57 protein-coding genes, 1 tRNA gene, 1 pseudogene and 1 riboswitch (2 of these 60 cut by a window edge) are annotated in these 55,348 nt (G+C 66.4%); of the genes and pseudogenes, 45 read left to right on the top strand and 14 right to left on the bottom strand.

Translation table 11 applies throughout. The features are described from left to right. From ACORJG_RS09890 to ACORJG_RS09825, 14 genes are all read left to right on the top strand, one after another. Window positions 1-931: the 3' portion of an acyltransferase family protein gene (locus tag ACORJG_RS09890; protein ID WP_427788867.1), read on the top strand. The gene continues 206 nt to the left of window position 1, outside the view; 931 of the gene's 1,137 nt are visible here — the last part of the coding sequence; the start codon falls outside the window, past its left edge; it ends in the stop codon at window positions 929-931. Between the two features lie 136 nt (window positions 932-1,067). Next, a complete protein-coding gene (locus ACORJG_RS09885) occupies window positions 1,068-2,162 on the top strand; it encodes a Glu/Leu/Phe/Val family dehydrogenase (RefSeq protein ID WP_427788866.1) in 1,095 nt (364 codons plus the stop codon). Between the two features lie 241 nt (window positions 2,163-2,403). Continuing rightward, on the top strand, window positions 2,404-4,041 hold the full coding sequence (fliF, locus tag ACORJG_RS09880) for a flagellar basal-body MS-ring/collar protein FliF (RefSeq protein WP_427788865.1): 1,638 nt from the start codon (window positions 2,404-2,406) through the stop codon (window positions 4,039-4,041). Further along, complete coding sequence (fliG, locus tag ACORJG_RS09875; protein ID WP_427788864.1) at window positions 4,041-5,078, top strand: flagellar motor switch protein FliG; 1,038 nt, start codon at window positions 4,041-4,043, stop codon at window positions 5,076-5,078. The genes fliF and fliG overlap by 1 nt, the downstream gene beginning before the upstream one ends. A gap of 1 nt (window position 5,079) precedes the next feature. Then, entirely contained in the window at window positions 5,080-5,754 is a 675-nt protein-coding gene (locus ACORJG_RS09870) for a flagellar assembly protein FlbE (RefSeq protein WP_427788863.1), read from the top strand. Further along, window positions 5,754-6,086 carry a flagellar motor switch protein FliN gene (fliN, locus tag ACORJG_RS09865; RefSeq protein ID WP_346530835.1) on the top strand — a complete coding sequence of 111 codons (333 nt, stop codon included), beginning with the start codon at window positions 5,754-5,756 and terminating at the stop codon, window positions 6,084-6,086. Before ACORJG_RS09870 ends, fliN begins: the two co-directional genes overlap by 1 nt. Window positions 6,087-6,127: 41 nt before the next feature. Beyond that, window positions 6,128-7,537 (top strand): sigma-54 interaction domain-containing protein, encoded by a 1,410-nt coding sequence (locus tag ACORJG_RS09860; RefSeq protein ID WP_427788862.1) that lies wholly within the window; start codon window positions 6,128-6,130, stop codon window positions 7,535-7,537. 4 nt (window positions 7,538-7,541) lie between these two features. After that, window positions 7,542-8,426, top strand: coding sequence for a class A beta-lactamase (bla, locus tag ACORJG_RS09855; protein ID WP_427788861.1), 885 nt, complete (start codon window positions 7,542-7,544; stop codon window positions 8,424-8,426). 56 nt (window positions 8,427-8,482) lie between these two features. Continuing rightward, entirely contained in the window at window positions 8,483-10,582 is a 2,100-nt protein-coding gene (gene flhA, locus ACORJG_RS09850; protein WP_427788860.1) for a flagellar biosynthesis protein FlhA, read from the top strand. 54 nt (window positions 10,583-10,636) lie between these two features. Next, window positions 10,637-12,172 carry a sensor histidine kinase gene (locus tag ACORJG_RS09845; RefSeq protein ID WP_427788859.1) on the top strand — a complete coding sequence of 512 codons (1,536 nt, stop codon included), beginning with the start codon at window positions 10,637-10,639 and terminating at the stop codon, window positions 12,170-12,172. Beyond that, window positions 12,169-12,591 (top strand): response regulator, encoded by a 423-nt coding sequence (locus ACORJG_RS09840; protein ID WP_427788858.1) that lies wholly within the window; start codon window positions 12,169-12,171, stop codon window positions 12,589-12,591. The genes ACORJG_RS09845 and ACORJG_RS09840 overlap by 4 nt, the downstream gene beginning before the upstream one ends. A 1-nt stretch (window position 12,592) precedes the next feature. After that, window positions 12,593-13,639 (top strand): histidine kinase dimerization/phosphoacceptor domain -containing protein, encoded by a 1,047-nt coding sequence (locus tag ACORJG_RS09835; RefSeq protein ID WP_427788857.1) that lies wholly within the window; start codon window positions 12,593-12,595, stop codon window positions 13,637-13,639. A 49-nt stretch (window positions 13,640-13,688) separates the two neighbouring features. Beyond that, window positions 13,689-14,162, top strand: coding sequence for an NUDIX domain-containing protein (locus ACORJG_RS09830; RefSeq protein ID WP_427788856.1), 474 nt, complete (start codon window positions 13,689-13,691; stop codon window positions 14,160-14,162). Between the two features lie 63 nt (window positions 14,163-14,225). Next, window positions 14,226-14,402 carry a CsbD family protein gene (locus tag ACORJG_RS09825; RefSeq protein WP_427788855.1) on the top strand — a complete coding sequence of 59 codons (177 nt, stop codon included), beginning with the start codon at window positions 14,226-14,228 and terminating at the stop codon, window positions 14,400-14,402. Window positions 14,403-14,461: 59 nt separating this feature from the next. On the opposite strand, the gene ACORJG_RS09820 is transcribed toward ACORJG_RS09825, so the two are convergent. Together ACORJG_RS09820 and ACORJG_RS09815 are read right to left on the bottom strand one after the other, a co-directional pair. Then, entirely contained in the window at window positions 14,462-15,640 is a 1,179-nt protein-coding gene (locus tag ACORJG_RS09820) for a vWA domain-containing protein (protein WP_427788854.1), read from the bottom strand. A 20-nt stretch (window positions 15,641-15,660) separates the two neighbouring features. Continuing rightward, window positions 15,661-16,245 (bottom strand): N-acetyltransferase family protein, encoded by a 585-nt coding sequence (locus ACORJG_RS09815; protein WP_427788853.1) that lies wholly within the window; start codon window positions 16,243-16,245, stop codon window positions 15,661-15,663. Window positions 16,246-16,414: 169 nt separating this feature from the next. Here ACORJG_RS09815 and ACORJG_RS09810 point away from each other — a divergent pair, with 169 nt between their 5' ends. The 5 genes from ACORJG_RS09810 to dxs all read left to right on the top strand — a co-directional run bounded on the left by ACORJG_RS09810 (window position 16,415) and on the right by dxs (window position 20,648). Then, window positions 16,415-17,053, top strand: coding sequence for a histidine phosphatase family protein (locus tag ACORJG_RS09810; RefSeq protein WP_427788852.1), 639 nt, complete (start codon window positions 16,415-16,417; stop codon window positions 17,051-17,053). Between the two features lie 92 nt (window positions 17,054-17,145). Beyond that, entirely contained in the window at window positions 17,146-17,403 is a 258-nt protein-coding gene (locus tag ACORJG_RS09805; protein WP_427788851.1) for an exodeoxyribonuclease VII small subunit, read from the top strand. Next, a complete protein-coding gene (locus ACORJG_RS09800; RefSeq protein ID WP_427788850.1) occupies window positions 17,403-17,762 on the top strand; it encodes a tRNA-binding protein in 360 nt (119 codons plus the stop codon). The genes ACORJG_RS09805 and ACORJG_RS09800 overlap by 1 nt, the downstream gene beginning before the upstream one ends. Window positions 17,763-17,797: 35 nt before the next feature. Further along, window positions 17,798-18,670 (top strand): polyprenyl synthetase family protein, encoded by an 873-nt coding sequence (locus ACORJG_RS09795; RefSeq protein ID WP_427793010.1) that lies wholly within the window; start codon window positions 17,798-17,800, stop codon window positions 18,668-18,670. Between the two features lie 67 nt (window positions 18,671-18,737). After that, the gene (gene dxs / locus ACORJG_RS09790) at window positions 18,738-20,648 is read left to right on the top strand and encodes a 1-deoxy-D-xylulose-5-phosphate synthase (protein WP_427788849.1); all 1,911 of its coding nucleotides are present in this window, start codon (window positions 18,738-18,740) and stop codon (window positions 20,646-20,648) included. Between the two features lie 52 nt (window positions 20,649-20,700). On the opposite strand, the gene ACORJG_RS09785 is transcribed toward dxs, so the two are convergent. After that, window positions 20,701-21,987 carry a lytic murein transglycosylase gene (locus ACORJG_RS09785; RefSeq protein ID WP_427793009.1) on the bottom strand — a complete coding sequence of 429 codons (1,287 nt, stop codon included), beginning with the start codon at window positions 21,985-21,987 and terminating at the stop codon, window positions 20,701-20,703. Between the two features lie 370 nt (window positions 21,988-22,357). On the opposite strand from ACORJG_RS09785, the gene ykgO reads away from it, so the two are divergent. The 4 genes from ykgO to ACORJG_RS09765 all read left to right on the top strand — a co-directional run bounded on the left by ykgO (window position 22,358) and on the right by ACORJG_RS09765 (window position 24,151). Beyond that, a complete protein-coding gene (ykgO, locus tag ACORJG_RS09780) occupies window positions 22,358-22,483 on the top strand; it encodes a type B 50S ribosomal protein L36 (protein ID WP_003165750.1) in 126 nt (41 codons plus the stop codon). A 307-nt stretch (window positions 22,484-22,790) separates the two neighbouring features. Beyond that, on the top strand, window positions 22,791-23,063 hold the full coding sequence (locus ACORJG_RS09775) for a DUF2312 domain-containing protein (RefSeq protein WP_003165749.1): 273 nt from the start codon (window positions 22,791-22,793) through the stop codon (window positions 23,061-23,063). Window positions 23,064-23,218: 155 nt separating this feature from the next. Next, the gene (locus ACORJG_RS09770) at window positions 23,219-23,530 is read left to right on the top strand and encodes a hypothetical protein (RefSeq protein WP_427788848.1); all 312 of its coding nucleotides are present in this window, start codon (window positions 23,219-23,221) and stop codon (window positions 23,528-23,530) included. 66 nt (window positions 23,531-23,596) lie between these two features. Beyond that, window positions 23,597-24,151 (top strand): hypothetical protein, encoded by a 555-nt coding sequence (locus ACORJG_RS09765; protein ID WP_427788847.1) that lies wholly within the window; start codon window positions 23,597-23,599, stop codon window positions 24,149-24,151. Between the two features lie 66 nt (window positions 24,152-24,217). Here the strand turns inward: ACORJG_RS09765 and ACORJG_RS09760 are convergent, their stop codons facing one another. Next, window positions 24,218-24,889 (bottom strand): hypothetical protein, encoded by a 672-nt coding sequence (locus ACORJG_RS09760; protein WP_427788846.1) that lies wholly within the window; start codon window positions 24,887-24,889, stop codon window positions 24,218-24,220. Window positions 24,890-24,953: 64 nt separating this feature from the next. Between ACORJG_RS09760 and ACORJG_RS09755 the strand changes: the two genes are divergently transcribed. Beyond that, the gene (locus tag ACORJG_RS09755) at window positions 24,954-25,541 is read left to right on the top strand and encodes a DUF805 domain-containing protein (RefSeq protein WP_427788845.1); all 588 of its coding nucleotides are present in this window, start codon (window positions 24,954-24,956) and stop codon (window positions 25,539-25,541) included. Here the strand turns inward: ACORJG_RS09755 and ACORJG_RS09750 are convergent, their stop codons facing one another. Further along, window positions 25,542-27,011: a sigma-54-dependent transcriptional regulator gene (locus ACORJG_RS09750; RefSeq protein WP_427788844.1), complete on the bottom strand. Its 1,470-nt coding sequence runs from the start codon at window positions 27,009-27,011 to the stop codon at window positions 25,542-25,544. Window positions 27,012-27,126: 115 nt separating this feature from the next. Beyond that, window positions 27,127-28,923 (bottom strand): DUF4153 domain-containing protein, encoded by a 1,797-nt coding sequence (locus tag ACORJG_RS09745; RefSeq protein WP_427788843.1) that lies wholly within the window; start codon window positions 28,921-28,923, stop codon window positions 27,127-27,129. A 292-nt stretch (window positions 28,924-29,215) separates the two neighbouring features. Here ACORJG_RS09745 and ACORJG_RS09740 point away from each other — a divergent pair, with 292 nt between their 5' ends. The 10 genes from ACORJG_RS09740 to ACORJG_RS09695 all read left to right on the top strand — a co-directional run bounded on the left by ACORJG_RS09740 (window position 29,216) and on the right by ACORJG_RS09695 (window position 37,111). Beyond that, complete coding sequence (locus ACORJG_RS09740) at window positions 29,216-30,565, top strand: serine hydrolase domain-containing protein (RefSeq protein WP_427788842.1); 1,350 nt, start codon at window positions 29,216-29,218, stop codon at window positions 30,563-30,565. Between the two features lie 87 nt (window positions 30,566-30,652). Further along, a complete protein-coding gene (locus ACORJG_RS09735) occupies window positions 30,653-30,898 on the top strand; it encodes an aa3-type cytochrome c oxidase subunit IV (RefSeq protein ID WP_427788841.1) in 246 nt (81 codons plus the stop codon). Window positions 30,899-31,079: 181 nt separating this feature from the next. Further along, entirely contained in the window at window positions 31,080-32,213 is a 1,134-nt protein-coding gene (locus ACORJG_RS09730) for a Re/Si-specific NAD(P)(+) transhydrogenase subunit alpha (RefSeq protein WP_427788840.1), read from the top strand. Continuing rightward, a complete protein-coding gene (locus ACORJG_RS09725; protein WP_121482436.1) occupies window positions 32,213-32,539 on the top strand; it encodes an NAD(P) transhydrogenase subunit alpha in 327 nt (108 codons plus the stop codon). The genes ACORJG_RS09730 and ACORJG_RS09725 overlap by 1 nt, the downstream gene beginning before the upstream one ends. Then, entirely contained in the window at window positions 32,536-32,817 is a 282-nt protein-coding gene (locus ACORJG_RS09720) for a hypothetical protein (protein ID WP_427788839.1), read from the top strand. Before ACORJG_RS09725 ends, ACORJG_RS09720 begins: the two co-directional genes overlap by 4 nt. Window positions 32,818-32,836: 19 nt before the next feature. After that, window positions 32,837-33,208: a hypothetical protein gene (locus ACORJG_RS09715; RefSeq protein WP_427793008.1), complete on the top strand. Its 372-nt coding sequence runs from the start codon at window positions 32,837-32,839 to the stop codon at window positions 33,206-33,208. 26 nt (window positions 33,209-33,234) lie between these two features. Further along, window positions 33,235-34,653 (top strand): NAD(P)(+) transhydrogenase (Re/Si-specific) subunit beta, encoded by a 1,419-nt coding sequence (locus ACORJG_RS09710; RefSeq protein ID WP_427788838.1) that lies wholly within the window; start codon window positions 33,235-33,237, stop codon window positions 34,651-34,653. 36 nt (window positions 34,654-34,689) lie between these two features. Continuing rightward, window positions 34,690-35,193: a hypothetical protein gene (locus tag ACORJG_RS09705; protein WP_427788837.1), complete on the top strand. Its 504-nt coding sequence runs from the start codon at window positions 34,690-34,692 to the stop codon at window positions 35,191-35,193. A 7-nt stretch (window positions 35,194-35,200) separates the two neighbouring features. Next, window positions 35,201-35,575, top strand: coding sequence for a cupin domain-containing protein (locus tag ACORJG_RS09700; protein ID WP_427788836.1), 375 nt, complete (start codon window positions 35,201-35,203; stop codon window positions 35,573-35,575). 84 nt (window positions 35,576-35,659) lie between these two features. Next, a complete protein-coding gene (locus ACORJG_RS09695; RefSeq protein ID WP_427788835.1) occupies window positions 35,660-37,111 on the top strand; it encodes an amidohydrolase family protein in 1,452 nt (483 codons plus the stop codon). A 50-nt stretch (window positions 37,112-37,161) separates the two neighbouring features. Here the strand turns inward: ACORJG_RS09695 and ACORJG_RS09690 are convergent, their stop codons facing one another. Together ACORJG_RS09690 and ACORJG_RS09685 are read right to left on the bottom strand one after the other, a co-directional pair. Next, window positions 37,162-37,740, bottom strand: a complete 579-nt coding sequence (locus ACORJG_RS09690) for an HdeD family acid-resistance protein (RefSeq protein ID WP_427788834.1) — start codon at window positions 37,738-37,740, stop codon at window positions 37,162-37,164. An 81-nt stretch (window positions 37,741-37,821) separates the two neighbouring features. Continuing rightward, window positions 37,822-38,061: a hypothetical protein gene (locus tag ACORJG_RS09685; RefSeq protein WP_427788833.1), complete on the bottom strand. Its 240-nt coding sequence runs from the start codon at window positions 38,059-38,061 to the stop codon at window positions 37,822-37,824. Window positions 38,062-38,161: 100 nt separating this feature from the next. On the opposite strand from ACORJG_RS09685, the gene ACORJG_RS09680 reads away from it, so the two are divergent. From ACORJG_RS09680 to ACORJG_RS09660, 5 genes and pseudogenes are all read left to right on the top strand, one after another. Continuing rightward, window positions 38,162-39,145 carry a helix-turn-helix transcriptional regulator gene (locus ACORJG_RS09680; protein WP_427788832.1) on the top strand — a complete coding sequence of 328 codons (984 nt, stop codon included), beginning with the start codon at window positions 38,162-38,164 and terminating at the stop codon, window positions 39,143-39,145. 73 nt (window positions 39,146-39,218) lie between these two features. After that, window positions 39,219-40,655 carry a hypothetical protein gene (locus ACORJG_RS09675; protein WP_427788831.1) on the top strand — a complete coding sequence of 479 codons (1,437 nt, stop codon included), beginning with the start codon at window positions 39,219-39,221 and terminating at the stop codon, window positions 40,653-40,655. A 6-nt stretch (window positions 40,656-40,661) separates the two neighbouring features. Further along, a pseudogene (locus ACORJG_RS09670) lies at window positions 40,662-40,973 on the top strand (DUF6538 domain-containing protein); the annotation flags it as partial. An 18-nt stretch (window positions 40,974-40,991) separates the two neighbouring features. Continuing rightward, a complete protein-coding gene (locus tag ACORJG_RS09665; RefSeq protein ID WP_427793090.1) occupies window positions 40,992-42,182 on the top strand; it encodes a site-specific integrase in 1,191 nt (396 codons plus the stop codon). Window positions 42,183-42,328: 146 nt separating this feature from the next. After that, window positions 42,329-42,487 (top strand): hypothetical protein, encoded by a 159-nt coding sequence (locus ACORJG_RS09660; RefSeq protein WP_427788830.1) that lies wholly within the window; start codon window positions 42,329-42,331, stop codon window positions 42,485-42,487. A 20-nt stretch (window positions 42,488-42,507) separates the two neighbouring features. Here the strand turns inward: ACORJG_RS09660 and ACORJG_RS09655 are convergent, their stop codons facing one another. The 5 genes from ACORJG_RS09655 to ACORJG_RS09635 all read right to left on the bottom strand — a co-directional run bounded on the left by ACORJG_RS09655 (window position 42,508) and on the right by ACORJG_RS09635 (window position 46,169). Continuing rightward, window positions 42,508-43,104: a GIY-YIG nuclease family protein gene (locus ACORJG_RS09655; RefSeq protein WP_427788829.1), complete on the bottom strand. Its 597-nt coding sequence runs from the start codon at window positions 43,102-43,104 to the stop codon at window positions 42,508-42,510. 38 nt (window positions 43,105-43,142) lie between these two features. Then, the gene (locus tag ACORJG_RS09650) at window positions 43,143-43,277 is read right to left on the bottom strand and encodes a DUF6538 domain-containing protein (RefSeq protein WP_427788828.1); all 135 of its coding nucleotides are present in this window, start codon (window positions 43,275-43,277) and stop codon (window positions 43,143-43,145) included. Window positions 43,278-43,456: 179 nt separating this feature from the next. Further along, window positions 43,457-43,533: transfer RNA gene (locus tag ACORJG_RS09645), tRNA-Arg, on the bottom strand. A gap of 118 nt (window positions 43,534-43,651) precedes the next feature. Further along, on the bottom strand, window positions 43,652-44,029 hold the full coding sequence (locus ACORJG_RS09640) for a MerC domain-containing protein (RefSeq protein WP_427788827.1): 378 nt from the start codon (window positions 44,027-44,029) through the stop codon (window positions 43,652-43,654). A 79-nt stretch (window positions 44,030-44,108) separates the two neighbouring features. Then, window positions 44,109-46,169, bottom strand: a complete 2,061-nt coding sequence (locus tag ACORJG_RS09635) for a TonB-dependent receptor domain-containing protein (protein ID WP_427788826.1) — start codon at window positions 46,167-46,169, stop codon at window positions 44,109-44,111. A 205-nt stretch (window positions 46,170-46,374) separates the two neighbouring features. On the opposite strand from ACORJG_RS09635, the gene ACORJG_RS09630 reads away from it, so the two are divergent. From ACORJG_RS09630 to ACORJG_RS09615, 4 genes are all read left to right on the top strand, one after another. Further along, entirely contained in the window at window positions 46,375-47,127 is a 753-nt protein-coding gene (locus ACORJG_RS09630; RefSeq protein ID WP_427788825.1) for a hypothetical protein, read from the top strand. 220 nt (window positions 47,128-47,347) lie between these two features. Beyond that, the gene (locus ACORJG_RS09625) at window positions 47,348-49,648 is read left to right on the top strand and encodes a TonB-dependent receptor (protein WP_427788824.1); all 2,301 of its coding nucleotides are present in this window, start codon (window positions 47,348-47,350) and stop codon (window positions 49,646-49,648) included. Between the two features lie 164 nt (window positions 49,649-49,812). Then, window positions 49,813-50,502 (top strand): response regulator, encoded by a 690-nt coding sequence (locus ACORJG_RS09620; RefSeq protein WP_427788823.1) that lies wholly within the window; start codon window positions 49,813-49,815, stop codon window positions 50,500-50,502. Beyond that, window positions 50,499-51,545, top strand: coding sequence for an ATP-binding protein (locus tag ACORJG_RS09615; protein WP_427788822.1), 1,047 nt, complete (start codon window positions 50,499-50,501; stop codon window positions 51,543-51,545). Before ACORJG_RS09620 ends, ACORJG_RS09615 begins: the two co-directional genes overlap by 4 nt. Here the strand turns inward: ACORJG_RS09615 and ACORJG_RS09610 are convergent. Continuing rightward, complete coding sequence (locus ACORJG_RS09610) at window positions 51,529-52,443, bottom strand: IucA/IucC family C-terminal-domain containing protein (RefSeq protein WP_427788821.1); 915 nt, start codon at window positions 52,441-52,443, stop codon at window positions 51,529-51,531. The two genes, ACORJG_RS09615 and ACORJG_RS09610, sit on opposite strands and share 17 nt — an antisense overlap. A gap of 170 nt (window positions 52,444-52,613) precedes the next feature. After that, window positions 52,614-52,834: riboswitch (cobalamin riboswitch) on the top strand. A gap of 162 nt (window positions 52,835-52,996) precedes the next feature. Here ACORJG_RS09610 and ACORJG_RS09605 point away from each other — a divergent pair. Together ACORJG_RS09605 and ACORJG_RS09600 are read left to right on the top strand one after the other, a co-directional pair. Continuing rightward, the gene (locus ACORJG_RS09605) at window positions 52,997-55,168 is read left to right on the top strand and encodes a TonB-dependent receptor (RefSeq protein WP_427788820.1); all 2,172 of its coding nucleotides are present in this window, start codon (window positions 52,997-52,999) and stop codon (window positions 55,166-55,168) included. A 69-nt stretch (window positions 55,169-55,237) separates the two neighbouring features. Continuing rightward, window positions 55,238-55,348 carry the beginning of an LLM class flavin-dependent oxidoreductase gene (locus tag ACORJG_RS09600; protein WP_427788819.1) on the top strand. The gene runs 852 nt beyond the window's last position, so the window shows 111 of its 963 coding nt (coding positions 1-111); its start codon is at window positions 55,238-55,240; its stop codon lies off the right edge, out of view.

Here is a 55,348-nt window from a genome sequence, read left to right as displayed (position 1 = left end):
GCCGATGGATGTGCGGGGCTTCATGCTCAGGCGCGTGGCGCGGCTTTATCCGCTCTATGTGCTGGCGACCCTGATGGGGTTCGTCCTGAGCGTGCTGTGGCTGGCGGTGAACGGAAATCTGGGGGCGGAGCTGGGAACGTCGGCCTATGCCCTGATCAGCGGCCTGCTGATGATACCGGCGGTGCTTAATACGACCGGGCTGCATGATGCGGGCGTGCTGTTCCCCTACGTCGATCTGGGCTGGTCGATCTTCTGGGAGATGGTGATGTCGCTGGTCTTCGTCGTCTGGGCGAAGGCGGGCCTGAAGTTCCTGCCTGTTGTCGGCGCGGCGGCCTTCATCGCCCTGGCGGCGGCGGCCTGGTCGATGGGGTCGGTGGATGGCGGCTGGCAGCTGGCCAACTTCCATATGGGGGGGCTGCGGGCGCTGACGGGTTTCTGCCTGGGCATGATGGTGGCGCGCGGTTTCCTGGCGAGAGGACAGGGACAGGACCAAGGGCAGGGACAGGAGGCGGCGCATCCGATGATGGCGCTCGGTGCGCTGGCGCTTGTGGCCGTCGTGGCGGTCTATGTGGCGCTGGAACGCCGCTATACGGTGCTGGGCGTTGAGCTGCTTCTGCTCGCCGTCGTCTTCCCGACGGTGGTGTGGATGACGGCGGTGTCCGCGCCGCGCATCCTGAGCGCTGGGCCGGGCGTGGTGCTGGGCGGGGCGTCCTATTCCATCTATCTGCTGCACGGCTCCCTGCAGGAGGCGACCGGCGTGGTGCTGAAGCGAATCCCCTTCCTGGAGCCGTCGCCCCTGATCGGCGTGATCTGGCTGGCGGGCGTGCTGGTCGCCAGCTGGCTGTGCTGGAAGCTGTTCGAAACCCCGGCGCGCCGCTGGGTCATGGCCCGTTTCGATCGGCCCCGCCCGGCCGTCGCGGCGCAGGGTTGAGCGCAGAAATCACGGAAATCAGAGACGAAATCCGCACGCGGCGCTGAAGCTGGGGCCCGGTGAATGGACGTGCTTGCCGTTTAGGCGAGGGGCGCGTATGTCCATGCGCACAAAAAATACCCAGGAAAGGCCTGTCATGGGCACGACGCTGTTTGAATCTCCCTCTTTCGCGAACCATGAAGGCGTTCACGCCTTCTTTGACGAGAAAACCGGCCTGAAGGCTATTGTTGCAGTGCACTCGACTGCACGCGGCCCGGCCGTCGGCGGCACCCGCATGTGGAACTACTCTTCCTCGGCCGAGGCCCTGGAAGACGTGCTGCGCCTGTCCAAGGGCATGAGCTACAAGAACGCCATCGCCGATCTGGAGATGGGCGGCGGCAAGTCGGTCATCATCGGCGACAGCCGCACCCAGAAGTCGCCTGAGCTGTTCCACGCCTTCGGCCGCTATCTGAACGGCCTGGGCGGTCATTATTACGCTGCTGAAGACGTCGGCACCTCGGTCGAGGACATCGCCGAAGCGCGCAGGGTCACTGAATATGTTCTGGGCCTGAAGGACGGCCCGGAAGCCTCGGGCGATCCCAGCCCGGTCACCGCCGAGGGCGTGTTCCGCTCGAACCTGGTCGTCGCGCGTCGCCTGTTCAAACAGGACGACATGACGGGCCTGACCGTCGCCCTGCAGGGCGTGGGCCACGTCGGCGCCTATCTGGCCGAGAAGCTGCACAAGGCCGGCGCCAAGCTGATCATCACCGACGTGAACCAGGCCAACCTCGAAGCCGTCGCCGCCAAGACCGGCGCCGAGATCGTCGCTCCGGACGCCATCTATGACGTCGCCGCCGACATCTACGCCCCGTGCGCCCTGGGCGCGACGCTGAACCCCCAGACGCTGGATCGCCTGAAGGTCAAGGCCGTGTGCGGCGCCGCCAACAACCAGCTGGCCACCGCCGACATCGGCGACGAGCTGTTCAAGCGCGGCATCCTGTATTCGCCGGACTACGTCATCAACGGCGGCGGCATCATCAACGTCGCCTCGGAAATGAACGCCCGTCAGACCGGCGGCGCCTATGACGCCTCGTGGGTCGAAGGCAAGCTGTCGCGCCTGATGGAGACTTTTGAGGAAATCCTCGAGCGTTCCGCCTCCGAGAACAAGCCGACCCATTTGATCGCCGACGCCATCGCCGAGGCCCGCATCAAGGTCGCGGCCGACAAGAAGGCCGAAGCCCAGAAGGTCTAATCCTTCGACAAGACAGCCTGCCGTCTTCGGGCGGCGGGCGGGCGCCGGGGGGCGCCGAAGGGGGTGCGGGGCGTGATGGCTCCGCAGCCCCTTTTTCTTTTTGCGGGTGGATCGTCCCTCTCACGGCGGGAGAGGGAAGCCGGATACCCATATCTTTAACGCCTCTTAACGCCGCATTTACCATGCAGGCGGCAGTTTCTGCCTAGCGGGGCGCTTCGTTCCGTGTGTGCAGGGGCATGGCGTGGGCGGCTTCGCGGAAGCTTTGAAGAAGTTCGGCATCGGACGTCTGGCCGCCATTCTGGGCGTGGCCGCAGGCGTGGCGGCCGTTCTGGTCGCCGTCATGCTGCGCGTGGGCCATGCGCCGGACGCTCTGCTTTACTCCAATCTCGACCTGCGCGAGGCGTCCGAGATCAGCGCCGCCCTGAATCAGGCGGGCATCAAATATTCCTCCAAGGGCGACGGCTCGACCATCTTCGTCAGCCGTGATGAAGTCGGCACAGCGCGCCTGATGCTGGCGGGCAAGGGACTCGTGACCTCGGGCAGCGTCGGCTACGAGATATTCGACAACCAGTCGGTGCTGGGTCAGACCGAGTTCCAGCAGAACCTGAACGAACAGCGCGCCCTGCAGGGCGAGCTGGCGCGCACCATCATGTCGATGCGCGGCATTTCTTCGGCCCGCGTCCACATCACCATGCCGCGTCGCGAGATGTTCCAGGCCGCTGCAATCGATCCGACCGCCGCCGTGGTGGTGGGGTTGTCGGGCCGCGATCTGACCGCGGATCAGGTGCGGGCCATCCGCAACGTCGTCGCCTCATCCGTGCCGAACCTGAAGCCGGACAAGGTCACAGTGACGGATCAGGCCAACCGCACCCTGGCGGCGGGATCCGAAGACACCGGCTTCACCTCGGCGACGGCCGAGGCGGCCAAGGCCTCGACCGAGGCGCAGATGCAGGCGCGCATCAAGGACATCGTCGAGGGCGTCGTCGGCGCCGGCGCCGCGCGGGTGCAGGTGACGGCCGACATCGATCACAGCCGCTCGACCACTCAGGAACAGAAGTTCGACCCGGACGGTCAGGTCGTCCGCTCGACGTCGACCAACGGCAGCCAGTCGCAGGACACGACCGGACAACAGGACGGCGGCGTCACCGCCACCAACAACATTCCCGGGGGCGAGGCGCCCAATGCGACGCCGCTCGGCTCGACCCGCGCCGAGAACACCGAGACGACCAACTACGAAATCTCCAACACCACGACGACGACGGTGAAGGAGCCGGGCGAGGTCCGTAAGCTGTCCGTCTCGGTCGCGGTCGACGGCAAATACACCCCGGCCGCCGACGGCAAGGGCGAGCCGACCTACGCCGCCCGCACGGCAGAGGAAGTGCAGCAGATCAAGGCGCTGGTCGCCGCCGCCGTCGGCATCGACGAGACGCGCGGCGACAAGCTGGAAGTCGTCAACGTCCGCTTCAACCGCGAGCCGTCCGCCGCGCCGGGCGCCGAGGAAGGCTCCTCGATGTTCGCCTTCGACAAGAACGACATCATGCGCGGGGTTGAACTGTTGATCCTGGTGGTCACGGGATTCGTGCTGGTTTTCTTCGTCGTGCGCCCGCTACTGAAGGCGGCGACGGGGCAGGGCGGCGTTCCGGCGCTGGCGGGCGCGAACGGCATTTCGGTCACGGCGCTGGACACCCAGATCGTCGGCGGAACCCTGCCCGGCGGCGCGCCGATGCTTCCCGGTCCCAGCGACATGGAGCAGCGCATCGACATCGCCCGCATCGAGGGGCAGGTGAAGGCGTCCTCAATCAAGAAGGTCGCTGATTTCGTTGACAGCCACCCAGAGGAATCCACGGCGATCCTGCGCGCCTGGATGCATGAAACCTGATGGGGGCGCGGCTGGTTTCAAAAAGCGCGGCGGTCGACGACGCGCGCAAGCTGACGGGGCCTGAAAAGGCCGCCGTCGTTCTGCTGTCTCTGGGCGAAGAACATACCGCCCTGTGGCAGCAGTTGGACGACGAAGAGATCAAGGAGGTCTCTCAGGCCATGGCGGGGCTGGGCACCGTCACCGCCGCCGTGGTCGAAGAGGTGCTGGTCGAATTCGTCTCGGGCATCGGCGGGTCCGGCTCGCTGATGGGGTCGTATGAGCAGACGCAGCGTCTGCTGGCCTCCTTCATGCCGGGCGATCGCGTCGACGCCCTGATGGAGGAAATCCGCGGCCCGGCCGGGCGCACCATGTGGGACAAGCTCGGCAATGTGAACGAGGCTGTGCTCGCCAACTATCTGAAGAACGAATACCCGCAGACGGTCGCGGTGGTCCTGTCCAAGATCAAGCCGGACCATGCCTCGCGCGTGCTGACGGCCCTGCCCGAGGACTTCGCGCTCGAATGCGTCCAGCGGATGCTGCGCATGGAGCCGGTCCAGCGCGACATCCTCGACAAGATTGAACAGACCCTGCGCAGCGAGTTCATGTCCAATCTGGCGCGCACGTCCAAGCGCGACAGCCATGAACTGATGGCCGACATCTTCAACAGCTTCGACCGCCAGACCGAGGCGCGCTTCATCGGCGCGCTGGAGGAACGCAACCGCGACGCGGCCGAACGTATCCGCGCCCTGATGTTCGTGTTCGAGGATCTGTCGCGTCTCGATCCGGGCGGCGTGCAGACCCTGCTGCGCGCGGTCGAGAAGGATCAGCTGGCGCTGGCGCTGAAGGGCGCGTCCGATCCGCTGCGCGAGATGTTCTTCTCCAACATGTCCGAACGCGCGTCCAAGATCATGCGCGAGGACATGGAGTCCATGGGGCCTGTCCGCCTCAAGGACGTCGACAGCGCCCAGATGGCGATGGTCCAGGTGGCCAAGGATCTGGCGGCGCGCGGCGACATCATGCTGGCCGGACAGGGCGGCGACGACGAGTTGATCTACTGACATGACCGCCCAGCCCGCCAACGCCGTTCCCTTCGCCTTCGACACCGAGTTCGGGGCCGACGGCGCCGTGCTGCGCGCCTCCAGCTGGCAGCCGACCAAGCGCTCCTTCGCCCCGGCCGAGGTCGAGGCGTTGGTGGCTCAGGCGCGGCTTGAGGCCCGGCAGCAGGCGCTGAACGAGGTCGAGGCCCTGCGCGCCGACGCCCTGTCGATCGTGGCGCAGACCGTGTCGCAGGCGGCGACCGCGTTGCGCGATGTGGCCGAGGCGCATCGTCGCGAATCCGCCGAATTGGCGCTGGCCGCCGGGCGGGTGATCGGCTCGGTCGCTCTTGAGCGTTTTCCGCGCCGCCCGCTGGAAGCCGCCATCGAGGCGCTGGCGCAGGAGATGGACGCCACCCCGCGCCTGCTGGTCCGCGCCTCGGGCCTCGATGACGATGGGCGCGCCCAGATCGAGGCCCTGTGCGCCCAGTCCGGCTTTTCCGGCATGGTGGTGTTCCGGGATGAACCGCATCTGCCCGCCGCCGCCTTTGCGCTGGAATGGGCCGACGGACGGGCTGAATTCGATCCGGCCGAGGCGGAGGGCCGCGTGGCCGCCGCCCTCAACGCCGCACTGGCTGCAGAAGCGGGCCACGCCGAGCCGCCCCTCAAAGGCGGCGCTCATGACAGGAGGGGCTTCTGATGGCCACCGACGATCTCTCGCTTGAGGAATTCGGCGAGTCCACGGCTCTGAATCTGGCCGATGACGGCGGCGAGAAATCGGCTGTCGACCTGGCGCCGGTCTTCGACGTGCCGGTCAACATCTCGGCGGTGCTGGGCAAGGCGCATATGTCGGTCGCCCAGCTGCTGAAGCTGAACAAGGGCTCGGTGCTGGAGCTGGACCGCAAGGTCGGCGAGGCGATCGACATCTTCGTCAACAACCGCCTGGTGGCGCGCGGCGAGGTCGTCGTCGTCGAGGACCGGCTGGGCGTGACCATGACGGAAATCATCAAGACCGAGGACACGGGCGCCTGATCGGCCGCCCCGTCACGGACAGGATCTGAAGGAGTAGGGCGATGCGTCTTCTGGTGGTGGGCCGATTAAGCGGCCAACTGGCGACGGCGGTGAAGATGGCCATGGCGCACGGCGCCAAGGTCCAGCACGTCGAGCGCGCCGATCAGGCGACCGAGCAATTGCGTCGGGGGCAGGGCGCCGACCTGCTGATGGTCGATTACCGCATCGACATCGCCGCCCTGATCGCCGCCAACGACGCCGAGCGCATCCATGTGCCGGTGGTGGCCTGCGGCGTCGACGCCGATGCGCGCGAGGCGGCCGACGCCATCCGCGCCGGGGCCAAGGAGTTCATCCCTCTGCCGCCCGAGGCGGACCTGATCGCCGCCGTCCTGTCGGCCGTGGCCGACGACGAGCGGCCGATGATCTCGGCCGACCCGGCGATGAAGTCGGTGATCCAGCTTGCCGATCAGGTGGCGCGCTCGGAAGCCTCCATCCTGATCACCGGTGAAAGCGGCGTGGGTAAGGAGGTGATGGCCCGCTATCTGCACACGAACTCGCGCCGTGCGGACAAGGCCTTCATCAGCGTCAACTGCGCCGCCATTCCCGACAACCTGCTGGAATCCGAACTGTTCGGCCATGAGAAGGGCGCCTTCACCGGCGCCGTGGCCCGCCGTATCGGCAAGTTCGAGGAGGCCGACGGCGGCACGCTTCTGCTGGACGAAATCAGCGAGATGGACGCCCGCCTTCAGGCCAAGCTGCTGCGCGCCATTCAGGAGCGGGTGATCGACCGCGTCGGCGGCGCCAAGCCGGTGCCGGTCAACATCCGCATCATCGCCACCTCCAACCGTGACCTGGCCAAGGCTGTGGCCGAGGGGACGTTCCGCGAAGACCTGCTTTATCGCCTGAATGTGGTGAACCTGCGCCTGCCGTCCTTGCGCGAACGCCCCGGCGACATCGCCGTGCTGGCTGATCACTTCGTCAAGAAATACGCCGCCGCCAACGGCGTGCCGCCGCGCGCCATCGGCGTCGACGCCAGGCGCGCCCTGATCGCCCATCGCTGGCCGGGCAACGTGCGCGAGCTGGAAAACGCCATGCACCGCGCCGTCCTGCTGGCGGCGGGGACCGAGATCGACGTCGACGCCATCCGCCTGCCGGACGGCCGTCCTCTGCTGGGCGGGGATGGCGCTGCGACCGCTGCCGCCCCGGCCTATGACGCGGGCGTGGCTGGTCAGGCGGCGCAGGCGGCCGATGCCGTGACCCGCGGTTTCGTCGGCCAGACCGTGGCCGAGATGGAGAAGACCCTGATCCTGGACACCCTCAGCCACTGTCTGGGCAACCGCACCCATGCGGCGACCATTCTGGGCATCTCCATCCGCACCCTGCGCAACAAGCTGAACGAATACGCCGACGCGGGCACGCCGATCCCGGCGCCCCAGTCGGGCGTCGCCGCCGCCTACGGCGCGGCGGGCTGATCCGATGCGCGCCGACCGTCGCACCCTGCTGATCGGCGCAGGCGCGCTGGCGCTGGGCGCGTGCGCGCGTGGGACTGAGCCTGCGGCGGCGGAACCCGTCGTTCTGGACCTCGACCTGTCGGCGCTGGAGGCCCGCCACGGCGGCCGTCTGGGCGTCTCGGTCCTGACCGAAGGCAAGCGCGCCGACTGGCGTGGCGATGAGCGGTTTGTCTATTGCTCGACCTTCAAGATGTATCTGGCCGCCGCCACCCTGTTGCGTGTTCAGGCGGGGCAGGAGCGGCTGGACCGGGCGATTCCGGTGACGCAGGCTGACATGATCGCCCATGCGCCGGTGACGCAGCCTGCTGTGGGTTCGACCCTGACCATCGCGCAGTTGATGAAGGGCGCGGTCGAGGTCAGCGACAATCCCGCCGCCAACATCCTGATCCGCGAAATGGGCGGACTGGACGCCTTGCGCGCCTTCTATCGCGGCATCGGCGATGAGACGACCCGCGTGGATCGGCTGGAGCCGGAACTGAACCGGGCGGACGGCGACAAGGACACCATCCGGCCTGGACAGTCGGCCCGCAATATCCAGCGGCTGATCCTGTCGGAGGCCTCGCCGCTCGAGTCGGCTTTCAAGCGGTTGCTTCTGGAATGGATGGTGGCGTCGCCGACGGGGCAGGCGCGCCTGAAGGCTGGCGTTCCCCTGGGGTGGACCGTAGCGCACAAGACCGGCACGGGCGGCGACGGTCCGGTGAATGACATCGGCGTGCTGTATCCGACCGACGGCGAGCCTATCGCCATCGCCGTCTATTTCCACGCCGCGAAGGATTCGACCGACGCCCAGCGCGAGGCGGTGATCGCCGATGCGACACGGCAGGCGCTCAAGGCGCTGGGGCATGGCTGACATGGATGAGATCTGGCGAATCCTGTCATCAGGCGACATGACCTTCGCACGTCGTCATGGCTGACGCGCCGAGCCTGATGAAGGACGGCATGGCGCGCCCCACGGGGCGTGATGCGCTCGGCTGGCTGATGCGCGGCGAAGTCGGCATGGCGGTCGGCGTCATCGGCGTCATCATGCTGCTGATCCTGCCGATCCCGAAGATGCTTCTGGATCTGCTGCTGGCGATCTCGCTGGTGTCCAGCGTGCTGATCCTGATGACGGCCGTGATGATGAAGCGGCCGCTGGACTTCGCCATCTTCCCTACGGTGCTGCTGGTCTCGACCCTGTATCGGCTGGGGCTGAATCTGGCCTCGACGCGGCTGATCCTCAGCAACGGCCAGGAAGGCCACGATAGCGCGGGCAAGATCATTCAGGCCTTCGGCGAACTGATGATGGGGGGCAACTTCATCATCGGCGTCATCATCTTCGCCATCCTGCTGGTGGTGAACTTCGTCGTCATCACCAAGGGCGCCACCCGCATCGCCGAGGTGTCGGCGCGCTTCACCCTGGACTCCATGCCGGGCAAGCAGATGGCGATCGACGCCGATCTGTCGGCGGGGCTGATCAACGAGGATCAGGCCAAGCTGCGCCGCAAGGAGCTGGAGCAGGAATCGACCTTCTTCGGCGCCATGGACGGCGCCTCGAAATTCGTGCGCGGCGACGCCGTCGCGGGCCTGATCATCACCTTCATCAACGTCATCGGCGGTCTGCTGATCGGGGTGATGCAGCATGGAATGCCGGTCGGCGATGCGGCCAACACCTATATTCAGCTGACGGTCGGCGACGGTCTGGTGACGCAGATTCCGGCCATCATCGTTTCGGTGGCGGCGGGCTTCCTGGTGACCAAGGCCGGGGTCGAGGGCTCGGCTGACAAGGCCTTCGTCGCCCAGTTGGCCAGCAATCCGGTGTCATTGGGCGTGGTGTCCGGCACGGCGGGTCTGATCGGCCTGATCCCGGGGATGCCGCTGCTGCCTTTCGCGGCGCTGGCGCTGGGTGCGGGATTCATGGCGTGGAAGCTGGGTCGCGACCGTCTGAAACCGCCGCCCGCCGAACCGGTCGATCTGAAGCCCAAGGAGGACGTGGAGGAGCCGATCTCCACCGCCCTGACCATCGACGAGGTGAAGATCGAGCTGGGCTACGCCCTGCTGGCCCTGATCAATGATCTGGAGGGGCGGCGCCTGACGGACCAGATCCGCGCCCTGCGCCGTTCGCTGGCTCAGGAATACGGATTCGTCATGCCCAGCGTGCGCATCCTCGACAACATGCGCCTGCCCAATCAAGGCTACGCCATCCGCATCAAGGAGATGGACGCCGGCTCGGGCGAGGTGCGTCTCGGCTCCCTGATGGCGATGGATCCGGCGGGCCGTCAGGTCGAACTGCCCGGCGAGCACACGCGCGAGCCCGCCTTCGGCCTGCCCGCCACATGGATTGACGAGTCGCTGAGGGAAGAGGCGACCTTCCGCGGCTACACCATCGTCGATCCTTCGACGGTGCTGACCACGCACCTGACCGAAATCCTTAAGGAGAACATGGCCGAGCTGCTCTCCTACGCCGAGGTGCAAAAGCTGCTGAAGGAGCTGAAGGGCGAGGAGCAGAAGCTGGTCGAGGAACTGATCCCGTCGGTCGTCACGGTCACGACGCTGCAGCGTGTTCTGCAGGCCCTGCTGCGCGAGAAGGTGTCGATCCGCGATCTGCCCGCCATCCTCGAAGGTCTGGCCGAGGCGGCGCCGCACACGACCAGCGTCGCCACCCTGGTCGAACACGTCCGCAGCCGTCTGGCGCGTCAGCTGTGCTGGCAGCACCGGGCCGACGACGGCGCCCTGCCCATCGTCACCCTGTCGCCCGAGTGGGAGCAGGCCTTCGCCGAAAGTCTGGTCGGCCCGGGCGAGGACCGGCAACTGGCCATGGCGCCGAGCAAGCTTCAGGACTTCATCCGCGCCGTGCGCGACGTGTTCGAGCGGGCGGCGATGACGGGCGAGAACCCGGTCCTGCTGACCGGGCCGCAGGTGCGCCCCTATGTGCGCTCGATCATCGAACGCTTCCGCGGTCAGACGGTGGTGATGAGCCAGAATGAGATTCATCCCAAGGCGCGGCTGCGGACCGTTGGTTCCGTCTAGGCCATCGGGCGGTAAAGGCTGGACACGGCTCCGGCGGCGAATAAGGTTCGGGATATGAAACGCTTCCGGCCGGCCCTGCGCACCTTTGGCGCCTTCCTGCGCACGCCGACCCTCAGTCGCTCGATCATCGCCCTTCTGGCGCTGGCGCTGCTGCTGCTGCTGGCGGTCAATACGGCGACGCTGGTCATGATCCAGCGGACATCGAACTACAACGACACTGTCGACCACAGTCAGCAGGTCCGTCTGGCGGCCAAGGACATGCTGATGCTGCTGACCGACGCCGAGACGGGACAGCGGGGCTTCATGCTGACGGCGCGGGCGGAATATCTGGGCGTCCATGACAACGCCGTCGCCAAGCTGCCGACGGTGATCGCGCGTCTGGAGGCGCTGGCCGAGGATGATCCGGCCCTGCTGGAACGCGTGGTCAGGGTCCGCGCGATGGCGCAGCAGCGGATGCAGTTGATGGATAAGACCATCAACCTGACCCGCACGGGCCGCATCGGCGAGGCCGTGGCCCAGATCCGCAGCGGCGCCGGCAAGACGTTGATGGATGGAATGCGGGTTGAACTGGCGGCCATCGATGCGGCTGAGGCCAGGCGACTGGCCGAGCGCACCCGTCAGTCGGAATGGGCGCAGGCGGTGACGGTGGCGGTCAACGCCTTGGCCGGGATCCTGATTTTCGTGCTGGCGGGGATCAGCGTCTGGCTGGTGCGCCGATATGTGGCCGAGATCGAGGCGGCGCATTTCGAACTGGATCGCGTCAACGCCGGACTGGAAAACGAGGTCCGCGACCGCACGGCTGAACTGACCCGCGCCAATGAGGAAATCCAGCGCTTCGCCTATATCGTCAGCCACGACCTGCGCGCGCCGCTGGTCAATGTCATGGGCTATACGTCGGAGCTGGAACAGGTCGCCCGCCAGCTGGATGAGCAATTGATCGCGGTCGAGGCGGTTCATCCCGGTCTGGTCGACCCCGAAGCGGTGCGCGCCGTGCGCGAGGACGCGCCCGAGGCGGTCGGCTTCATCCGCACCTCGACGGCGAAGATGGACCGGCTGATCAACGCCATTCTTCGCCTGTCGCGTGAGGGACGCCGGGCGCTGGCGCCCGAGTGGCTGAACACCACGGCCATGGTGCGCAACATCGCCGACACCGTCCACCATCAGGTGGCGGAAACGAATGGCGAGATCATCGTCGGCGAGCTGCCCCAGCTGGAAAGCGATCGGTTGGCCATCGAGCAGATATTCGGCAACCTGATCGACAACGCCGTGAAGTATCAGCAGACGGGCCGGGCGATACGCGTCGAGATCCTGGGGCAGGAACTGCCTGACGGTTGGCTGGAATACCGCATCAGCGACAACGGGCGCGGCGTGTCGCCCAAGGATCATGAGCGGATCTTCGAGCTGTTCCGCCGTTCGGGCAAACAGGATCAGCCGGGCGAGGGGCTGGGACTGGCCTTCGTGCGCAATATCGTGCGGCGACTGGGCGGTTCCATCGAGGTCGAATCAGAACTGGGCGAGGGGTCGACTTTTGTGCTGAAATTTCCGAAACGTCTGGCCATGCTGGGTGACCATCAAGGAGACCGCCTGTGAGTGACTCAGTGAAGATCGTCATGGTCGAAGACGATCACGGCCACGCCAAACTCATTGAAAAGAACATCCGGCGGGCGAATATCGCCAACGACATCGTTCATTTCGATCATGGCGACCCGGCGCTTGAATATCTGTTCAGCGACGAAGTGCGCCGGGACGGGCCGCTGCTGATCCTGCTGGACCTCAACCTGCCTGACATGTCGGGCACGGATATTCTGGAGCGGGTGAAGTCGGATGAGAACCTGCGCCGCGCCCCGGTCGTCGTTTTGACCACGACTGACGATAAAGTTGAAATTCAGCGTTGTTACGACCTTGGGTGTAACGTCTACATTACCAAACCCGTGGATTATGAGGCGTTCGCGGGCGCCATCCGCCAACTGGGTCTGTTTTTATCCGTGATGCAGGCGCCCGAGATCTGACGTGGTGACGCAATCGGGGGCCGCTATCCGCCTGCTGTATATCGATGACGACCGGGGGCTGTCCCGGTTGGTCCAGAAAGAACTCGGCCGTCATGGCTATGAGGTCACCTGCGCGCCTGACGCCGACAGCGGCTATGAGGCGCTGAAGACGGGGCAGTTCGACGTCTGCGCCCTGGACCACTACATGCCGGGCCGCGACGGTCTGGATGTCCTGCCTGACATTCTGGCCCTGCCGACGCCGCCGCCGGTGGTCTATGTCACCGGCACCCAGGACGGCCGCGTCGCCGTCGCCGCCCTGCGCGCCGGGGCGGCCGACTATGTCATCAAGGATGTGTCCGAGGACTTCACCGCCCTGTTGCGCTCGGCGGCAGAGGACGCCCTGCTGCGCCGTCGGCTGGAGCGCGAGAACGAGCAGGCGCTGGAAGAAGTCCGTCAGGCGCGCGACCGGGCCGAGGCCCTGCTGCGGGAAGTGAACCACCGCGTCGGCAACTCCCTGCAACTGGTGTCCAGCTTCATCTCCCTGCAACTGCGCCAACTGGCCGACGAGGGCGCGCGCGACGCCCTGCGTGAGGCTCAGGTGCGGATCGAGGCCGTGGCCCATGTTCACCGGCGCCTCTACACCTCGGCCAATGTCGAGCGGGTGCAGATGGACGAATATCTGGCCGGTCTGGTCGAGGAGCTGGGCAAGTCGATCGGCCCGGACGACGGGGGCCCGCGTCTGTCCATGCGCGTCGAGCCGCTGGAGGTGACGACCGATCAGGCCGTTTCTCTGGGCGTCATCGTGACGGAGCTGGTCACCAACGCCGTCAAATACGCCTATGCGCCGGGCGCTGCGGGCGAAATCCGCGTCATCCTGGAGCAGATGGAAGACGGACGTCGCGCCCAACTGACGGTCGAGGACGACGGCCCCGGCATGGGCGACGGCGCGCCCAAGGGCACGGGGCTGGGGTCCAAGATCATCTCGGCGATGGCGGGCGGGCTGCGCTCTTCGATCGAGGTGGACCCGGCGCACCGCGGGGTGCGCGCCTGTCTGTTGTTTGAACTCTGATCGCGCTTTTGGCTTTCGTCCTGCCTCGCAGCAGGGTTAATGTTCACGGATGAAGCTTCAGTTCGGTACGGCCCGCCCGGGCCAGGACTATCTGCATCGCCCCGCTGTCTTCGGCTTGGCCGAGCGTGAGGGCCGCATCGCTTGTGTCCGCGTGGATCGCGGCGACGGAGCGGCCTATTTCGACCTGCCCGGCGGCGCCCTTGATCCCGATGAGTCGGAACAACAGGCCCTGGTGCGTGAGTTCGGCGAAGAGACGGGCCTGATCGTCCAGCCGGTCGATCGCTTGACCGAGGCGGGGCAGTTTTTCCAGAAATCCGATGGCACGCCGGTGAACAACGTCGGCGGCGTCTGGATCGTCAACGTGACCGGCTCGGACCTTTCGGCCAAGCAGGAAGACGATCACGAACTGGTCTGGCTGGATCCGCTGCGCGCCCTGGCCAGCCTGCGTCATGAGGCGCACAGCTGGGCGGTCGCCTGCTGGTTACGCGGCCGCAGCGCCGCAGCCTCGGAACCTCGCACATAAAAAAGGGTTGTTTTCCCTGAGGGGCCGCCAGTCCCGGCGGCCTGTCCAGACAGGGAGTTCCCCATGCCCGACCACGACCGCATCGAAGGCGCCGTCAAGAACATCGGCGGCAAGATCAAGGAAGCCGCCGGCAATCTGACCGGTGATGAAAAACTGAAAGCTGAAGGTCGCGCCGATCAGGCGACCGGCAAGGTCCAGAACGCCATCGGCGGCGTCAAGGACACGCTGAAGGGCAAGTAAGACCCCGCCATAAGGCGATAGGTACAGACCGCCGCCCTCTCGCCGGGGCGGCGGTTTTTTTATCGCGCCAGCGTCCGCATCGCCCGTTCCAGTCCCTCCAGCGTCAGGGGGAACATGCGGTGCTCCATCACCTCGCCGATCAGGCTGACCGAGGGGGTGTAGCTCCAGTGGCGTTCGGGCACGGGGTTCAGCCAGACCGACTTGTCCCACTGTTCGCGGGCGCGTTTCAGCCAGACGGCGCCTGCCTCTTCGTTCCAGTGTTCGACCGAACCGCCGGGCATGGTCACTTCATAGGGCGACATGGTCGCGTCGCCGACGAAGATGGCGCGCCAGTCGCCGGGGTATTTGTGGATCAGATCCCAGGTCGGGATGCGTTCGCTGTGGCGGCGCCGGTTGTCCTTCCACACCCCTTCGTAGAGGCAGTTGTGGAAGTAGAAGAACTCCAGGTTCTTGAACTCGGTCCGCGCGGCCGAGAACAGTTCTTCACACAACTGGATATGGCCGTCCATCGAGCCGCCGACATCGAGGAACAGCAGCACCTTGATCGTATTGCGCCGCTCGGGCCGCATCTGGATGTCCAGCCAGCCCTGGCGCGCTGTGCCGTCGATGGTGCCGTCGATGTCCAGTTCCTCGGCGGCGCCTTCACGGGCGAAGCGACGCAGGCGGCGTAAGGCGACCTTGATGTTGCGCGTGCCCAGTTCGACCGTGTCGTCGAGGTTCCTGTATTCGCGCTTTTCCCAGACCTTGACCGCGCGTCCGTGACGGCCGGGGCCGCCGATGCGCACGCCCTCGGGGTTGTAGCCGCCGTGGCCGAAGGGGCTGGTTCCGCCCGTGCCGATCCAGCGGTTGCCGCCCTGATGGCGTTCCTTTTGTTCCTCGAGGCGCTGTTTAAGCGTCTCCATCAGTTGCTCGAACCCGCCGAGCGCCTCGATCTGTGCCTTTTCCTCGTCGGTCAGGTATTTTTCGGTCAGCAGACGCAGCCAGTCCTCGGGGATGTCGGCGGTGATCTCTTCGCCGGGGCCGACGCCCTCCAGCCCCTTGAACACCTTGCCGAAGACCTGATCGAAACGGTCGTAATGCTTCTCGTCCTTGACCAGAACGGCGCGTGACAGGTGGTAGAAGGCCTCGACGTCGCGTCCGGCCACATCCTTGTCCATGGCCTCCATCAGATGGAGCCATTCCTTGAGCGACACAGGCACCTTGGCCTCGCGCAGGGCGGTGAAGAAGGGCAGCAGCATGGGGCTAGACTGGCCCCGCCTTAGCCGCGCCGCAAGATGAACTCGTCATCCATCCAGGCGCCGACCGGATATTGATACTCGCCCGCCTTTTCGAAGCCGTAGGCGGCGTACAGCTTCTGGGCCTTCAGATTGCCGCTCCAGACGCCGATCCAAAGGGGGCCGTCGGTGTTGGCCTGCATCCAGTCCAGCGAGATTTTCAGCAGCTGCGTGCCAAGGCCCAGTCCCTGCGCCTGCTTGCCGACATAGAGGCGGCGCAGCTCGGCGTGGCTGGCGCGGCCGTCGGGGTGGGGCAGGGTGTTCGGCCCGGTGTTGGCGAAGGCCAGCAGGTCGCCGTCCCGTTCGGCCACCCACCATGCGGCGCCCGGCTCATCCAGCTTCCTGCCGATCGCTTCGGCGTTGAAGCCGGCGTCCAGGAAGGCGGTCAGGTCGCCCGCCGGATAGGGGATGCCGAACCCCGTGACAAAGGTGTCGATAAAGGTCTGGCGCCCCAGAACGGCCAGTGCGGCGGCGTCTTCGGGACGGGCGGGGCGGATCACGGCAGGGTTCATCCTTGAACGCATAGCGCCGCCCGACGAACCGGTGAAGGCGCGATGCAGGCCGATCATCGCAGGATCGTCAGCTTTGCGTGGTTGCAGGGGCGCGCGGCGAGAGCTACCACCTTTGTCCAAGGTGCGTCGTCGGCGATGCACGCCAATGCTGGGATCGGGGAGGTTACGGGACGCCAAGGCCTTGGTTTCACAGGCCCATCCCCATGCTATGACTTCTCCTGCACTCATGACACATTCCGAATCCCCAGTTCAGACGCCGGTCGCCGCCGCCCGCTCCGCCGAGGTTGAGACCGTTTATGGGGCCATCACGCTGGCCCGCCACGGCGAACCGGCGCTGTCGCGCAAATGCATGATCACCTCGGACCAGTATCGCGACTGGTGGGGTCGGTATGAGGTCGGCGGCCTGCGCGCCGGTCAGACGCCGCCGCAGGCCCTGCTGACGGCGGCCGAGGGCGCCGGAGCCATCTACGCCTCGACTCGCCCGCGCGCCCAGGAAACCGCCCGCGCCGTGGCGCCGGACCGTGACGTGCTGGTCGACGCCCTGTTCATCGAAGCGCCGCTGCCGCCGCCGCATTTCCCGTCGTGGATCAAGCTGTCGCCGCGTTACTGGGGCGTGATCGCGCGCATCTGGTGGCACGCCTTCAACCACCACGAGGGACAGGAGACCCGCGCCGAGGCCGAGGTCCGCGCCGATCAGGCCGCGCGCGTACTGATCGCCCGCGCCTCTGAAGGCCATGACGTGCTGGTGCTGGCGCACGGATATTTCAACCACATGGTCGGCCAGCGTCTGAAGGCGCATGGCTGGCGTCTGGCCCATAATCAGGGCTTCAAATACTGGTCCCAGCGCCGTTTCGTGAAGCGCTGACGCGTCGCTTTCGGCACGCAGGGACAGGGTGACGATCTGTGACGGCTTTCGCCGTTGATGCGGCGTCGTCGCCTCTCTAGGTTGCCCGCATCATGACCGACGCATCAGCTTCCCCCGCCGTGCCCGCCGACCTCAGCTTCGAGGAGGCCCTGTCGCGCCTTGAAGGCATCGTCTCCCGTCTGGAATCGGGTCAGGCGCCGCTTGAGGAATCCATCGCCCTTTATGAAGAAGGCGCGCGGCTCAAGGCGCATTGCGAGGCGCGGCTGAAGGCCGCCCAGCTGCGGGTCGAGAAGATCGTCGTCGGCGCGGACGGTCAGGCCAAGGGTGCAGAACCGGCGGAGTTCGGCTGATGTCGGACGCAAACGCCATCGCCCCGCAGATCGGTTTCGATGACTTCATGAAGGTCGACGTGCGCGTCGGTCAGATCATCAAGGCCGAGCCTTTCCCCGAGGCGCGCAAGCCCGCCTATAAGCTGACCATCGACTTCGGCGACGTCATCGGCGTCAAGAAATCCTCGGCCCAGATTACACACCACTACACGCTGGACGACCTGAACGGCCGCAAGGTCGCCGCCGTCGTCAACTTCCCGCCGCGCCAGATCGGCCCGGTGATGTCCGAGGTGCTGACGCTGGGTTTCCCGGACGGCGACGGCCATGTCGTGCTGGTCGGCGTCGACCGCGACCTGCCGCTGGGCGGGAGACTGTTTTGACCGTTCTGGCCGCCAATTCGCCCGAACAGGCCGTCATCGACCGGGTGTCCGAAGTCGCCGATGTGGTCACGGTCGCGCTCGACGAGCTTCTGCCGCGCGCCGAAGGGCCGGAGGTCCGCCTGACCGAGGCCATGCGCTACGCCGCCCTGGGGCCGGGCAAGCGCCTGCGCCCCTTCTTCGCCATCGAGGCGGGTCGGATGCTGGAGGCGGACGACCGCGCCGTCCTGCGCGCCGCCTGTGCGCTGGAATGCGTGCATGCCTATTCGCTGGTGCATGACGATCTGCCGGCGATGGACGACGATGACGTGCGACGCGGCCGTCCGACCCTGCACATCGCCTATGACGAGGCGACGGCCATTCTGGCGGGCGACGCCCTTCAGACGGCGGCCTTCGACATCATTCTGGATGAAGACACCCACGATGACGCGGCCGTGCGCTGCGAACTGGCGCGGCGTCTGTCCTTTGCTTCTGGCGCGCGCGGCATGGCGGGCGGCCAGATGATCGACCTGATGGGGGTGCGTGACGATCTGGGCGGAGTGGCCCGGATGCAGCGGCTGAAGACCGGCGCCCTGTTCGCCTACGCCTTCGAGATCCCGCTGATCGTCGCTGACGCCAATGAGGCCGCCTGGCACGCCCTGACCAGCTTCGCCCACGACATCGGCCTGGCCTATCAGATCGTGGACGATGTTCTGGATGCGGAAGGTTCGGCCGAAGAGATGGGCAAGGCGGCGGGCGGCAAGGACGCGGCGCTGGGCAAGACGAACTTCGTCACCCTGTTGGGCGTCGATGCGGCGCGACAGAGGGTCGCGCATCTGGCCGATCAGGCCCGCTCGCACCTTGACCTGTTCGGTCATGAGGCCGAAATCCTCAAGGCCAGCGTGGACTTTGTGCTTAAACGCCGGTCCTGATAGGAAACGCGCCCGCCTCCAGCGGGTTACTGTTTGACGCTCCGTCGTCTGAAGGCCCCCGATCCCCATGCCCAACACCCCGCTGCTCGACACCGTCAAGTTTCCCGCCGACACGCGGGGCTTCGACATTCCCCAGCTGAAACAGCTGGCGGACGAGGTGCGGGCCGAGACCATCGACGCCGTGTCCGTGACCGGCGGCCACCTGGGCGCCGGTCTGGGCGTGGTCGAGCTGACGGTCGCCCTCCACCATGTCTTTGAGACGCCGCAGGACATTCTGATCTGGGACGTCGGCCACCAGTGCTATCCGCACAAGATCCTGACCGGGCGGCGCGACCGGATGCGCACCCTGCGTCAGGGCGGCGGCCTGTCGGGCTTCACCAAGCGGTCCGAGAGCGAATACGATCCCTTCGGCGCCGCCCACGCCGCGACCTCCATCTCGGCGGCGCTGGGCTTCGCCGCCGCGCGCGACGCCAAGGGCGGGAACAACCGCGTTGTGGCCGTCATCGGCGACGGCTCCATGTCGGCCGGCATGGCCTATGAGGCGATGAACAACGCCGCCGAGGCCACCAACGGCCAGCTGATGGTGGTGCTGAACGACAACGACATGTCGATCGCCCCGCCCGTCGGCGGCATGAGCGCCTATCTGGCCAAACAGGTCTCGGGCGGCGCCTATCAGAACATCCGCAAGGTCGGGAAGAAGTTCGTCGATCACATGCCGCGCCCCTTCCGCGACGCGGCGCGCAAGGCCGAGGAATATGCTCGCGGCATGATCGTCGGCGGCACCTTCTTCGAGGAGCTGGGCTTCTACTACATCGGGCCGGTCGACGGTCACGACATGGAGAACCTGGTCCCCATCCTGAAGAACGCCGCCGCCATCACCGACCGCCCGGTGCTGGTCCACGTCGTGACGCAGAAGGGCAAGGGCTACGCCCCCGCTGAGAACAGCGCCGACAAGTATCACGGCGTGGTCAAGTTCGACGTGGTCTCGGGCAAGCAGGCCAAGTCGGTCTCCAACGCCCCCAGCTACACCAAGGTCTTCGGCACAGAGCTGATCAAGCATGCGCAGACCGACCCCAGCATCGTGGCCATCACCGCCGCCATGCCGACCGGAACGGGGCTGGACCTGTTCGGTCAGGCCTTCCCTGAGCGCACCTTTGACGTCGGCATCGCCGAGCAGCACGCCGTCACCTTCGCCGCCGGTCTGGCCGCGGACGGGATGAGGCCGGTCTGCGCCATCTATTCGACCTTCCTCCAGCGCGGCTATGACCAGGTCGTCCACGACGTGGCCATCCAGTCCCTGCCGGTGCGCTTCGCCATGGACCGCGCAGGGCTCGTCGGCGCCGACGGCGCCACCCATGCGGGCAGCTTCGATATCGGCTTCATGGGGGCTCTGCCCGGCATGGTGCTGATGGCCGCCGCCGACGAGGCGGAGCTGGCCGCCATGATCTCGACCTCCCTGGCCATCGACGACCGCCCCAGCGCCTTCCGCTATCCGCGCGGCGACGGCGTGGGCGTCGAGATCCCTGAACTGGCCGCCCCGCTGGAGATCGGCAAGGGCCGCATCGTCCGCGAAGGCACGTCCGTCGCCATTCTGTCGCTCGGCACCCGCCTGCAGGAAACGCTGAAAGCCGCCGATCTGCTGGCCGCGCGCGGCGTCTCGGCCACCGTCGCCGACGCCCGCTTCGCCAAGCCGCTGGACGCTGACATGATCCTGCGCCTGGCGCGCGAGCATGAATGCCTGGTCACGGTGGAAGAGGGCGCCATGGGCGGCTTCGGCGCCTTCGTGCTGCAACTGCTGGCCGAGAAGGGCGCGCTGGATAACGGCCTCAAGATCCGCACCCTGCACCTGCCCGACATCTTCCAGGATCAGGACAAGCCCGAGGCCATGTACGCCCAGGCAGGCCTGAACGCCGAACACATCGCCGCCGCCGCCGTGACGGCGCTTGGCGTCGACGCCAGCCGGGCCGCGCGAGCTTAAGACGAGTATAAGTCTCGATCTTGTTTGGCGGCCTGATGGTGGTGAGCGAGGTTCAGCGCGCTCGCCTGATCAGCTCATCCGCCAGCACGTCCGTCAGATAGCCGTCTGCGGTCCGCCCGTTGGCCTGTTGCCAGCGGCGCAGGGCGTTGCGGGTGTTTGTGCCGATGACGCCGTCGACGCCCTGGGTGTCGAAGCCCATGCGGGTCAGGGCCTGCTGGGCGCCGACGCGCTGATCCCGCGTCAGGGGGCCGTCGTTGGGCCAGGCGGCCTTCAGCGCGGGCTTGCCCGCCACCCCGTCGGCGATCAGGCCGATGGCCAGCGCATAGCTGACCGAGTTGTTGTAGCGGCGGATGACGTAGTGGTTGGGCAGGGCCAGGAAGGCCGGGCCCCTGGCGCCCTGCGGCAGGAGAATGGCCGCGTCCTCGGCGGCCTCGGCGCTGTTGGGAGCCGAGCCGTCGGCAAGGCGCACGCCGCGCGCGGCCCAGTAGGACCAGGGGTGTTTCGGTCCCTCTGCCTGGCTGTAGTCGAAGTTGGAGGGCAGGGTGACTTCATAGGCCCAGCCCTGTCCGCGCTTCCAGCCCGCCTGAGCCAGCAGATTCGCCGCCGAGGCCAGGGCGTCGGCGTCCGAGCTCCAGATGTCGACCTTGCCGTCGCCGTTCTGGTCGACGCCCAGACGCAGATAGTTGTCGGGCATGAACTGGGTCTGGCCCATGGCTCCGGCCCAACTGCCCTTCAGGCCTGCGCGGTCGCGCTTGCCCATTACGACGATGTCGAGGGCATGCTTCAGCTGTTCCTCGGCCCAGTCGCGGCGGCGGCCGTCATAGGCCAGCGTCGCCAGCGAGCGGATGACGTCGAAGTCGCCCTGAACCTGGCCGAAGGCGCTTTCCTGCGCCCAGACGCCCAGCAGGATCTCGGTCGGCACGCCGTATTTCTGGGTCACGTCCCACGGCACGCGGTCGACGCGCTGGCGGGCCATGGCGATTCGCGCCGGGGTGGTGGCGTTCTGGATGTAGACCCCGGCGGGGCGCGAGAATTCGGGTTGGTTGCGGTCCAGACGGATGACGCTGGGATTCGGCGTCACGCCTTCCAGTTCGCGGGCGTAGTCCCATTTGCGGGCGCCGCCGTGACGTTCCAGGAAGCTCTGTTTCCAGGCGTCGAAGCTGGCGTGGTCATAGGCGTCGCTGAGATCCGGCTGTGCGGGCGGCGGCGCGGGGACCGGCGTCGGGGGAGCGGGCTGGACCACGGGCGGCGGCGCAGGTTGCGGATGCTGCGGCGTAGGCACCATGGGGGTGCAGGCGGCGACCGAACCCAGCAACAGAAGGCGATAGGCAATACGCATAGACACAGGCTAACGCCCCAAAATTCCACGACCATTCACAAGCGCGCGAAGGTCGTTGAAGTTTCCGTAAAAAGGATGAAGTCGGGCTTAACCTTTTTTGATTGGACGATACGGCCGCGCTTGTCTAAATGACGCCGTTCCCTGAGCGTGGCCTGATGGCGGAGGGGTGACGCGTCGGACGTGCATGTCCGGAGAGCCTCCGTTCAACTCGGAGGTCAGGCCTCCAGCGGATTTTCTGGCAGCGGATTTCCCGGGCGGAATGTTGACGAAAGGCCGTGGCCTCTCTATACGACCGCCTCCGCCGCAGGTTCGCCCGCGGCTCTTTTGTTTTACCCGCCCTCACGGGCCTCCAAATCCGGGACGTCCGACCATGAAGGTCCGTAGCTCGCTGAAATCGCTGAAGGGTCGCCACCGCGACTGCAAGATCGTTCGTCGCAAGGGCGTCCTGTACGTCATCAACAAGACGGACCCGCGCTTCAAAGCCAAGCAAGGCTGATTACGCGCGACCGGCGCGCCTCTGCCTGATCAACGGGTAAGGCGCGCGCCGAACGTCGGTGGATGGGATGACTATCCACAGGGCCGCGGGCTTTGTCCGCGGCTTTTTCGCGTCCGGCGTTGAGTGCAGGCGCGCGCCTGACTAGTGATTCTTTGTTAGTCGCCCTAACGGCCTTCGGCCTGCTTGAGGGCGGTTTCTTTCTTGCCCTAACGGCCGTTGGCCTGTTTGAGGGCGTGGTTCTTTCCTGCCCTGACGGCCCTTGGGTCTGTTTGAGGGCGCAGCCTGATTTGAGTTCTGGAGTTCAGTCATGGACGACGCTTCCTTCGACGCCAGCCCCGACGTCCTGACCGCCACGGCGCAGGGTCGTCTTCGCTCCATCATCGAGCGCCTGGAGCGCCTCGAAGAGGACAAGCAGGCCGTCATGGTCGACATGAAGGAGGTCTTCGCCGAGGCCAAGGGCGAAGGCTATGACGTCAAGGTGCTGCGCAAGGTTCTGCGCCTGCGCAAGCAGGACAAGGCCAAGCGTCAGGAAGAAGAAGCGATTCTGGACCTCTACCTGTCGGCCCTCGGCGAGATCTGAGGGAGGCGGGCCTGAAGCGCACGCCCTTCAAGCCCCCTGGCGACCGCCCTTCACGCTCCAGCAGCCTGAAGGGCGGCGACGCGAGCAAGCTTCGCTCCAGCGGCTTCTCGCGCTCAAGCAGTCCGAAGGACGGTAGCGCCCTTAAAACCAAGCTGTTGAGCCCTTGGGATCAACAGCGGGAAGCGGCGAAGCGGTCTGCGCTCAACGCCCTGAAACGCGCCCGCCGCACGGCGGAAAAAGGAGGCGTTTCCCTGTCCGACTGGGAGGGGGAGTTCCTCGATTCGGTCGGCGAGAGGATTCGCGAACATGGCCGCGCCTTCGCGGACCCGGAAAAGGGCGCGCCGGGCCAGGCCCTCTCGGCCATGCAGGGCCGTAAGCTGAAAGAGATCGCCGCCAAGGCCAAGGGCGAGCCGCGTCGATTCGCACGGCGACCGGCAAAGGCGCCGGACGGCGAGGCGGAAGATTAGCCGCAACGGCTTGGCTTGGCCGAGCGTTCAGCCCGCAGATACCTATCTGCCTGAAAGAGAAGACTGATGACACGCTTAGCTCCCGTCGCCCTGTTGGGTCTGAGCCTGGTGCTGGCCGCCTGCGGGGAGGGACCGGGCGCGGCGCCGCAGGCTGCGTCGGAAGCGACGCTGGATCTCAGCGGCGGCCCGGCAGCGGCGTCGCAGGCGGTCAGTGAGGCGCCGGGCGCTGATCGGCCCTTGCCGCCCGTCGACGAAACGGCGGTGCGCGCCTTTGTTCGAGAAGATGGCGCGACGCTCGAGGTGCTGACCTTTGACCGGGTCGGGTCGGTGTCGAAGGCGGGTATGGTCAAGGGTTATGGGGCGCCGGTCTACGCCGTGCCTGTGGCGACGGGACAGACGCTGAAGGTCGTCTTCAAGCCGTCGAACGCCAACCTGTATTTCAACATCAGCGATGCGGCCGATCAGAGCGGCGCGGCTGTGTTCCGGGGCGAGGTCGACGGAGAAACAGCCGAACTGAAGGCGGTGCGGGACACGACCTATATCATCACCCCCTATCAGCCGCGCGCCACGGCGCGTCGAGGATCGGAAGGCGGCTATAGCCTGACCGTCAGCCGGAGCTGAGGAACTGAGGAGCCGAGGGCGGCGACAGAGGCCGCCGCCTTCAGCGCTTCAGGGACGGGCCTTGGCTTAAGGCAGGGCCTTCAGGTTCATGGCGGCCAGATAGGGCTGGTGCGTGCTGAGGGCGGCTGCGGCGCCCGATACGCCTTCCTGTTCGATCAATATGGTCAGGGCGTAGCGGCCTTTCAGCACGCTCATCAGCGGGCCGACGCCGCTGTCGGCGTCCTTGGGCTCGACACCGATGACGACGGGTTCGCCGGTCGGGCCGTCCATCACCACGCTCAGATAATCCTCGCCGCCCAGACGGGCGACGGCGCCGGGCGTTTCAATCGCCATCTGCCGCACGCCCTGCATCATGCCCATGGAGGCGACCACGCTGTTGAAGGCGGTCTGCTGGGCGCCGACCAGAATGTCGGTCAGAGGACCGGCGTCCTTGGGCGCGGGCGCTTTGGAATCGACCAGTATGACCTTGGCGCTGGCGCCCGCCTCGCCATAGATCATGGTGACGGTGAAGGCCTCGCATTCGACCTCTGTAAGAGAGCGCCCCGCGATCACCGGCGCCGTCGGCATGGCGGGCATCAGGGGATGGTCGACGCATTGCGCGGGAATATCGGTCCTGACTGTCGCAGCGGCGCCCGCGTTCGCGGCCGGGGCGCTCTCGTTCGAGCAGGCGGCAGTCAGGATGATGAGGGACGTCAGGGCGAGCGTAGCGGTACGTGTGAACACGAGGGTGGCTTTCATTTTGAACGGTTCGTTTGCCTAACTGAACTCTGCAACCGGTTTTTGAAACGGCGATAGGGGCGTCATGTCGGCGATAGTTGATGGCTTCAGGCGTCTGACCGACTTTCGCGGTCGGGATCGACGGCGCCGTTTCTGGCCCTACGCCCTGGTGATCATGGGGCTGACTGTCATCGGCCTTGAGGCGGCGATCATCCCGATGGCGGCAGGAGTTTTCGCCGAGGCGACGGCCTATGCGATGGCCTATCCCGGTCAGGTCGCAGAAAGCAGCAGCCCCGGCTATTACTCCGTACAACTGTACGATGCAGATGCGATCGCCATGCCGAAGCTGGACCGCTTTTTCATCGCGATCGGGATTGCTGTGGGCCTGGCGGTGGTGCTGCTCGCAGCAGCCGTGACGCGGAGGCTTCATGATGCGGGTCTGGCGGGGTGGTGGGGGCTGCCGACAGTTGCTTTTCTAGCGACGGGCGTAGGACTGTTTCCACGCGCGCTTGCCTTGGTGATGCAGTCAGAACAGGGGGCGCCGTCGATGAACCTCTTTTTCATCCTGTTCGCCCATAACGGGCTCTATGTTGTCTGCCTGTCGGGCCTGGCCGTTCTGTTGATGCTGGGCGGGGACAGGGGGCCGAACCGTTATGGCCTCCCGAACGCGTAGTCAGCCCGCCTCCTTGACCTGCTCCTCCAGCCCCTGTTCGCGGACCTTGCGGTAGAGGGTGGAGCGGCCGATGCCCAGACGGCGGGCGATCTCGGACATATGGCCGGCGTAGACCTCGATCGCGTGCTGGATCAGGTCGCGCTCGATCTGCTCCAGAGTGCGGACGTGGCCGCGGTCGTCGGTGATGCGGATCGGGCTGTCGTGATGGCCCTCTTCGTCGGTCGAGGCGGCCGCAGCCTCGCCGACAGGGCTGTCGGGCGCAGGCGCCGCTTCTGATGCGGCGTCCAGCGGCACGGCGACGCCCGAGATAGCCGGGAAGTCGTGCGGCTGAAGCAGCGGCGAATCGGCCAGAACCAGCGCGCGATAGACGGCGTTCTCCAGCTGGCGGACGTTGCCGGGCCAGTCGTGGGCCTGCAGCAGGGCCAGGGTTTCGGCCGAGCAGCCGGTGACGCGCTTGCCTTCCTCGACGTTGAAGCGGGCGATGAAGTGGTCGACCAGGGCGGGGATGTCCTCGCGCCGTTCACGCAGGGCCGGGGCCTCGATCGGGAAGACGTTCAGGCGATAGAAGAGATCTTCGCGGAAGGCGCCTTCCTTCACCTGCTGGGCCGGGTCGCGGTTGGTGGCCGAGACGATGCGGACGTCGACCTTGACCGGGCGCTTGCCGCCGACAGGATCGACCTCGCCCTCCTGAAGGGCGCGCAGCAGCTTGACCTGCATATCCAGCGGCAGCTCGCCGATCTCGTCCAGGAACAGGGTGCCGCCGTTCGCCTCGACGAACTTGCCCGCGTGTTTTTCGTGGGCGCCGGTGAAGGCGCCCTTCTCGTGGCCGAACAGAATCGACTCGACCAGATTGGCTGGCAGGGCGCCGCAGTTCACCGCGATGAAGGGCTTGCCCGCCCGGTCCGAGGCGCCGTGCAGGGCGCGGGCGATGACTTCCTTGCCGACGCCGCTTTCGCCGGTGATCAGCACGGGAATGGAGGACTTGGCCGCGCGCTGGCCCAGCGCCTTGACCATGCGCATGGGGGCGCTGTCGCCGACCATGTCGTCGAAGGAGGTGCGGCCTGCCGCGCGCTTCTTCAGGCGGCCGATCTCGGCGGTCAGCTGGGTCATCTGCAGGGCGTTGCGCACCCCGACAAGCAGGCGTTCCGGGCCGACCGGCTTGACGAAGAAGTCCTGCGCCCCGGCCTGCATGGCCTTGACCACCGTTTCGATGCCGCCGTTGGCTGTCAGCACGATGACCGGCGTGGTCACGCCCGCTGTCCTCAGTTCGGCCAGCGCCTCCAGCCCCGACAGACCCGGCATGACCAGATCCAGCAGCACCACGTCGGCGCCGCCCCCCTTGGTCAGGCGGTCGATGGCTTCGCCGCCTGATTCCGCGTGGACGACTGCATAGGATTCACGCTCCAGAACCGCCTGCAGCAGGCGGCGCTGTGTCGGATCATCGTCGACGACCAGAACGGTCTTGGCCATGAAAAACACCCTTCAACATCACCATCGGACGGCCGTCCTTCGTTCAGGCGGGACTGGCTCGTTTCGAGACAACCCTAGACGGCAGGGAATGAAGATCGGGTTTCGGAGACCTGAGTCAGGGGTTAACAGAAGGAGGTGTTGGGCAGGCGGTTTCGGGCTGGAACCGTCCGTTTACGGCGCCGAGGGCCAGATCAGGCCAGGCCGGGGTCGCTGTCTTCAGGTCCGGATGTTTCAGCGCTTCGCGCAGGTCGCGGCCGCCGGGGCCGGGGCAGTGCGGAACCTGATAATCGCCCTGATGAGCCCAGCGGCCGTCAGCATCCTGTGCGAACAGGGTGATCCGGTAGGCTGTCGCCAGCAGGATTTCCGCGCGCCCGTCGCCGTTCAGATCGCGTTGGACGGCGACGCAGCTGTCGTCGGCCGCGCAGGCGTGCCGGGGATCGTTGGACGGCGCCGGGGTCAGGAAGGCGGGGGGCAGGGGCCTGTCCGCGGGCCAGGGCGTGATGACCGGCGCGCGCGGCGGAATGCTCGCGTCCTCAATGTCATAGCGCGAGGTCTTGGCCTGGATCGCCTTGGCGCGGCTGGCGATTTCGGGGTCGGAGGATTTAGCCAGATCGGCCAGAGCCGCTCGGCCTGTCTTGCCCGAACCGAAACGCAGGAAGGCGTAGTCGAACTGTTCTGCGCTGACGGCGCCGCGCTTCAGCCGGGCGGTCTGGTCGTTGACCGATAGGCGGGCGGGGTCGGCCAGAGGGCTGAACAGGGCCAGGATGACCAGCACCGTCAGGACGGCGGCCAGCACATTGGTCCGCTCCAGCGGCTTCATCCAGCCGGTCCGACGCCACAGCGGCGACAGCGCCGCCCAGCCGTATCCTGCGGCATAAAGCAGGCCGACAAGGGCGCAGGCCGAGGCGATGATGCGGTCGGGCGTCAGGCCGTGCTGGCCGATACGGAGGCTCAGGCCCCAGATCGCGATCAGCATCAACGGGGTCAGCAACACCGAGGCGACCCGCGCCGCGATCCGCAGGGCGGCGGGCGGCAGATTGTCTTCACGCCCGTCCTGATAGGCGGTGTTGATCAGGACGATCAGGGCGGCGGCCGCCGACAGAACAAGAGCCGTGGCGCTGCCCGTCTTCCACAATCCATCCAGCCCGGTGAAGGGCAGGGCGGCCAGAAAACCCGCCACCAGCACGGTGATGACCAGCAGCAGCCACGACAGCAGCATCAGCGCCACCGTCCGCACGCCCCGGATCAGGGCGCCGCGCACATCGGTCAACTGCACCGCCACGGCGAAGACGAGGCTGGTGACGGGAATGGCGAACCATTTCTCGTCGATCAGGTCAGACAGGAAGCTGAGCCCGATGACGCGGAACAGGGCCGCGCCCAGAAACAGCAGCAGCCAGAAGGCGCCGGTGAAACCCAGCGACAGGACCAGTTGCACTCCGGCCTTCCACGCCGTGTCGAAATAGTCGTCGTAATCGGCGATCCAGCGCCGCCCCTCGATCGCCGGAACGATCAGGTGATGGGCGATGAACAGGGCCGCCGCCGCAAAGGCCACGACCGGGAAGCGCAGATAGGGCGGACGGAAATAGTCGCTCGCCTGCTGGGCCGCATCGTGCCAGCCCATCAAGGCCAGAGCCGCCGCCGCGACCGCGCCCCACAGCGCCAGAGCCTTCCAGCCCATCCGGCCGACGCCCGCCAGCAGCATCACCGGCGCGAAGGCGGCGGCCAGCACAAGGGCGGCGAACAGCGAAGGCTGCGTCGCAGGCCAGGCCAGAGCCTGACTGTCCGACGCCGAGCGATACAGCAGATAGAGGAACAGCCCCTGCAACAGACCGATGCCGATGCGGACAACCGCAAGCCCGCGCGCGCTCTCCAGCGAGGCCCGGCCGGTGGGAACGTTGTTTGGGTGGGTCATGGCAGGCTTTTATCCTGAGCTTTGCAGGCAGGGTGACGCTGACGCGCAGCAATGGAAAGCCTTTCCTTCTCCCCTTGTGGGAGAAGGTGGGCGCCGAAGGCGCTCGGATGAGGGGGTGAGCGCGACGGCATGGAAAAGGGATGCAGGCTGTGGAGGCTGAACTTCAACCCGCGCCGCCAGCACCCCTCATCCGTCAGCCCCCGGGTCAAGCCCGAGGGCCGCCGCCTTCTCCCACAAGGGGAGAAGGGAAAGGACGTTGACAGGGGCGCGTGCGGCGTTGAAGCGTGGCCGCATGAAAATCGCGTCCCGTGTTCTTGTTCTCGTCGCCGTTCTCGCCCTGCCGACGACGGTTTCCGCCCAGACCGAGGCTTCGGCCAACCACCGCGCTCTGGCGGCGGGATACAAGGCGTTGACGGTGTGCAGCGCCGTCCATTCGGCGCGGGCGGCGGGCGCCGAGCGGGCGGTCGCCAGCGTCGAGGCGAACGAACTCGTCGGCATCTATCCTGAGCTTCAGGCGCTGATCGGCGACATGAAGGCCGAGATGGCCGGGAACGCCGTCACGGTCGCCTGGGATCAGGCCGCCTCGCCGCGCGTCGCGACCTGGACCGACGGACGCGGCTGCGTCATCGAGCCGATGGGCTATGTCCCGGGCCGTGCGCCTGAACGGGCTCCGCTGGCGCGCCGGGCCTCGGCGCCCGACATGCCGACGGCGCGGCCCAAGGGGAACGCCCGCGCGCTGGAGGCCGCCGTCGCGCGCGCCTTCGATCAGGGTTTCGGCGAAGGGACCAACACCACCGGCGTCGTGGTGATGCAGGGCGGCAAGCGGGTGGCGGAACGCTATGCGCCTGACTTCGGCCCGAACACGCCCCAGCGCACATGGTCGGTGGCCAAGAGCCTGGCCGGAACCGTCATCGGCGCGGCGGTCCAGCGCGGCGAACTGGATGTGAAGGCGCCTGCCGCCATCGCCAACTGGAGCCGCCCCGGCGATCCGCGCGCGGCCATCACCGTCGACGCCCTGATGCGGATGTCGTCGGGCCTGACCAGCGACACGGCGGGCAACCGCACCGACAACCTCTATTTCGGCGGCACGACGGTGGATGAGCAGGCGCCGGGTTGGCCGCTGCTGGCGCCGGTGGGGACGGTCTATCGCTACGCCAATAACGACACCCTGCTGGCGACGATGGCGGCGACGTCGACGTTTGAGGCCCATCCGCCCGCTGAACTGTTCGACACGCTGGGCATGACCCACACCTGGGCCGAGACCGACTGGCGCGGCAACTATATCCTGTCGAGCCAGGTCTGGACCACGGCGCGCGATCTGGCGCGCTTCGGCCAGCTGTATCTGCAGGACGGGGTGTGGGAGGGGCAGCGCATCCTGCCGGAGGGCTGGCGCGACTACGTCACGGCGCCGACCGGGCCGCAGCCGCCGACGGGCGAGTTCGGCTATGGGGCGACCTTCTGGCTGATGAACCGCTCGGACGGGGTGCCGGCGGATACGTTCGCCGCCTTCGGCAACCGGGGGCAGTATGTGGTGATCGCGCCCAGCCGCAACATCGTCATCGTGCGGCGCGGCGAAGACCCGGCGGGCAAGCCGTTCGACATCGCCGCCTTCGCCCGCGCGGTGCTGGAAAGCCTCGACTAGCGCCGGTTTAGGCCCCACGGACTTGAGCGGAGCGCTGGCCTCGCTATAAGAGCCGTCGAAATCTCGACTCTTTTTTTGGAAGACCCCATGGCCGACCAGTACGCTGAAGCGACCGCCCCCCACGTCCACGGGGAGATGAACATCTCGGAACAGGCCTGGACCTGGGCTCTGTTCATGGGCCTGACCAAATGGGTCTCGCTGGCGATGGCGGTGTTGATCCTGTTCCTGACGGTGTGGTTCGGCGTGGGCGCCGGCTTCATCCCGGCCTTCCTCAGCGGCGCCGTTCTGGGCGTTGCGGGCTTCTTCATGCTGAAGAGCAAGAAGGCGCACTGAGCCGACAGACATCCCCCTGGGATCTGAAGTTCAAAGGCCCGTCGGCGTCCGGCGGGCCTTTTGCTTTGCGCGAATGTCAGGTGTGGCGAAAAAAAGGCAGGTAAACCGCATCGCGGCTTTGACGGCTGTTCAAGCTTCAGCCTAACGTCGATCCGACCCTGACAACGAGGGAGGGATTCGCTTGGCCGTCGCCATCGCCGTGACCCGCGAACGCCGTGAAGGCGAAACGCGCTGCGCTGTAACGCCTGAAACGGTGAAGAAGCTGATTGCGCTCGGCGCGACGGTGACGGTCGAGGCCGGAACGGGCCTGGGCTCGTCCGTCCCTGACGCCGACTACGCCGAGGCCGGGGCGGGGGTGAAGCCCGATCTGTCGGCGGCGCTGGCGGGGGCGGACATCCTGTTGAAGGTGCGCGGCCCGACGGCGTCGGAAATCAGCGCGCTCAAGCCAGGCGCGGTCGTCGTCGGCCTGCTGGACGCCTGGCGCGACAAGGCGACGGTCGAGGCGTTGAGGGGCGCGAACGCCACCGCCTTCGCCATGGAGTTCGTGCCGCGCATCACGCGGGCGCAGGTGATGGACGTGCTGTCGTCACAGGCCAATCTGGCCGGATACCGGGCGGTGATCGAGGCGGCCTATGCCTACGGCAAGGGCTTTCCCATGATGATGACAGCCGCCGGGACGGTGGCTGCGGCCAAGACCTTCGTCATGGGGGCGGGCGTCGCGGGACTGCAGGCCATCGCCACGGCGCGGCGTCTGGGCGCGGTCGTCACGGCCACCGACGTGCGCCCCGCCGCCAAGGAGCAGGTCGAGAGCCTCGGCGCCAAATTCGTCGCCGTCGAGGATGAAGAGTTCAAGGCCGCCGAAACGGCGGGCGGCTACGCCAAGGCCATGTCGGCAGAGTATCAGGCCAAACAGGCCGAACTGACCGCTGCCCACATCGTCAAGCAGGACGTGGTCATCACCACGGCCCTGATCCCCGGCCGCCCGGCGCCGAAGCTGGTGACGGCGGCGCATGTCGCCTCGATGAAGCCCGGCTCGGTCATCATTGATCTGGCGGTCGAGGCGGGCGGCAATGTCGAAGGCTCGAAGCCGAACGAGGTCGTGACCACGGCCAACGGGGTGAAGATCGTCGGCTGGACCAGTATGCCCGGCCGCATCGCGGCGGACGCCAGCGCCCTTTACGCACGCAATCTGGTCGCCTTCCTGGGGCTGATGATCAAGGACGGCGCCCTGTCGGTCGATCTGGACGAGGAAATCCTCAAGGCCGCCGTCGTCACCCACGGCGGCGCCGTGGTGCATGAAGGAATGAGAGGCTGATGGAACACGTCGATCCTACCGTCTTTCGTCTGGCGATCTTCGTCCTGTCGATCTTCGTCGGCTATTATGTCGTCTGGAGCGTGACGCCGGCGCTGCACACGCCGCTGATGGCCGTCACCAACGCCATTTCCAGCGTCATCATCGTCGGCGGCCTGATCGCTGCGGCGGCGATGAGCGCGCAGGCGGGCGGGCCGAACGCCTGGATCGCCAAAGGCGCGGGCGTGGCCGCCGTGACGCTGGCCAGCGTCAACATCTTCGGCGGCTTCATGGTCACACGCCGGATGCTGGCCATGTATCGCAAGAAGGAAAGGCCCAAGGCCTCGTGATCCTGTCGCCGATCCTGTTGGCCTTCTACCTGTCCTGGGCCGTGACCGTCCTGGGGGTGGCCCTGTGGGTGTGGAGCTGGGTGCGCGTTCGCGACCCCATCGGGCGTCTGCGGTTTCAGGACTGCGGCATCGTGCTGGTCTTCGCCGCCATTGTGACGCGGGTCATCATTCAGGATCGTGAGATGACGGTCTTCGACTGGGCGATGATTTTGCTGGGCCCTCTTTTCATTGCGGCGGCGCTGTGGCGTCTGTCGCGAACCCAATCCATCAAACGTTAACACCCAAGAGTATCGCGTGATGAAAGTTTCCTTGGTTTCCGCCCTGACCCTGTCGGCCGCTGTCGTGGCGGGCGCCACCTCGGCCCAGTCCTCGCGCGAGGTGGGTACGAACCCCAATCAAGGCCTGCACTGGTCGGTCGCCGCGCCGCAGGGCGCCGAGTGGGCGCTGGAGTGCCGCTTTGCGCCCGTGACCATCAAGGGCGTCCACATGAACCGCATCACCCACACCGGCTCGGGCCGGATGGCCGGACGCCTGCCGGGCGACAACGGCACCTGCCGCGTGACCAAGACGGGCGGTCAGGGTCCGGTCGGCGTGGCCGTGGTCAAGAACGGCGAGGCCAAGGCCGCCGGCAGCAACGGCGACGCGCCCGCCGTCGTCAACGTTTTCTGATCTGAACATGGAATGAGGGGGAGGGGATGAACGCATCGATCGCGGCGCTGGCCTATCTGGCGGCGGGGGTTCTGTTCATCCTCTCGCTCAGGGGGCTGTCCAGCCCCGAGACCAGCCGACGGGGCAATACACTGGGCATGGTCGGCATGGCGCTGGCCGTCGGCGTCACCCTGCTGACGCTGGGAACCAGCGGCGCGCTGGATCCCCTGACTCTGGCCCTGATCGCGGGCGGGGTCGTGGTCGGCGGCGGTGCAGGCGCCTTGATCGCCAAGCGCGTGCCGATGACGGCCATGCCGCAGTTGGTGGCGGCGTTTCACTCCCTCGTTGGACTGGCCGCCTGTCTGGTGGCGGTGGGGGCGGTCCATGCGCCCGACGCTTTCGGCATCATGACGGCGGCGGGCGGGATCAAGACCCTGTCCATCGTCGAGCTGTCGCTGGGCGTGGCCATCGGGGCGATCACCTTCACCGGCTCGGTCATCGCTTTCGCCAAGCTGGACGGGCGGATGAGCGGGGCGCCGATCCTGTTGCCCGCGCGGCACCTGATCAACATTGTGCTGGCTCTGGTGCTGGTCCTGCTGATCGGCATTCTGATCGGCACGGGTGGGACGGCGATCTGGGCCTTCTGGGCCGTGTTCGGCATCAGTCTGGTGCTGGGCGCGACCCTGATCATCCCCATCGGCGGGGCGGACATGCCGGTGGTGGTGTCCATGCTGAACTCCTATTCCGGCTGGGCGGCGGCGGCGCTGGGCTTCACGCTGGAGAACATCGCCCTGATCATCACCGGCGCCCTGGTCGGGTCATCGGGCGCGATCCTCAGCTACATCATGTGCAAGGGCATGAACCGCAGCTTCATCAGCGTCATCCTGGGCGGTTTCGGCGCCGAGGCGGGCGCGGCGGCGGGCGGCGGGGCGGTCGAGACGCGGCCGGTCAAACAGGGCTCGGCCGAGGACGCCGCCTTCATCATGAAGAACGCCTCCAAGGTCATCATCGTGCCCGGTTACGGCATGGCGGTGGCCCAGGCGCAGCATGCCCTGCGCGAAATGGCCGACAAACTGAAGGAAGAAGGCGTCGAGGTGAAATACGCCATCCACCCCGTCGCGGGCCGGATGCCGGGGCATATGAACGTCCTGCTGGCCGAGGCCAATGTCCCCTACGACGAGGTGTTCGAGCTGGAGGACATCAACAGCGAGTTCGCCTCGGCCGACGTGGCCTTCGTCATCGGCGCCAACGACGTGACCAATCCCGCGGCCAAGACCGATCCCCAGTCGCCCATCTATGGGATGCCGGTGCTGGACGTTGAGAAGGCGGGCACGGTCCTGTTCATCAAGCGGGGCATGGCGGCGGGTTACGCCGGGGTCGAGAACGAGCTGTTCTTCCGCGACAACACCATGATGCTGTTCGCCGACGCCAAGAAGATGGTCGAAGGGATCGTGAAGGCGCTCTAGAATGCCTGCGACGCCCTGTCGGGCCGTGGAGCGATCATGCGTGTATTGCCGAGACTGAAGCCCGGACTGAAGACCGGCGTTGCGTGGGCTGTGTCCGTGGGGGCGCTGGCGGGGCTGTCGGCCTGTTCGGCTATGATCGGCATCCAGATCAGCGGCGGCCTTGAGCAGCCTGTCGCCCGTTTCGGTTCGGACCCCGCCAAACCGGAAAAAGCCTGTTTGCGCAGTCTGACGGTCCATGAGTCGGGCGCCGGCGTCTGGTCCGTCGTTTGGGCGATCGAGGCGCGCGGCGGCAACTGCGTCGGCCTGCGTCAGGTCGTCTATGGTCAGGCGCCGAGCGGCTTTGACACGCAGACGGCGGCGAGGCCCCTCAAGCCGGATACGGTCTATTCCGTCATGGGGCAGGGCGTGACGGGTGGTCCCCTCAGCCGCGTGCCGTGGATGGGCGGCGCGGAGGTGGTGTTCGAGGACGGCGGCTGGCGCTCGATCACGTCGCAGGAACAGGCCCGGCGACGGGCGCAGCTGACCGTACCCGTTTCCTGACGGCGGCATGGAAGGCGAAGCGGATTTCACGGTCGAGGAAGTCGTCGAGAACCTGGGGCTGGCGCCTTTGGCCGAGGGCGTCTGGGGCCGACGCATGGACGCGACGCAGGCTGCGGACGTGGCGACCGGCGTCTATCGCCTGCTGACGCCGCAGGCCGCGCACGACTGGCGCGCGACCGAGGCCGAGGAGCTGTGGATCGCCTATATGGGCGCGCCGCTGGAGATCGAAATGGCCAGCGAATCCGGCGTCCGGCGTGAAACGGTGAACGCCGGATCCGGCCTGTGGATCACCGTGCCGCCAGACAGCTGGATCAGAACACGCGCCATCGGCGGCTGGTGTCTGGCGGGGCGGATCGGCGGTGGGCTGTCTGATGTCGCGTGACGTTAGCGGTATGGAAGAGCGTCTATGAAACGCCGATATCCCTGATCCGCTTGCCGATGACGTCGCAGGCCCTATAGCGGTTTCATGCGCACATTTCTGATCGCCGCCTCCGCCTTGTTATCCGCCTGCGCCCTGGCGCCGCTGGCTGCTGCTGAAACGCCGGTTCAGCCGGTGGATCTGCTGCTGACCTCGGCCACGGTGGTCGATGTCGAAAAGGGCGTGACGACGCGGGATCAACTGATCGCCGTGCGCGGCGGCGACATCGTGGCCGTGGCGCCCGAAGGCGAGGCGGGTCGCTATCAGGCCGCGCGGACGCTGGACGTGGGTGATCGCTACGTCATGCCGGGCCTGTGGGACATGCACGTCCACTTCGGCGGCGGCGAGGCTCTGATCGAGGAGAACGCCGAGCTGATGCCCCTGTTCGTCGTCAACGGCGTCGTGGCCGTGCGCGACGCGGCGGGCGATCTGGCGCAGCAGGTGCTGGACTGGCGCGACGCGCCGCCCACCGCTGATGCGCCGCGCATCTTCACTTCCGGCCCCAAGATCGAGGGCATCGCACCCGTCTGGAAGGGCGTGATCGAGACCGGCAGCGAGGCGGATGTCGACGCCGCCCTGGACCGGCTTCAGGCCCTGCGCGTCGACTTCGTCAAGATCACCGACAACACGCTGAAGCCCGAGCTTTTCCTCTACGCCGTGCGCGAGGCGAAGAAGCGCGGCATGAAGACCTCGGCCCACATCCCGGCCAGCATCACCGTGCTGGAGGCCGCCGAGGCGGGCCTGTCGTCGATCGAGCATCTAGACTACGCCATGAAGGCCGGATCGCGCGACGAAGCCGCCATCGCCGCCGACTATCTGGCGGGAAAATACACCTATGCCGAGACGATGCGGCGCTATGCTGACACCTTTGACGTCGAGACGGCGCGGCGGGTCTATGCGCGGCTGAAGGAACTGGGCACGGCGGTGTCGCCGACCCTGTATGGCTCGACGACCCTGGCCAATCTGGATCTGGACGACCATTCCAGCGACCCGGAACTGGCCTATATCGGACCGGGCATCCGGGCGACCTATGACTGGCGTATCCAGCGCGCCGCCCAGTCCACGCCGCAGCAGGTCGCGGACCGTCACTTCGTCAAGGACGTCACCGCGCGCACCCTGCCCATGCTGCGCGACGCCGGCGTGACCATTCTGACCGGGACGGACGCGGGCTTCCTGAACTCATTCAACTATCCGGGCTTTTCGCTGCACGACGAGCTGGAGCTGTATGTGAAGCTGGGCCTGACCCCGCGCGAGGCGCTGATGGGTTCGGTCGTGGATGGTCCGCGCTTCCTCAATCAGGGCCAGCACTACGGCGCCGTAGCGGCGGGTAAGTCCGCGGACCTGCTGGTGCTTGAGGCCGATCCGCTGGCGGACGTCAGCGCCACGCGGGGCGCTCAGGCCGTCATCCTGCGCGGCCGCCTGATCGAGGCGGCGGAACTGGAACGTATACGCGGCGAAATCCGCGCGCGGGTGGCGGCCCGCGAAGCCGCCTCAAACTAAGGCGTGAAGGCCGTTCGGCGAGGGCCGAAGCCCTCGCCGACGCCTATTGCTTACCGGCCGACCAGCTTCTTCAGGCGGAAAGCCACCCAGATCAGCAGCAGGCCGAACAGCACGGCCCAGGTCGCGATCAGCCACAGCAGGCCGATGGCCCCGGCGCCCGGCATGAAGACCAGGATCAGGCCGAAGATCACCGACAGGGCCCCGGCGGCGCCCAGGCTCCATTCATTGGCGATCTCATTACGCAGGCGGATGGCGCCGATGATCTCCAGCGCGCCGCGCAGGATCGACCAGAAGCCGATCATATAGACCAGCACCAGAGCGGTCAGATCCGGCCAGGCGAAGACGACGATGGCGGTCAGAATGCTGACCACCCCAGCCAGCGCCAGCCACCAGCGCGGAACCATGCCGCCGCCGCGGATGGCGGCGACCAGCGCCAGAACCCCGTCCGCAAAGGCATAGATCCCATAGACCATGATCAGCGTCAGCAGGCTGATCTGCGGCCAGATGAAGGTCACCACGCCGAAGGCGACGGCGGCGATACCGCGCAGCAGCAACAGCCACCATGAGCGGCGCAGCGCGGAATGGACAAGGCCTTGCAGCGAAGGCGCGGCGGCGTTGGATGAAGACATGAGTTTTCAGCTCCCCTGCGCGTGGCGACCAACGGCCACGCTGGGCCAACGCAGATACGCCAGAAGGGGTTCCCCCTTCCTTTACGCCGCCGCGCGCCAGTCGGAACGGGCGTTGAACGGCGGGGTGTGGAACTCGTCCCACAGGGCGTCTTCACTGGTGTAGCGGCTGGCCGAGGCGCTGATGACATCCACCACCTGTTCCTCCTGACGGTCCCAGATGACGGCCAGATCGCTCTCGGTCTCGCATGGCACGATCATATAGCGCTCTGCAAAGGCCTTCTTGGCGGGCTTCTGGACGGTGGAGGTGCGGACGAAGGCCATGGGGAAAACTCCTGATGCGAAAGGCGTCGCCTCTTGCTGACAGGATGAATATGCGACAGCATTACGCCAGTTTCGGACGTATCTCTGTGGAGAAGAAATCTTGCGGCACGACAAGGCGGCCATGGTCATCGATCTGGCGCGCGGCATGGCGGCCAGCGCCGAGGGACTGACGCTGAACGAGATGGCGGTCCAGCTGAACGTCGGGCGCCGCACGGCCGAACGGATGCGCGACGCCGTGCTGATGTTGTTCCCTCAGGTCGAAGAGGTGTCGGACCCGCCGACCAAGCGCTGGCGCATCCGGGGCGGTCTGTCGGCCTTTGAACAGGCGCCGACGGCGACCGAAATGCTGGAGCTGACCAAGGCGGCGGCGGCCCTGCGCGCGGCGGGCGAATCGGCGCGGGCGGCGGCGCTGGAAAGCCTGGAGCGCAAGGTGAAGGCGGCGATGCGCTCGACCACCCTGAACCGCATGGCGCCGGATCTTGAGGCTCTGGTCCGGGCCGAAACCATCGCCGTTCAGGCCGGGCCGCGCCCCAGCGCCGACGAGACGGTGCTGGCCGAGATTCGCGGCGCCGTGCTGGCCGAGCGGCCGCTGAACTTCATCTACGCCCGACCGGGGGCCGAGGCGCGCACCCGCACCATGACGCCGTGCGGCCTGATGTTCGGACGGGCCAACTATCTGGTGGCGGCGGATCGCGACAGCGGGCGCATCCAGACCTTCCGTCTGGACCGGATGAGCGCGGTCGAGGCGGGAGAAGGCACGGCGCGCCCGCCCGAAGACTTCGACCTCGGCGCCTTCGCCAGCCAGTCCTTCGGCATCTATCAGGACGAGATCGAAGAGGTCGCCGTCCGCATCACGCCCGAGGGCGCGGATGAGGCGCGCGGCTGGCGCTGGCACCCGACCCAGACAATCGAGGATCAGGCCGACGGCTCCGTCGTGGTGCGATTCCGCGCCTCGGGGATGCGCGAACTGGCCTGGCACCTGTTCACCTGGGGCGAGCGCGCCACCATTCTGGGCCCGGACCGGCTGAAGGCGGTGATGGCCGAAGAACTGGCGGCGGCGGGCCGCGCCCTTGAACGGGCATGAAGCTGAGGAAACCGTAAGGTGACGGGCGGCGTTTGGGAGCCCTAAGCTGCGCCATTCCTCATGGGAGCCATGCGTGCGTCTGAAAATCCTGTCCACGGCGGCCGTCGCGGCCGCCATACTGCTGACCGCCTGCGCCGCGACGCCTGCGCCCGGCCCGTGGAACGTCGAGGCGGCGCCGCAGGTGACGGTGACGCGCGAGGACGGACGGCTGACCGTCGACTATCATTTCAACCGCGACGCCGTGGTCTGGGCCTTCATGGACTCCGCGCTGATGGACGGCGTGCGCGAACCGTGGCGCCCGCAGCAGTGGAGCGTCGAGACGCCCGGCGTGGTGATGGAGCGACGCGGCCACTACGACATCATCCGCAGCGAAAACGGCGGTCCTGTGCCGCGTCATGTCCGCTTCCGCGTCACGCCCAGGGCGGTCGAACTGGAGGCGGAATACAAGACGCTGGTCTTCTCTGACGGAGCGGTGGCCCTGCCGACGCGGCAGATGGACGTCTTCGCCCTCGGCTCGCCCGAGGCGGCGGAGGCGGTTCCGGCCGACCTGAACGGGGTCAATCTGGACGGCGGCCCCTCGCGCGTGACCTGGCGCGATCTGGACGGCCCTGTGCTGTTCAACGGCGAGCGACACGCCGAACTGACGACAACGGGCGAGCGGTCCTATGTCCTGCTGGGACAGGCGCGGGTCACGCCGGGCGAGGGACTGACCACGGTCATGGACCCCAATCTGCCGCCGTGGATCGGCGAGAAGATCCGCGATTTCGCCCCACGCGTGGGCCAATTCTATCTCCAGCGCCTCGGCCGCCCCGGCGCGGGCGGCGACAAGCCGGTGGTCATGGTGTCGTGGAACGGCCCGACCGAGCGGATGACCAGCATGGGCGGCAGCGTCCTGCCCGGCCTGATCGTCATGTCGTTCGAAGGGACCGGCGTGACCCGACCGACGGCGGAGATGGGGCGGGTCGCCCGCTGGTTCATCGCCCATGAAAGCGCCCACTTCTGGCTGGGCCAGACGGTGCGATACGAGTTCGCCCGCGACGCCTGGATCACCGAGGGCGGCGCCGACCTGATGGCGGTGCGAGCGCTGAAGGCGCTGGACCCGGCCTATGACGACCTCAAGGCCCTGCAGGAAGAGGTCGACGACTGCGTGACCCTGAGCCAGGGGCGCGGCGTGGCCGAGGCGGGCGAACGCGGCGAACACCGCGCCTATTACGCCTGCGGCGCCGTCTTCGCCATGACGGCCGAGGGCGCGCAGAGGCGGCGCGACGGCGGCGACTGGTTCGGCTTCCTGCAACCCCTGCTGGACGCCAACCGCCGGGACGGTGTGCTGACCCGCACCGAATGGCTGAACGCCCTGACGCGCACTTCGGGCGACCAGACGCTGGCCGCCGACATCGGCCGGATGCTGGATCAGGGCGCGGCCGATCCCGCCGCCGAAATCGCCGACCTGTTCCGCCGCGCGGGCGTGCCGCATCGGGTCGAGGACGGACGCGTCATCCTGACGGACTGAGGGGAATTGCCGTCAGCAGGACCGTCTTCGGCCGATTGCTACACAACTCTGCTACACAATTCGACCGACGATCATGGGCTAACGCATTATGATCATTCAAGAAAATGGGGCCAAGGCTGCTACGCAAAGCTGCTACACAATGTTCGAACGCATTTGGTCGAACGGAGTGGCGGTCGCATCTATTACCGGCGTCGTGTTCCCGACGCTCTGCGAGGGATTGTCGGCAAGAAAGACGTCTGGAAATCGTTGGGGACCGACAGCCCCACGGTGGCCAAACGTAGGGCTTTAAGAGTCGCGGCAGAGGTCGAGTGGCAATTCGAAATCGCCCGCTCAAAGGTGGGGCTGAACGTCGATCCGATCATGCTCGAAGCGTTTGCCGAACCGGCGCCCTTTGCGGCGGCGGCATCTGTCGCCGAGCCTGAGGAGCCGAACGGCATCACGCTCGGCGATCTCTACGACGCTTACATGGATGATCCGACCCGGGACTGGTCGCCGACCACGCGTATGGCTTACCAGACGACCAAGCGATTGGTGGTGGCGATCCTCGGCGCAGATACGCCAGCGCGTTCCATTACCCGCAGTCAGTGCCGCGACATGATCGAGGTGTTGCGCTGGCAGCCCCGCAACGCTTCGAAGCTGTTCCCAAAGCTCTCCCCGGTTGAGATCGCAGAACGTGCGAAGGCTGAGGGCCGCACCGACCTGATCAACGCCGCCAACATTAACACCTACCTGAACAAGCTCGGCGGGGTGCTGAACTGGGCGGTGAAGGAGGAGATGCTGGACCGCAATCCGGCGGAAGGCTTGCGCGTGCCCGATCCGGTTGCTCGTCGCGACAAACGGCTTCCGTTCTCGACCGGTCAGCTACAGGCGATCTTCTCGGCGCCGCTTTATACCGGCTGCCGTGACGACGGGCACGGCTACGCCACGCCCGGGCCGGAGCGGCCCCGCAACGCTCGGTTCTGGATTCCTCTGTTGTCGATGTTCGGCGGCCTGCGCTTGAACGAGGCCTGCCAACTCGACGTAGCTGACATTCGGCGCATCGACGGCGTGGACTGCTTCGTCATCACTGAGCGGTCCGAAACCGAGCATACCGACAAACGGCTCAAGACAGCCTCCAGCGAGCGCGTCGTCCCCATCCATGCCACGCTCCTCGACCTCAGCTTTATGGATTTCGTCCGCCAGCGGAAGCGCGCGGGTGAAACCAAGCTGTTCGGTGAAGTCGGGATGGGTGCCACCGGCTACCGGTCTACGACCTTCTCGGCGTGGTTCCGCCGGTTCGTCGCCAAGGCCGGGGCGGATTCTCAGAAGACCTGTTTCCACAGCTTCCGGCACGGCTTCCGCGACGCCCTACGCGCGGCCCGGACCGACCGCGACATCGCGCTCGTCCTCGGCGGCTGGACGACGGCGGGCGGCTCCGCGTCCGTGTCCGACGCCTACGGCAGCGGCTATCGGATCACGACACTGAAGGAGGCCATAGACCGGGTGACGTATCCGGGCCTCGACCTGTCCCATCTCTATAAAGGATAGGAGGGTTCGAAAACTGAACCCTCGGCACGAACCTGTAAGAATGGCTTACAACTTGCCGTTTCGACCCAAGAACAGGAGGGTGCCCTGAAGCGTCCGATTTTGTCGCCCCGAGGGCGCAGTGTCTTTTGTTCAGGATGGTGGCGGACATGGACTATCAGTTCTTCGGTGATCAGGAGCAGCAGCTTCACGCGGTCACAAAGGCCGCCGCACGCCATCAGCGGAATCGAGCCGTCGGCTGCTTCCTGATCGCCGCGTGCTTTGTTCTTGGCCTAATGGCCCCCATCGTAATCTTAGCCTTGATCTGATCTTGTCTGGGCCGCGCTGATCAGGCTCCGTGGATATTCCAAGGAAGATGATAGGCGTCGATCAGGCCGCGTTCGAGACCCGCGTCCCCACTGATTGGCAGACCATTCCACCTGAGGGTGGGGGGCGTCACGGTGTAGATATCAATGACTGATCCTGAACCAATCTCGTCGCGTAAGAGCGCGTTGAGCCGCATGTTAGTTTTTTGCGACATTCCGGGTTTTTCATAAAAATACAGCCGCTTAGCCAGCCCCATAGTCGCCAAGCCGACATAGACAGCCCTTGCGTCTAAAACGAAGGCATATACGCCGCGCTCTTTAGGCACTGCCTTGTCTGCCCGTAGCGTGTCTTGAGCGACCAGCCAGCGTGCTGTCAGGCTGAAGCCGCCCTCCAACAGGTGATCGATGGTGAGAGCCGGTCTGACATCCCGTTGCGGCTTCTCGGATTTGCCCGTCGCCGCAGCGCGCACGGGTGCGATATTCGAGGGGCTGCCATCGAGAAGACCGTCTTGCTTGAGCACGTTGTATGCGTGCTGGTATCGCACGCCGATTTGACGCGCGATGTCGGCGACAGGAAGTCCTTGCCGCGCCAACAAGCGAATGGCTTCAGATTTCGTCACGGCCCCCTCGAACAATCAGGCGGTTAGACATCTATAGGTCATGCGCGACGTTTGGCCACCGTGGGGCTGTCGGTCCCCAACGATTTCCAGACGTCTTTCTTGCCGACAATCCCTCGCAGAGCGTCGGGAACACGACGCCGGTAATAGATGCGACCGCCACTCCGTTCGACCAAATGCGTTCGAACATTGTGTAGCAGCTTTGTGTAGCAGCCTTGGCCCCATTTTCTTGAATGATCATAATGCGTTAGCCCATGATCGTCGGTCGAATTGTGTAGCAGAGTTGTGTAGCAATCGGCCGAAGACGGTCCTGCTGACGGTAATTCCCCAGCGTTTTCAACGATATGATTGAGGCTGGCGCACCCGACAGGATTCGAACCTGTGACCTCTGCCTTCGGAGGGCAGCACTCTATCCAGCTGAGCTACGGGTGCATTGACGGCGCTAAGGCCGGACGGCGGTGCTTACAGCATGGGCGGAGGCGTCTCAATCCCGAAATTGGCGTGACTGGCTTTCAGCAAGTGAAGCCTGCGACCTGACGGTGCTTGGGGATCAGTGATCGTGAGGCCTGCGGCGCCAGTTCAGCAGGTGTGCGGCGGCCAGCATCAGACCGCCGGTGACCGTGACGGGCGTCTCCAGATCGTGGCTGGGCCATTCGGCGGCGGCCAGGAACAGCAGGGCGACGCCCAGCGCGCCAAGAGCGATCAGGGGCCAGGCGCGGCGGCCTGCTGCATCGGGGCAGCTGAGAGACCAGGCGGCGATGGGGGCTGCGGCGAAGGCGAAGGCCCAATGGATCCAAGACGCCTCGGCGAACAGGCCGAACAGCGGCAGCAGTCCGGCCAGCAGCGGCAGCGCCAGACAGTGGACCATGCACAGGCAGGACAGGCCGATTGCGGCGGCGTCTCCCCAGGTTTGGGCGCGGGCGGTCATGGGCGGTCCTTTCGGGAGGGAGGTCGGCCGCGACGTCGCAATGACGCCGCGGCCAGGCGGGGGGAGGAGGGGAGAGGAATCAGAAGCGGGCGCGGAAGCCCACCACGAGGTTGCGACCCCGCAAAGGCGCCAGATGGCTGATGAAGGAGGCGTGGTTAAGCGCCTTCTCGTCCAGCAGGTTCGTGCCGCGCAGGAAGATCTGACCGCTGATGTCGGCGATGGTCGGGACGTCATAGGCGAGCGTCGCATTGACCATGTTGTAGCCCGGCGTCTTGTGCTCGAAGGCGGCGATGCGGTCCTGTTCGAAGACTCGGACGTATTCCAGATTGCCGGACCACGCCCCCTGATAGAAGTCGCCGCGCGCGCCCAGACGGCCCGCCGGAATGCGCGGCAGGTCGCCGCCTTCGCCCTTCAGCTCGGCGCGGACATAGTCGCCGAAAGCGGTGGCGGACAGGCCGGGCCGGAACTCATGGCTGACCTGGGCCTCGATGCCGGAGAAGCGGGCGTCGGCCTGAGTGTAGCGGATCAGGCGGAAGTCCTCGAACTGGTCCAGCGTGCGGGCGTAGATGTAGCCGTCGTAATCATAGTGATAGAGGCTGGCGCCGAAGGTGGTCGCGCCCTCGGTCTTCTTCAGGCCCAGTTCGATCGAGACGGCGGTCTCGACGTCCAGATCAGCGTCGCCGATCTCATAGGTGTTGGTTGCCAGGTGGACGCCGCGCGAATACATCTCCTGCGCGGTGGGCGCGCGTTGGGACCGTGCGACCGACAGGCTGGCGACATAGCCGGGCGTGAAGGTCCAGTTGGCGGCGCCGGAAATCGAGAAGGGCTTGTGGCTGGTGTCGGGGCGGCCGATCGCGCGGCCGTCCTGCCATTCCTGACGGATGGCGCCTTCCATGCGCCAGTCGCCGGTGACGTATTCCTCGACCACGAACAGGGCGTGATTTTCGGTGCGGCTCTCGGGGATGAAGGACTCCACGCCGACGGCGGCGAAGTCGCTGCGCGAGGTCTGGACGCCGACCACGCCGCGCACCCCGGCGATGGGAGCGTGCTGGACCTCGATCCGGGCGTCATGGCCCTTGTTGGTGAAGGTGGTGGAGACGACGCCGGCGTCGATCTCATCGTGACGATAGTCGGTGAAACCGCCACGGAAGCGGATGCGCTCGATCCCGGCGAAGGGGTCCTGAAGCTCGCCGCGCACGTCGACGCGCTTGCTGATCAGGTCGACTGTCGGGACATGGTCGTGATCGTGGTCATGGTCGTGCCCATGATCATGGTCGTGATCGTCGCTGCCGTGGTCGTGGCCGCCGCAGTGCAGGCTGGAGCCGTGCGGGTGGCAGGATTCATATTCATGGGTGTGGCCGGGCAGGCCGTATTCGCTGCGCTGTTCGGTATAGGCGGCGCCCAGATAGCCGCGCGAGCCGATCCATGACAGGCCCAGCGTCGCGGTCGAGGTGCGGTTGAACGATCCGTCCAGCGTCGCCTTGTCGAAATCGGGAACCTCATAGTCGTCGGTGCGGCGCCCGGCGGCCTCGACGCGGATGGCGAACTGTCCGGCGCCCGCGGTCAGGCCGACGACGCCCGCCTTTTCATTGTCCGCCGAGCCAAGGCGGAACTCGGCCACGCCTTCGCCGCCGTTTTCGGGGATGCGCGTGGGGATCTTCTTGTCGATCAGATTGACTGCACCGCCGATGGCGCCGCCGCCATACAGCAGGGCCGACGGGCCGCGCAGGATCTCGACGCCTTCCAGCAGCAGAGGCTCGCCGGAAACGGCGTGGTCGGGCGAAACTTCAGAGGCGTCCATCAGGGCCGAGCCGTCGCTGAGAACCTTGACGCGGGGGGCGGTCTGGCCGCGCACCACGGGGCGGCTGGCCCCGCCGCCGAAGGTGTCCGAGTTGACGCCCGGCAGGCCGTTCAGCGTCTCGCCCAGTGTCGACTGGCGACGCTGGACCAGTTCATCGCCGCGCAGGACGGCGACGTTCGACACCACCTCCTTGCTGGAGCGGCCCAGGACGTCGGCGGTCACCACAACGTCGTCCACACGGGTCGTGGCCGGGCCTGACTGCGGCAGGGTCGCTGCCGTGGCGGCTGTGGAAATGGCTGAAAAACTCACCGCCGCGAGCAGGATTGATCTTGAGTGCATGGCGCTCCCCGTTCATGAAGAGAGTCGCTATTATGTTATATCATAACACACATCAAGCGGGGTGGACGAAGATGGCGATGTGGCAGCTCGGCGCTGGGACGGGTGCGTGCCTGCGCGGCGGTATGGGATATGGGTTGGCGGCCCGGCAGGCGCGCTGGACGCAGAGGGGCGCGGCTCAGGCGGTTGTGATGGAGATGCAGGGACGATGAGCCTTTTCGATCATGTGGAGGCCCTGCAGGGCGGGGCGCCCTGGGGGCGGTTTCTGGATGCGGGCACCGGCGTCAACAGCAGCGTCTGGAGCACCAGACTGCCGACCGAGGCATGGACGGGGGTGACGGCGGCGGCCGGTCACGCCGAACAGGTGCGCGATGCGGTGGGCGACCGGTTCCGACCGCAGGACCGGCTGATGCTGGGCAACTGGACCGATCCATCGCTGCTGGCGGACGAGGTGCATGATACGGTTCTGGCCGATTATCTGATCGGGGCGGTCGAAGGCTTCTCGCCTTATTATCAGCAGACCCTGCTGCGGCGGTTGCGGCCGCTGACGGGGCGCAGGCTCTATGTCGTCGGGCTGGACCCCTACATCGTCGGCCCGGCCGAGACGGATGAGGCGCGCATCGTGCGCGAGATCGGTCGCCTGCGCGATGCGGTGCTGTTGCTGGCCGATGAAACGCCCTATCGCGAATACCCTGCCGAGTGGATGCTGAACGCCCTGGCCGTGGCGGGGTTCAGGGTGCTGTCGGCGCGGCGCTTCCCGAACCGCTACAAGGCGAAGTGGGTGAACGGGCAGTTGGACATGACGCTGCGACGCCTGCCGAAATTGGCGGACCGGGCGTTGGCGGATCGGCTGGCGGACACCGTTCAGGAGGTTCGTCGTCGCGGGCTGGCGCTGTGCGAGGCGCGCGGCGGACTGAGGCACGGGGCGGACTATGTCGTGGCCTGCGAACCCGTGGAATGATCGGATAGCCGTTTGTTCCCGGCAATTGTGGAGATTGATTGCAGGTAGGGTTCAGCTGGATTGCAGGTCTCAATAAAGGGCTGGCGCAAAACCTACATTGGACTGTAGCTGGACATTAAAACGCGCAATATAAACGCGTCATAGAAGCGGTCCTCTAACCAGGGGACTGTCCATGCGCCGTTGTCATCAACTCAAGAATGCGCTTCTGCTTGGGACGGCGATGATCGCTGCGCCCGTTTCGGCCTTTGCCGCGACCGACAGGGCGGAGGTTGATCCGGCTGGGCCCGCCGGCGCATCGGGGCCTGAGACCACCGCCCTTCAGGACGTCATCGTCACCGCCACCAAGCGCGAGACGAATCTGCAGGATACGCCCATCGCCATCTCGGTCATGAGCAGCGAAGCGCTGGAGAACCGCCACGTCCAGAGCCTGATGGATCTGGCCGACGGCGCTGTGCCGGGCCTGCGCATCGCCACCTTCGAGGCGCGTCAGTCGGCCCTGACCATCGGCATCCGGGGCATCGTGCCGAACGACGCCAACCAGCCCGCCCGCGAACAGGGCGTCGGCGTCTATGTCGACGGCGTCTATCTGGGCCGTCAGCACGGTCTGGGTGCCGCCCTGCTGGATGTCGAGCGCATCGAGGTGCTGAAGGGACCGCAGGGCACGCTGTTCGGGCGCAACACCGAGGGCGGCGCCCTGTCGCTGGTGACGCGCAAGCCGTCGGGCCAGTTCGGCATGAGGGCGACTGCCGGGGTCGGCAATCTGGACTCCTACAACAGCCAGCTGCACGTCGATTTCGGCGCTATCGGCGACTTCGCCATCAAGATGGACGGCGTCATCATGGCCCAGGGGCCGGTCACCAAGAACCCGCTGCCGGGCGAACAGGGCTTCGGCGCCTATGACCGTCGCGGCCTGCGCGGTCAGGTGCGCTGGACGCCGAACGACCGCTTCACCGCCAACCTGGCCGCCGACATCGGCAAGGACAAGAACACGCCCTTCTACAGCCAGTTGCTGAACTTCAACCCGAACGGTCTGAAGGTCGTGCCCTGGAATTCGACCAGCATTCCGTCGGGCAGCATCCGCGACCTGGCCCCGATCGTCGAGGTCAACGGCGACAGCATCATGCGGATGGCCGACATCGGCGTGCCCCAGCAATGGAGCACGGACGATACGCGCGGCGTCGACCTGCATCTGACGTGGCGTCCGAACGACAGCGTCGAGCTGCGCTCCATCACCGCCTATCGCGAGGTGGACGTCGAGCAATACGACAACATCGCCGGGGCGCACCGTCCGCCGGTGGTCGGCCCGAACGCCAACTTCAGCCGCTATTCGCTGGCTGGTCTGTGGCAGCACCAGTTCAGCCAGGAGTTCCAGGCGGTCGGCTCGATCGGCGAGCGCATCGACTATGTCGGCGGCCTCTACTACTTTAAGGAAACCGCCTGGGACGACGCGGCGACGCCTTCGACCAACAAGTGGAACGCCGACGGCACGGGCTACACCATCCTGGACCCCACGCCGACCATTCGCGGCTTCCGTTCGATTGACCGTGAGAGCCGCGCTGAATCGGAGTCCAAGGCCATCTATGGTCAGGCGACCTGGACCCCTGCGGTGCTGAACGACGCCCTGCATATCACCGCCGGCGGACGCTTCACCTGGGACGACAAGTCCGGCGTCCTGTCCAAGGTCAACAATGTCGCCACCAACTACACCTTCAAGGAGAAGAACGAGCGGTTCAATCCGTTGGTGACCGTGGCCTATGACGTGAACCCTGACGTCAACGTCTACGCCAAATACGCCACGGGCTATCGCGCGGGCGGCGCCAGTTCGCGCTCGCTGACCTATCGTTCGTTCGGGCCGGAGGACATAGAGTCCTACGAACTGGGCCTGAAGAGCGACTGGCTGGACCGTCGCCTGCGCGTGAACGCCGCCGCCTTCTATTCGGAGCGCGAAGACAGCCAGATCGACTTCAGTCTGGTCACGGTGATCGGCGCCTCGACGCGCAACACGCTGGAGACGATCAACGCCCCCGGCACGACCAAGATCAAGGGCGTCGAACTGGAAGCCATGGCGCAGGTCATGGAGGGTCTGACCCTGTCGGCCTCCTATGCCTATACGGACACCAAGGTGCCGCCGACGCGCAATCCGTTCAACGGCGTGGTTCAGCAGGTCTTCATCGCCTTCACGCCGAAGAACGCCTTCAGCCTGGCCGCCGACTATACGGCCCCGCTGTTCGGCGCGACGTTCAAGGCGCACATCGACGCCAACTATGCCGATGCGACGCAGGCCTTCGACCAGTTCGAGCTGAAGAACGACTCCTCCTTCATCGTCAACGGCCGTCTGGCCCTGACGGATATTCCGACGCGCAACGGCGGGCCGCTGGTCGAGGTGGCCCTGTGGTCGCGCAACCTGTTCGACGAGCAGTATGTCTATCGCCGCGATCCGTCGAACCGGGGAACCATCGGCGACTACGGCAACTTCAACACGCCGCGCACCTTTGGTCTGGAAGCGACGGTTCGTTACTGAGCCGACGTCGCCTCCATGCGAGGCGCGTAGGTGTGGATGACCGGACCCTCCCCGATGTCGCTATCGGGGAGGGTTTGGAATTTGGAGCGGCCGCAGCCGCGCGCGGGTCGGGTTTCTCTGGACGCGACGCGGCTGATCTGCGCAAGGCAGGGCGAGGAGACGCCATGAGCCAGCTGGTTCTGATCGCAGAAGACGAAATCGAGATCGCCGACATCCTCGGCGCCTATCTTCGGCAGGAAGGATTCCGCACGGCCCATGCCGCAGATGGCGAGGCGGCGGCGGAAATGCACGCGACGCTCAAGCCCGATCTGGTGCTGCTGGACGTGCGGATGCCGGGCCGCGACGGCTGGGACGTGCTGGGCGAGCTGCGGCGTCGCGGCGAGACGCCGGTCATCATGATCACGGCGCTGGATCAGGACATCGACAAGCTTCAGGCCCTGCGCATCGGCGCCGATGACTATGTGGTCAAGCCGTTCAACCCGGTCGAGGTGGTGGCGCGGGTTCATGCCGTCCTGCGGCGGCGGAACGGCGGCGGTCAGGTCAAGATGATGCGCGTCGGCCCGTTGGAGATCGACCCCGACGCCTATCTGGCCCATGTTGTCGGGCCGCAGGGACGTCAGCGGCTGGCCCTGACTCTGACCGAGTTCCGGATGCTGGCCTGTCTGGCGGCGACGCCGATGCGGGTGCTGACCCGCGCCGAACTGGCCGAGGTCTGCCCGGCACGCGCCGAGGTGATGGACCGCACCGTCGACAGCCATCTGAGCAAGCTGCGTCGCAAGCTGGAAGAGGCGGGCGCCGACAGCGTTCTGGTTAATGTTCGGGGCGTTGGCTACCGGCTGGAGCCGACCGAGTGAAGCGCGCCGCCAGCCTCAGCCGCAAGATTGCGGCGCGCATGGCGCTGGTGACGCTCAGCGGATTGGCGATCGCGGCCCTGATCGCCTTCTCCCTCTATATGTGGGTGTTCCAGAACCACCCGGACGCCGTTCCCGCGCCGGATGAATGGGTTCCTCAGCCCCTGGATTACCTGGCCATCGCCGCCGCTGTGGCGATCGCGGTCGGGGTGGCGGTGGCGACGGGCTTGCAGCTGGCGCGGCGCATCGTTCTGCCCCTGACATCGCTGGCGGAGACGGCGCGGCGCATTGCGGACGGCGACCTGTCGGCCCGCGCCGTGGCCGGGGACCAGACCATCGGCGAGACGGCGGATCTGGTCGAGGATTTTAACGCCATGGCCGCCCGGCTGGAAGGGCTGGCGGCGGGAATGGTGGCGTGGAACGCCTCCATCGCGCACGAACTGCGCACGCCGGTGACGATCCTGAAAGGGCGGCTTCAGGGCGTCTGGGACGGGGTGTTCGACATGGACGAGGCCACCCTGACCAGCCTGCTGAAACAGGTCGACGGGCTGGCGCGTCTGGTCGAGGACCTGCGGGTCGTCAGCCTGGCCGACAGCGGGCGGCTGCATCTGCAATTGGAGCGTATCGATCTGGCGCGTGTGATCGGCGAGTTGAAGCAGGCGGTCGAGCCGGGTCTGATCGCCGCCGGGTTCACGCCTGAGTGGCGGCTTCAGCCTGCGTCCGCCGTGTGCGACCCGGTGCGGTTGCGTCAGGCGGTGCTGGCCCTGATCGAGAATGCGCGCGTCCACGCCACGCCGGGGCCGCTGATCATCGCGACAGAAGCCGTTGTGGGCGCAGTGTGCATTTCCGTGACGGATGCGGGGCCGGGACTGCCTGCGGGGCTGGATTCGGTGGCCTTCGATCCGTTCCAGCGCGCCTCATCATCGGACGCCGGCAGCGGCCTTGGCCTGTCCGTGGTGCGCGCGGTGGCCGAGGCGCATGGCGGATCGGTCGCCTACAGCCGGTCGGGACCGGGCTCCGCCTTTGAAATCAGGGCGCCTGCATAGGCGGCGTTTGCGGCCGTGCGGCCAGCCGTTCGGCATAGACGGCGGCGCGCTCGACCTCGCTGGTCAGCGGACAGATGCCGCACTTCTCACGATCCGGCGCGCGGTAGACGAGGCAGCACGTCCCGCGTCGATAGAAGGTTCCCGTCCGTCCGCCGCCCTGCACGCATATGGGGGCGCCGCTGCGGTCCAAACCGTCGATCTGCGGCGTCGCCAGAGCCAGAAGGTCGAGCAGGGCCGTGGCCGTGTGCTCCCACATCAGACTGGTCCGGGCGTCGATCAGGGTCGTCACTGTGCCGATCTGTGAGGCGATGGTGCCGCGAATGATCGGCGCGCCGAGGCGATAGCGCGCCTTCAGCCGCTCGCCCAGCGGCAGCAGGTGGTCGTCCAACAGAGTGCTGACGATGGCGGCCTTCAGGTCATCCACCGGCGTCAGCGTCCGATCCTCGACCCGGTCGCCGGGCAGGGCGGAGACGCGGGGACGGACCATGGCGACGAACTGGGGCCGTCCTTCGGCGTCGATGCGGAAGGCGATGTTCTCGGCGCTGACATCCGGCGCGCGACCATGCAGCATCCACCCGCCCAGCACCGGCCCGGTCAGCCGGCAGCAGTACCACTGGAACCACATATTGGCGGCGACCTTCAGGTCGGCGGTCTTCAGATCGGCGGCGCGCAGGGCGATCATCCGGTCCAGTTGCGCATCGGTCAGTTCAGAGGCGATGAAGCAATCGTCTGTCCCGCCGCTCCAACCCTCGGCCAGCATGAAACGCGGGTCCAGCGCGGCCAGCGCATCCAGCGTCGCGGCGAAGCGCGCCGGTCGCGGCGCAGTCGGGGGCAGGGGGCGCCCGAAAGCGTTCAGCGCCTGCGCCGCCGGGATGATTGTCGCAAGCGGGCGATCCATCGGCCTGCCCGGCCTCCCTGCCTTAAGCCTGCTCATGCAGGCATGGCGTCTGTGTCGGTGTTTTCGCCGTCTGTCCATGACTGTGCATGTTCTGGGCGAAGAGCTTGGCCGGACGCTGGACATGACGGCGGAAGTCCGACAGAAGGCGCTCGTCCAAGGGCCGTGGCCCGAAGACGACATAGCGCGCCAGAGCCTTCGGGCTTGAACGGGAATGCGGTGCGGGGCTTGCCCCCAAGGCCGCAGCTGTCCCTGCAACTGTAAGCGGTGAGCACATCGACCACGATGGGACGGATTTTCCGCCTCATCAGCCACTGGAGCCTCGGTTCCGGGAAGGCGGCCGGTGCGGCGATGACCCGTGAGCCAGGAAACCGGCTGGTGCGTGTCGCTCGTGCCTTCGGATCAGTGCGAATCCGCGGCCCGGAACTCCGTTTGAGCGACAACTGGAATGGGCGGAAAGCCGTTTCGGGCCGAGGACCGGGCGCCAGCGCGCCTGTCGCTGCGTCCGTGCGGCCGTTCGCCTTGTGTTTTCTGCTTGCGAGCACCGGGGTGCGTCATGTCCAAACGTCTTCTTGTCAGCGTCAGCGCGGCTGCGCTTCTTTTCGGCCTGCCTGTAGCGGCGCTGGCCGATAATGCGGCGCCGGATCAGGCGACGGCGGTGGCCGATGTCATCGTGCGCGGCGCGGCCGACCGTCTGCCGGGCGAACTGCTGCAGGGCAGCGCGCGCGCCGGGATTCAGGGCGACCAGTCCGTGATGGACATCCCCTATTCGCAGATGAGCCTGACGGCCCACACGCTGGAACTGTTCCACGATCCCAGCCTGCCGCTGGCCAATGTGCTGCAGAACAATCCCTCGATCCGTTCCAGCACCAGTTCGCCGATGTACAGCGACTTCTCGATGCGCGGCGTGAACATGAACGGCAACCACATGATGCTGAACGGCATCCCCAGCCTGTTCTCGCAGTTCACCACGCCGCCCGCCCACGTCATTGAGCGTATCGACATCACCTCCGGCCCGAATGCGGCGGTCAACGGCGTCAGCATGTCGAACAACGGCACCGACAGCGGCGCTACGCCCGCGCCGGGCGTCATCAACGTCGTCACCAAGTCCGCGCCGCTGGATGATCTGAACCGCGTCACCGGCACCTTCTCGGGCCGGGGCAGCGTCGGCGTCTATGCCGACGTCGCGCGCCGCTTCGGTGACGACAAGGCGTGGGGCCTGCGCGTCAACGCCGAGCATCTGGACGGCGAACTGTCCCTGCCGGGCGCCGAGAACAACAGCAGCAACGTCTTCTTCAATCTGGACCATCAGGGCGCCAACAGCAGCACCAATCTGTTCGGCGGCTATTTCGACCTGCGGATCAACGGCGGCCAGCGCTGGTTCACCTTCAGCGGCGCAGGCGCCGACCTGCCCACGGCGCCGGACGCGGGGATGAACTACGACTTCCCCGAAACGACCAAGCTGATGTACGGCTACGTCTTCGCGCTGAACCACGAACAGCGCATCAGCGCCGACTGGACCCTGTTCGCCAACTACGGCGCGATGGAAAAGAGCGGCTATAAATACAACTCCAGCTCGGCTCTGCGCTTCAATGATGCGGGCGAGTTCGTCGCCGCCAACGTCGCCAACACCCAGGTTGAAGAGACGCAGAACGCCTATGCCCAGGTCGGTCTGCGCGGACGCGTCCGCACCGGCGCGGTGACGCACAATCTGGCCATCGCGCTTGATCATTCCTTCGCCAAATACTGGAACGACACCCACAACAGCCCGACAGGCCGCATCGGCGGAAACCTGTATGACGGCGTGTCCTATTCGCCCGCCTTCTATCCCCTGCCGTCGCGCCGCAACCCGGTGCATCAGTGGAGCGAGACGAACATCGGCCTGACGCTGAGCGATGTCATCTCGGTCGGGAAGTTCGACCTTCTGCTGGCCGCCTCGCAGAAGAACGAGAACTTCCTGAACGGCCAGACGGGGCGCCGGATCAAGAACGACAACATTCTGCCGACCTATGGCCTGACCTATAAGGTGTCGCCGAACCTGTCGCTGTACGCCGGTCATACCGAGAGCTTCTCGCGCGGGTCGATGGTCGGCAACGACGCCCGCTACGTCAATCGCGGCGAGGTGCTGGCGCCCATGCGCGCGACCCAGAACGAGGTGGGCGTCAAGCTGAAGCACGGCGGGATGCTGACGACGCTGGCCCTGTTCGACATGGAGCAGCAGAACATGATCGACGTGGAGGTCACGCCCACGACCTTCCGCCGGGATGCGGATGGCCGCAACCGCTATCGCGGGATCGAACTGGCCTCGGTCGGACAACTGACGGATCAGTGGACCGTCACCTTCGGCAGCCTGTATCTGGACGCCGAGCGCGAGAAGACCAACGGCGGCCTGACCGATGGGCGCTATGTCAACGGCGTCTCGGAATGGAGCGGCACGGCGGGCTTTGAATACCGCCCGGTCCAGAGCGTCGGACTGGTGGGACGCGCTGTCTATAACGGCGAAGCCTTCATCGATTCCGGCGCCCGCGACGGCACGCGGATTCCGTCCTTCGTCTCGTTCGATGTCGGCGCCAACTATCGCACCGTGATCGCCTCGCACCCGATCCGGGTCAGCGCCATGGTGCTGAATGCGGGCGACAAGAACCACTGGATGGGACGTGGCGGGTCGACGACCTTCGGCCTGTCCATGCCGCGTACCTTCCAGTTCTCCATTCAGGCCGATTTCTGATCGGATGTAAGGGGCGCGCGCTTTCGTCGTGAAGCGCGCGCCCTGAACGGATGACGAGAGGAGGGCGCCATGCGCATCGACCTGTATGGCTGGACCCGCGATGCGACGCGGGGGCGGCACGACGACTTCCTGTCCCTGTTTGAAGAAGCGGACCGGCTGGGGTTCGACGGCGTCTGGTTC

The sequence above is a fragment of the Brevundimonas diminuta genome (genome assembly GCF_050310045.1).
GTDB lineage: Bacteria > Pseudomonadota > Alphaproteobacteria > Caulobacterales > Caulobacteraceae > Brevundimonas > Brevundimonas diminuta_F.
Note: the sequence above shows the minus strand (reverse complement) of the source record. Positions and strands in the feature narration are given on the sequence as shown.

What these genes read in the sequence shown, in the direction of transcription:
- ACORJG_RS09885 (WP_427788866.1), top strand. Translation starts at nt 1,068, where the DNA reads ATGGGCACGACGCTGTTTGAATCTCCCTCTTTCGCGAACCATGAAGGC.
- fliG (WP_427788864.1), top strand. Translation starts at nt 4,041, where the DNA reads ATGGGGGCGCGGCTGGTTTCAAAAAGCGCGGCGGTCGACGACGCGCGC.
- ACORJG_RS09870 (WP_427788863.1), top strand. Translation starts at nt 5,080, where the DNA reads ATGACCGCCCAGCCCGCCAACGCCGTTCCCTTCGCCTTCGACACCGAG.
- fliN (WP_346530835.1), top strand. Translation starts at nt 5,754, where the DNA reads ATGGCCACCGACGATCTCTCGCTTGAGGAATTCGGCGAGTCCACGGCT.
- ACORJG_RS09860 (WP_427788862.1), top strand. Translation starts at nt 6,128, where the DNA reads ATGCGTCTTCTGGTGGTGGGCCGATTAAGCGGCCAACTGGCGACGGCG.
- bla (WP_427788861.1), top strand. Translation starts at nt 7,542, where the DNA reads ATGCGCGCCGACCGTCGCACCCTGCTGATCGGCGCAGGCGCGCTGGCG.
- flhA (WP_427788860.1), top strand. Translation starts at nt 8,483, where the DNA reads ATGGCTGACGCGCCGAGCCTGATGAAGGACGGCATGGCGCGCCCCACG.
- ACORJG_RS09845 (WP_427788859.1), top strand. Translation starts at nt 10,637, where the DNA reads ATGAAACGCTTCCGGCCGGCCCTGCGCACCTTTGGCGCCTTCCTGCGC.
- ACORJG_RS09830 (WP_427788856.1), top strand. Translation starts at nt 13,689, where the DNA reads ATGAAGCTTCAGTTCGGTACGGCCCGCCCGGGCCAGGACTATCTGCAT.
- ACORJG_RS09825 (WP_427788855.1), top strand. Translation starts at nt 14,226, where the DNA reads ATGCCCGACCACGACCGCATCGAAGGCGCCGTCAAGAACATCGGCGGC.
- ACORJG_RS09820 (WP_427788854.1), bottom strand. Translation starts at nt 15,640, where the DNA reads ATGCTGCTGCCCTTCTTCACCGCCCTGCGCGAGGCCAAGGTGCCTGTG.
- ACORJG_RS09815 (WP_427788853.1), bottom strand. Translation starts at nt 16,245, where the DNA reads ATGATCGGCCTGCATCGCGCCTTCACCGGTTCGTCGGGCGGCGCTATG.
- ACORJG_RS09810 (WP_427788852.1), top strand. Translation starts at nt 16,415, where the DNA reads ATGACACATTCCGAATCCCCAGTTCAGACGCCGGTCGCCGCCGCCCGC.
- ACORJG_RS09805 (WP_427788851.1), top strand. Translation starts at nt 17,146, where the DNA reads ATGACCGACGCATCAGCTTCCCCCGCCGTGCCCGCCGACCTCAGCTTC.
- ACORJG_RS09800 (WP_427788850.1), top strand. Translation starts at nt 17,403, where the DNA reads ATGTCGGACGCAAACGCCATCGCCCCGCAGATCGGTTTCGATGACTTC.
- dxs (WP_427788849.1), top strand. Translation starts at nt 18,738, where the DNA reads ATGCCCAACACCCCGCTGCTCGACACCGTCAAGTTTCCCGCCGACACG.
- ACORJG_RS09785 (WP_427793009.1), bottom strand. Translation starts at nt 21,987, where the DNA reads ATGCGTATTGCCTATCGCCTTCTGTTGCTGGGTTCGGTCGCCGCCTGC.
- ykgO (WP_003165750.1), top strand. Translation starts at nt 22,358, where the DNA reads ATGAAGGTCCGTAGCTCGCTGAAATCGCTGAAGGGTCGCCACCGCGAC.
- ACORJG_RS09775 (WP_003165749.1), top strand. Translation starts at nt 22,791, where the DNA reads ATGGACGACGCTTCCTTCGACGCCAGCCCCGACGTCCTGACCGCCACG.
- ACORJG_RS09765 (WP_427788847.1), top strand. Translation starts at nt 23,597, where the DNA reads ATGACACGCTTAGCTCCCGTCGCCCTGTTGGGTCTGAGCCTGGTGCTG.
- ACORJG_RS09760 (WP_427788846.1), bottom strand. Translation starts at nt 24,889, where the DNA reads ATGAAAGCCACCCTCGTGTTCACACGTACCGCTACGCTCGCCCTGACG.
- ACORJG_RS09755 (WP_427788845.1), top strand. Translation starts at nt 24,954, where the DNA reads ATGTCGGCGATAGTTGATGGCTTCAGGCGTCTGACCGACTTTCGCGGT.
- ACORJG_RS09750 (WP_427788844.1), bottom strand. Translation starts at nt 27,011, where the DNA reads ATGGCCAAGACCGTTCTGGTCGTCGACGATGATCCGACACAGCGCCGC.
- ACORJG_RS09745 (WP_427788843.1), bottom strand. Translation starts at nt 28,923, where the DNA reads ATGACCCACCCAAACAACGTTCCCACCGGCCGGGCCTCGCTGGAGAGC.
- ACORJG_RS09740 (WP_427788842.1), top strand. Translation starts at nt 29,216, where the DNA reads ATGAAAATCGCGTCCCGTGTTCTTGTTCTCGTCGCCGTTCTCGCCCTG.
- ACORJG_RS09735 (WP_427788841.1), top strand. Translation starts at nt 30,653, where the DNA reads ATGGCCGACCAGTACGCTGAAGCGACCGCCCCCCACGTCCACGGGGAG.
- ACORJG_RS09725 (WP_121482436.1), top strand. Translation starts at nt 32,213, where the DNA reads ATGGAACACGTCGATCCTACCGTCTTTCGTCTGGCGATCTTCGTCCTG.
- ACORJG_RS09715 (WP_427793008.1), top strand. Translation starts at nt 32,837, where the DNA reads ATGAAAGTTTCCTTGGTTTCCGCCCTGACCCTGTCGGCCGCTGTCGTG.
- ACORJG_RS09710 (WP_427788838.1), top strand. Translation starts at nt 33,235, where the DNA reads ATGAACGCATCGATCGCGGCGCTGGCCTATCTGGCGGCGGGGGTTCTG.
- ACORJG_RS09705 (WP_427788837.1), top strand. Translation starts at nt 34,690, where the DNA reads ATGCGTGTATTGCCGAGACTGAAGCCCGGACTGAAGACCGGCGTTGCG.
- ACORJG_RS09700 (WP_427788836.1), top strand. Translation starts at nt 35,201, where the DNA reads ATGGAAGGCGAAGCGGATTTCACGGTCGAGGAAGTCGTCGAGAACCTG.
- ACORJG_RS09695 (WP_427788835.1), top strand. Translation starts at nt 35,660, where the DNA reads ATGCGCACATTTCTGATCGCCGCCTCCGCCTTGTTATCCGCCTGCGCC.
- ACORJG_RS09690 (WP_427788834.1), bottom strand. Translation starts at nt 37,740, where the DNA reads ATGTCTTCATCCAACGCCGCCGCGCCTTCGCTGCAAGGCCTTGTCCAT.
- ACORJG_RS09685 (WP_427788833.1), bottom strand. Translation starts at nt 38,061, where the DNA reads ATGGCCTTCGTCCGCACCTCCACCGTCCAGAAGCCCGCCAAGAAGGCC.
- ACORJG_RS09660 (WP_427788830.1), top strand. Translation starts at nt 42,329, where the DNA reads ATGGACTATCAGTTCTTCGGTGATCAGGAGCAGCAGCTTCACGCGGTC.
- ACORJG_RS09640 (WP_427788827.1), bottom strand. Translation starts at nt 44,029, where the DNA reads ATGACCGCCCGCGCCCAAACCTGGGGAGACGCCGCCGCAATCGGCCTG.
- ACORJG_RS09635 (WP_427788826.1), bottom strand. Translation starts at nt 46,169, where the DNA reads ATGCACTCAAGATCAATCCTGCTCGCGGCGGTGAGTTTTTCAGCCATT.
- ACORJG_RS09630 (WP_427788825.1), top strand. Translation starts at nt 46,375, where the DNA reads ATGAGCCTTTTCGATCATGTGGAGGCCCTGCAGGGCGGGGCGCCCTGG.
- ACORJG_RS09625 (WP_427788824.1), top strand. Translation starts at nt 47,348, where the DNA reads ATGATCGCTGCGCCCGTTTCGGCCTTTGCCGCGACCGACAGGGCGGAG.
- ACORJG_RS09620 (WP_427788823.1), top strand. Translation starts at nt 49,813, where the DNA reads ATGAGCCAGCTGGTTCTGATCGCAGAAGACGAAATCGAGATCGCCGAC.
- ACORJG_RS09610 (WP_427788821.1), bottom strand. Translation starts at nt 52,443, where the DNA reads ATGGATCGCCCGCTTGCGACAATCATCCCGGCGGCGCAGGCGCTGAAC.
- ACORJG_RS09605 (WP_427788820.1), top strand. Translation starts at nt 52,997, where the DNA reads ATGTCCAAACGTCTTCTTGTCAGCGTCAGCGCGGCTGCGCTTCTTTTC.